At 71.9% G+C, this 50,196-nt stretch carries 52 protein-coding genes; 24 read left to right on the top strand and 28 right to left on the bottom strand.

What is annotated here, in order from left to right; translation table 11 throughout:
* Positions 1–32: 32 nt before the first annotated feature.
* Positions 33–1,451 (bottom strand): bifunctional cytidylyltransferase/SDR family oxidoreductase, encoded by a 1,419-nt coding sequence (locus ETD83_RS08045; RefSeq protein ID WP_138644430.1) that lies wholly within the window; start codon positions 1,449–1,451, stop codon positions 33–35.
* A 245-nt stretch (positions 1,452–1,696) separates the two neighbouring features.
* Entirely contained in the window at positions 1,697–2,821 is a 1,125-nt protein-coding gene (locus tag ETD83_RS08040) for an acyltransferase family protein (protein ID WP_138644429.1), read from the bottom strand.
* Between the two features lie 228 nt (positions 2,822–3,049).
* Here ETD83_RS08040 and ETD83_RS08035 point away from each other — a divergent pair, with 228 nt between their 5' ends.
* From ETD83_RS08035 to ETD83_RS08015, 5 genes are all read left to right on the top strand, one after another.
* Positions 3,050–3,472, top strand: a complete 423-nt coding sequence (locus tag ETD83_RS08035; RefSeq protein WP_138644428.1) for a PGPGW domain-containing protein — start codon at positions 3,050–3,052, stop codon at positions 3,470–3,472.
* Between the two features lie 104 nt (positions 3,473–3,576).
* On the top strand, positions 3,577–4,908 hold the full coding sequence (locus ETD83_RS44280; protein ID WP_230420760.1) for an ATP-binding protein: 1,332 nt from the start codon (positions 3,577–3,579) through the stop codon (positions 4,906–4,908).
* The gene (locus ETD83_RS08025) at positions 4,905–6,152 is read left to right on the top strand and encodes a tetratricopeptide repeat protein (RefSeq protein WP_138644426.1); all 1,248 of its coding nucleotides are present in this window, start codon (positions 4,905–4,907) and stop codon (positions 6,150–6,152) included. The genes ETD83_RS44280 and ETD83_RS08025 overlap by 4 nt, the downstream gene beginning before the upstream one ends.
* A 31-nt stretch (positions 6,153–6,183) precedes the next feature.
* Positions 6,184–6,618, top strand: coding sequence for a hypothetical protein (locus ETD83_RS08020; RefSeq protein WP_138644425.1), 435 nt, complete (start codon positions 6,184–6,186; stop codon positions 6,616–6,618).
* A 50-nt stretch (positions 6,619–6,668) separates the two neighbouring features.
* Entirely contained in the window at positions 6,669–7,334 is a 666-nt protein-coding gene (locus ETD83_RS08015) for a dienelactone hydrolase family protein (RefSeq protein WP_138644424.1), read from the top strand.
* Positions 7,335–7,359: 25 nt separating this feature from the next.
* Here the strand turns inward: ETD83_RS08015 and ETD83_RS08010 are convergent, their stop codons facing one another.
* Positions 7,360–7,767 carry a RidA family protein gene (locus tag ETD83_RS08010; protein WP_138644423.1) on the bottom strand — a complete coding sequence of 136 codons (408 nt, stop codon included), beginning with the start codon at positions 7,765–7,767 and terminating at the stop codon, positions 7,360–7,362.
* A 264-nt stretch (positions 7,768–8,031) separates the two neighbouring features.
* Here ETD83_RS08010 and ETD83_RS08005 point away from each other — a divergent pair, with 264 nt between their 5' ends.
* Entirely contained in the window at positions 8,032–8,610 is a 579-nt protein-coding gene (locus ETD83_RS08005) for a hypothetical protein (protein WP_230420759.1), read from the top strand.
* 6 nt (positions 8,611–8,616) lie between these two features.
* On the opposite strand, the gene ETD83_RS08000 is transcribed toward ETD83_RS08005, so the two are convergent.
* Positions 8,617–9,231, bottom strand: coding sequence for a CGNR zinc finger domain-containing protein (locus ETD83_RS08000; RefSeq protein ID WP_138644422.1), 615 nt, complete (start codon positions 9,229–9,231; stop codon positions 8,617–8,619).
* Positions 9,232–9,252: 21 nt separating this feature from the next.
* Here ETD83_RS08000 and ETD83_RS07995 point away from each other — a divergent pair, with 21 nt between their 5' ends.
* Positions 9,253–9,705 carry a VOC family protein gene (locus tag ETD83_RS07995; RefSeq protein WP_138644421.1) on the top strand — a complete coding sequence of 151 codons (453 nt, stop codon included), beginning with the start codon at positions 9,253–9,255 and terminating at the stop codon, positions 9,703–9,705.
* Positions 9,706–9,762: 57 nt separating this feature from the next.
* Here ETD83_RS07995 and ETD83_RS07990 read toward each other — a convergent pair whose 3' ends face one another.
* Both ETD83_RS07990 and ETD83_RS07985 read right to left on the bottom strand, forming a co-directional pair.
* Positions 9,763–10,626, bottom strand: a complete 864-nt coding sequence (locus tag ETD83_RS07990) for an alpha/beta fold hydrolase (protein ID WP_138644420.1) — start codon at positions 10,624–10,626, stop codon at positions 9,763–9,765.
* Positions 10,623–11,810 carry an MFS transporter gene (locus tag ETD83_RS07985; RefSeq protein WP_171064077.1) on the bottom strand — a complete coding sequence of 396 codons (1,188 nt, stop codon included), beginning with the start codon at positions 11,808–11,810 and terminating at the stop codon, positions 10,623–10,625. Before ETD83_RS07985 ends, ETD83_RS07990 begins: the two co-directional genes overlap by 4 nt.
* Positions 11,811–11,909: 99 nt before the next feature.
* On the opposite strand from ETD83_RS07985, the gene ETD83_RS07980 reads away from it, so the two are divergent.
* The gene (locus ETD83_RS07980) at positions 11,910–12,443 is read left to right on the top strand and encodes a CGNR zinc finger domain-containing protein (RefSeq protein ID WP_138644418.1); all 534 of its coding nucleotides are present in this window, start codon (positions 11,910–11,912) and stop codon (positions 12,441–12,443) included.
* Positions 12,444–12,459: 16 nt separating this feature from the next.
* Here ETD83_RS07980 and ETD83_RS07975 read toward each other — a convergent pair whose 3' ends face one another.
* Positions 12,460–13,098, bottom strand: a complete 639-nt coding sequence (locus ETD83_RS07975; RefSeq protein WP_138644417.1) for a phosphatase PAP2 family protein — start codon at positions 13,096–13,098, stop codon at positions 12,460–12,462.
* A 144-nt stretch (positions 13,099–13,242) separates the two neighbouring features.
* Between ETD83_RS07975 and ETD83_RS07970 the strand changes: the two genes are divergently transcribed.
* The 3 genes from ETD83_RS07970 to ETD83_RS07960 all read left to right on the top strand — a co-directional run bounded on the left by ETD83_RS07970 (position 13,243) and on the right by ETD83_RS07960 (position 16,203).
* Positions 13,243–13,638, top strand: a complete 396-nt coding sequence (locus ETD83_RS07970) for a VOC family protein (protein ID WP_138644416.1) — start codon at positions 13,243–13,245, stop codon at positions 13,636–13,638.
* A gap of 141 nt (positions 13,639–13,779) precedes the next feature.
* Positions 13,780–15,426 (top strand): SEL1-like repeat protein, encoded by a 1,647-nt coding sequence (locus ETD83_RS07965; protein WP_138644415.1) that lies wholly within the window; start codon positions 13,780–13,782, stop codon positions 15,424–15,426.
* A gap of 174 nt (positions 15,427–15,600) precedes the next feature.
* The gene (locus ETD83_RS07960; RefSeq protein WP_205717546.1) at positions 15,601–16,203 is read left to right on the top strand and encodes a collagenase; all 603 of its coding nucleotides are present in this window, start codon (positions 15,601–15,603) and stop codon (positions 16,201–16,203) included.
* Here the strand turns inward: ETD83_RS07960 and ETD83_RS07955 are convergent.
* Positions 16,154–16,783 carry a CoA transferase subunit B gene (locus ETD83_RS07955; protein ID WP_138644413.1) on the bottom strand — a complete coding sequence of 210 codons (630 nt, stop codon included), beginning with the start codon at positions 16,781–16,783 and terminating at the stop codon, positions 16,154–16,156. The genes ETD83_RS07960 and ETD83_RS07955 overlap by 50 nt on opposite strands.
* On the bottom strand, positions 16,783–17,532 hold the full coding sequence (locus ETD83_RS07950) for a CoA transferase subunit A (protein ID WP_138644412.1): 750 nt from the start codon (positions 17,530–17,532) through the stop codon (positions 16,783–16,785). Before ETD83_RS07950 ends, ETD83_RS07955 begins: the two co-directional genes overlap by 1 nt.
* Positions 17,533–17,663: 131 nt before the next feature.
* Between ETD83_RS07950 and ETD83_RS45665 the strand changes: the two genes are divergently transcribed.
* Entirely contained in the window at positions 17,664–19,112 is a 1,449-nt protein-coding gene (locus ETD83_RS45665; protein ID WP_138644411.1) for an IclR family transcriptional regulator domain-containing protein, read from the top strand.
* Positions 19,113–19,128: 16 nt separating this feature from the next.
* Here the strand turns inward: ETD83_RS45665 and ETD83_RS07940 are convergent, their stop codons facing one another.
* Complete coding sequence (locus ETD83_RS07940) at positions 19,129–19,869, bottom strand: IclR family transcriptional regulator (RefSeq protein WP_230420758.1); 741 nt, start codon at positions 19,867–19,869, stop codon at positions 19,129–19,131.
* Positions 19,870–19,988: 119 nt separating this feature from the next.
* On the opposite strand from ETD83_RS07940, the gene ETD83_RS07935 reads away from it, so the two are divergent.
* From ETD83_RS07935 to ETD83_RS07915, 5 genes are all read left to right on the top strand, one after another.
* Positions 19,989–21,083 (top strand): cupin domain-containing protein, encoded by a 1,095-nt coding sequence (locus ETD83_RS07935; RefSeq protein WP_138644409.1) that lies wholly within the window; start codon positions 19,989–19,991, stop codon positions 21,081–21,083.
* Between the two features lie 236 nt (positions 21,084–21,319).
* On the top strand, positions 21,320–21,994 hold the full coding sequence (locus ETD83_RS07930; protein WP_205717545.1) for a fumarylacetoacetate hydrolase family protein: 675 nt from the start codon (positions 21,320–21,322) through the stop codon (positions 21,992–21,994).
* Positions 21,991–22,581, top strand: coding sequence for a maleylpyruvate isomerase N-terminal domain-containing protein (locus tag ETD83_RS07925; protein ID WP_205717544.1), 591 nt, complete (start codon positions 21,991–21,993; stop codon positions 22,579–22,581). Before ETD83_RS07930 ends, ETD83_RS07925 begins: the two co-directional genes overlap by 4 nt.
* Positions 22,582–22,648: 67 nt before the next feature.
* Positions 22,649–23,824: an FAD-dependent oxidoreductase gene (locus ETD83_RS07920; RefSeq protein ID WP_138644408.1), complete on the top strand. Its 1,176-nt coding sequence runs from the start codon at positions 22,649–22,651 to the stop codon at positions 23,822–23,824.
* A 60-nt stretch (positions 23,825–23,884) separates the two neighbouring features.
* Positions 23,885–24,337, top strand: coding sequence for an SgcJ/EcaC family oxidoreductase (locus tag ETD83_RS07915; RefSeq protein ID WP_138644407.1), 453 nt, complete (start codon positions 23,885–23,887; stop codon positions 24,335–24,337).
* A 91-nt stretch (positions 24,338–24,428) separates the two neighbouring features.
* On the opposite strand, the gene ETD83_RS07910 is transcribed toward ETD83_RS07915, so the two are convergent.
* Both ETD83_RS07910 and ETD83_RS07905 read right to left on the bottom strand, forming a co-directional pair.
* Positions 24,429–25,490, bottom strand: a complete 1,062-nt coding sequence (locus ETD83_RS07910; RefSeq protein ID WP_171064076.1) for a S1 family peptidase — start codon at positions 25,488–25,490, stop codon at positions 24,429–24,431.
* A gap of 291 nt (positions 25,491–25,781) precedes the next feature.
* The gene (locus ETD83_RS07905; RefSeq protein ID WP_171064075.1) at positions 25,782–26,846 is read right to left on the bottom strand and encodes an amidohydrolase family protein; all 1,065 of its coding nucleotides are present in this window, start codon (positions 26,844–26,846) and stop codon (positions 25,782–25,784) included.
* Positions 26,847–26,942: 96 nt separating this feature from the next.
* Here ETD83_RS07905 and ETD83_RS07900 point away from each other — a divergent pair, with 96 nt between their 5' ends.
* Both ETD83_RS07900 and ETD83_RS07895 read left to right on the top strand, forming a co-directional pair.
* The gene (locus ETD83_RS07900) at positions 26,943–27,416 is read left to right on the top strand and encodes a MarR family winged helix-turn-helix transcriptional regulator (RefSeq protein WP_171064074.1); all 474 of its coding nucleotides are present in this window, start codon (positions 26,943–26,945) and stop codon (positions 27,414–27,416) included.
* Between the two features lie 253 nt (positions 27,417–27,669).
* Positions 27,670–28,098 carry a DUF7144 family membrane protein gene (locus tag ETD83_RS07895; protein WP_138644403.1) on the top strand — a complete coding sequence of 143 codons (429 nt, stop codon included), beginning with the start codon at positions 27,670–27,672 and terminating at the stop codon, positions 28,096–28,098.
* A gap of 122 nt (positions 28,099–28,220) precedes the next feature.
* Here ETD83_RS07895 and ETD83_RS07890 read toward each other — a convergent pair whose 3' ends face one another.
* Genes ETD83_RS07890 through ETD83_RS07880 form a run of 3 tightly spaced genes read right to left on the bottom strand, consistent with a single transcriptional unit; the run spans position 28,221 to position 30,224 of the window.
* Positions 28,221–29,453, bottom strand: a complete 1,233-nt coding sequence (locus tag ETD83_RS07890; protein ID WP_138644402.1) for an RNA polymerase sigma factor — start codon at positions 29,451–29,453, stop codon at positions 28,221–28,223.
* Complete coding sequence (locus ETD83_RS07885; RefSeq protein WP_138644401.1) at positions 29,450–29,788, bottom strand: YciI family protein; 339 nt, start codon at positions 29,786–29,788, stop codon at positions 29,450–29,452. Before ETD83_RS07885 ends, ETD83_RS07890 begins: the two co-directional genes overlap by 4 nt.
* Before the next feature lie 34 nt (positions 29,789–29,822).
* On the bottom strand, positions 29,823–30,224 hold the full coding sequence (locus ETD83_RS07880; protein WP_138644400.1) for a VOC family protein: 402 nt from the start codon (positions 30,222–30,224) through the stop codon (positions 29,823–29,825).
* Positions 30,225–30,364: 140 nt separating this feature from the next.
* On the opposite strand from ETD83_RS07880, the gene ETD83_RS07875 reads away from it, so the two are divergent.
* From ETD83_RS07875 to ETD83_RS07865, 3 genes are all read left to right on the top strand, one after another.
* Positions 30,365–30,613, top strand: a complete 249-nt coding sequence (locus ETD83_RS07875) for a hypothetical protein (RefSeq protein ID WP_138644399.1) — start codon at positions 30,365–30,367, stop codon at positions 30,611–30,613.
* 215 nt (positions 30,614–30,828) lie between these two features.
* Positions 30,829–32,064, top strand: a complete 1,236-nt coding sequence (locus tag ETD83_RS07870) for an MFS transporter (RefSeq protein WP_171064073.1) — start codon at positions 30,829–30,831, stop codon at positions 32,062–32,064.
* Positions 32,065–32,156: 92 nt separating this feature from the next.
* The gene (locus ETD83_RS07865) at positions 32,157–35,207 is read left to right on the top strand and encodes an AfsR/SARP family transcriptional regulator (RefSeq protein WP_230420757.1); all 3,051 of its coding nucleotides are present in this window, start codon (positions 32,157–32,159) and stop codon (positions 35,205–35,207) included.
* Between the two features lie 250 nt (positions 35,208–35,457).
* Here ETD83_RS07865 and ETD83_RS07860 read toward each other — a convergent pair whose 3' ends face one another.
* Positions 35,458–35,967, bottom strand: coding sequence for a nuclear transport factor 2 family protein (locus ETD83_RS07860; protein WP_138644397.1), 510 nt, complete (start codon positions 35,965–35,967; stop codon positions 35,458–35,460).
* 91 nt (positions 35,968–36,058) lie between these two features.
* Between ETD83_RS07860 and ETD83_RS07855 the strand changes: the two genes are divergently transcribed.
* A complete protein-coding gene (locus tag ETD83_RS07855) occupies positions 36,059–36,988 on the top strand; it encodes a LysR family transcriptional regulator (RefSeq protein WP_230420756.1) in 930 nt (309 codons plus the stop codon).
* Here the strand turns inward: ETD83_RS07855 and ETD83_RS07850 are convergent.
* The 11 genes from ETD83_RS07850 to ETD83_RS07800 all read right to left on the bottom strand — a co-directional run bounded on the left by ETD83_RS07850 (position 36,985) and on the right by ETD83_RS07800 (position 48,241).
* The gene (locus ETD83_RS07850; protein WP_138644396.1) at positions 36,985–37,818 is read right to left on the bottom strand and encodes an aldo/keto reductase; all 834 of its coding nucleotides are present in this window, start codon (positions 37,816–37,818) and stop codon (positions 36,985–36,987) included. The two genes, ETD83_RS07855 and ETD83_RS07850, sit on opposite strands and share 4 nt — an antisense overlap.
* Positions 37,819–37,891: 73 nt before the next feature.
* Positions 37,892–38,728: an enoyl-CoA hydratase-related protein gene (locus ETD83_RS07845; protein WP_138644395.1), complete on the bottom strand. Its 837-nt coding sequence runs from the start codon at positions 38,726–38,728 to the stop codon at positions 37,892–37,894.
* A gap of 23 nt (positions 38,729–38,751) precedes the next feature.
* A complete protein-coding gene (iaaH, locus tag ETD83_RS07840) occupies positions 38,752–40,161 on the bottom strand; it encodes an indoleacetamide hydrolase (protein ID WP_138644394.1) in 1,410 nt (469 codons plus the stop codon).
* 14 nt (positions 40,162–40,175) lie between these two features.
* Positions 40,176–40,814, bottom strand: coding sequence for an NADPH-dependent F420 reductase (locus tag ETD83_RS07835; RefSeq protein ID WP_138644393.1), 639 nt, complete (start codon positions 40,812–40,814; stop codon positions 40,176–40,178).
* Positions 40,811–41,899, bottom strand: a complete 1,089-nt coding sequence (locus ETD83_RS07830) for an ABC transporter substrate-binding protein (RefSeq protein WP_138644392.1) — start codon at positions 41,897–41,899, stop codon at positions 40,811–40,813. The genes ETD83_RS07835 and ETD83_RS07830 overlap by 4 nt, the downstream gene beginning before the upstream one ends.
* Positions 41,896–42,804, bottom strand: a complete 909-nt coding sequence (locus ETD83_RS07825) for an ABC transporter permease (protein WP_138644391.1) — start codon at positions 42,802–42,804, stop codon at positions 41,896–41,898. Before ETD83_RS07825 ends, ETD83_RS07830 begins: the two co-directional genes overlap by 4 nt.
* A 5-nt stretch (positions 42,805–42,809) precedes the next feature.
* Positions 42,810–43,604, bottom strand: coding sequence for an ABC transporter ATP-binding protein (locus ETD83_RS07820; RefSeq protein WP_138644390.1), 795 nt, complete (start codon positions 43,602–43,604; stop codon positions 42,810–42,812).
* A 21-nt stretch (positions 43,605–43,625) separates the two neighbouring features.
* A complete protein-coding gene (paaK, locus tag ETD83_RS07815; protein WP_138644389.1) occupies positions 43,626–44,957 on the bottom strand; it encodes a phenylacetate--CoA ligase PaaK in 1,332 nt (443 codons plus the stop codon).
* Positions 44,954–45,922, bottom strand: a complete 969-nt coding sequence (locus ETD83_RS07810) for an aldo/keto reductase (protein WP_171064072.1) — start codon at positions 45,920–45,922, stop codon at positions 44,954–44,956. The genes paaK and ETD83_RS07810 overlap by 4 nt, the downstream gene beginning before the upstream one ends.
* 26 nt (positions 45,923–45,948) lie before the next feature.
* The gene (locus ETD83_RS07805) at positions 45,949–46,800 is read right to left on the bottom strand and encodes an inositol monophosphatase family protein (RefSeq protein ID WP_138644387.1); all 852 of its coding nucleotides are present in this window, start codon (positions 46,798–46,800) and stop codon (positions 45,949–45,951) included.
* The gene (locus ETD83_RS07800) at positions 46,781–48,241 is read right to left on the bottom strand and encodes an amidase (protein WP_138644386.1); all 1,461 of its coding nucleotides are present in this window, start codon (positions 48,239–48,241) and stop codon (positions 46,781–46,783) included. The genes ETD83_RS07805 and ETD83_RS07800 overlap by 20 nt, the downstream gene beginning before the upstream one ends.
* Before the next feature lie 99 nt (positions 48,242–48,340).
* Between ETD83_RS07800 and ETD83_RS07795 the strand changes: the two genes are divergently transcribed.
* Positions 48,341–49,258: a LysR family transcriptional regulator gene (locus ETD83_RS07795; RefSeq protein ID WP_138644385.1), complete on the top strand. Its 918-nt coding sequence runs from the start codon at positions 48,341–48,343 to the stop codon at positions 49,256–49,258.
* Between the two features lie 81 nt (positions 49,259–49,339).
* Here ETD83_RS07795 and ETD83_RS07790 read toward each other — a convergent pair whose 3' ends face one another.
* Positions 49,340–50,110 (bottom strand): hypothetical protein, encoded by a 771-nt coding sequence (locus ETD83_RS07790; RefSeq protein WP_138644384.1) that lies wholly within the window; start codon positions 50,108–50,110, stop codon positions 49,340–49,342.
* Positions 50,111–50,196 lie beyond the last annotated feature (86 nt).

Here is a 50,196-nt window from a genome sequence, read left to right as displayed (position 1 = left end):
GAACGGGTCGCGGGCGGTGCGGGGGAGGTCGGTCAGCCGGTTCGGCCGCTGGTGAGCGGGTCCTCGCGGCGCACGTCGATGACCTGGCCGGTGAGGCCGGACAGCAGCACGTTCAGGGACGTCCTTGCCACCTGGTCGGCGCTGAGCAGGGTGTGCGGGGGCTCTTCGCCGAAGGCCCGCGTCCGCATCGGGGTGCTCGTCCGCTCCGGGTTGATGCAGTTGATGCGCACGCCGTCGGCCGACCACTCGTCCGCGAGGGCCTGCGTGAGGTTGACCGTGGCCGCCTTCGCCGACGAGTAGAGGCTGTACTCGGCGCGTCCGCGCGTGTAGGAGCTGGACGTGTAGAGCAGCAGCTGCCCGGCGGTCTTCGCGAGGTAGGGGAACGCGGCGCGGGCGATGTGGATCGGAGCGAGGTAGTTGACGCGCAGCGCCTCCTCGATCGCCTCGGGTTCGATCGTGTCGAGCCGCCCGATCCGGAGCACGCCCGCCGTGTTGACGACGAAGTCGACGCGTCCGGTCGCCGAGTACGCCTGCGCCAGTGCGGCGGCGACGTCGTCCGGACGTTCCGCGTGGGTGCGGGTGGCGCCGCGGCTGTAGCCGAAGACGCGGGCGCCCAACCCCTGGGCCAGCTCCGCGATGGCGGCGCCGATGCCCTGGCTCGCGCCGAACACGACCATGGTCTTGCCGCGGAGCGCCTCGGCGTACTGCTCCTCGGACAGGTCGGGGGCGTCGGACGAGGCGAGCTGGAACAGCTTGTCCGCGACGAACATGTCGACCGGCTCGGTGACCTTCATGTTGTGGTCGTCGCCCGGGACGACGTAGATCGGCGTGCCGGGCTGGTAGCGCAGCACGACCGAGCAGTCGTCGGTCGCCTCGAAACCGTCGTCCTGCCACGCCTTCTCGTAGGCGGCGCGGATGGTGGCGAGGCGGAAGCCCTGCGGGGTCTGCCCGCGCCGCAGGCTCGCGCGGCGGGGGACGTCGACGATGACGTCCTCGTCCACCTGGATGATCGTGTCGGCGGACGGGATGGCGACGTCGACGGCCAGGTGCTCGCGGAGCGCGGCTACGCAGTCGCGGATGATGCGCTGCGACAGCAGCGGGCGGACTGCGTCGTGGAACAGCACATTCGTGGTGTCGGCCGGGTAGCCGGCGAGGGCGTCCAGTGCGAGCTGGGTGGTCGCGTTCCGGGACGTCCCGCCGGGCAGGACGGCGGTGACCTTCGCGCAGCCGGCCTTTTTCACGCATTCCGCGGCGTCCTGGAGGAAGCCGGGATTCATCAGCACGAAGATCTCGTCGATGTCGGGCGCCTCCTCGAAGACGCTCAACGTGTGCTCCAGGATCGTCTTTCCGGCGATCCTGAGGAGCTGCTTCGGGGTGCTGAGGCCCATCCGCTGCCCACTGCCACCCGCCAGGATGACGGCAACGGTTCGATGTTCGCCCTGCGGCGCCATGACCAATGCGACCGTCCTTGTTTTCAGTTAGGCGACCCGTGACGGCCGCCGGGATGAAGCCGTTCAGTCACCGGTGGAATCCATAGGAGCGACGGGGCTGCGGCGCTGTGCAGGGCGTATGGATGCACGCGGGGAGAACTGACGGTTAACTCTACCTGGTCTGTGGCGGAATATGATGAATTCAGCGATCTTGCAGTTTGCCGTGATCCGGACGTGACCGCTCAGAACGGCCGGCTACCGGCCGATCACTGTTTGCTGAACAAAGGCCGGATATCGGGCTCGACGGCCCAGCGCGTCACCCGCCGGACCGGGCCCGTGCTCAGCAGCGTGGCGACGACGCAGCACACCACCGCGACCAGCAGGACCCCCGGGACGGTGTTGAGCCAGCCGGCCTCGTTCCACCCGGTGAACGTGAACAGCCGGGTGAAGAACCCGTGCAGGAGGTACGCGTACAGGGTCGCCAGGCCGGTGTACCAGGTCCGGCGGGACGGGACGACGGCCAGGAACGCCGCGGCGAGCACCAGGCCCGTGAGGAGCAGCCCCATCCGCATCGCCGTCCCGGTCAGCTCGCCGACGCCCATGTCGGCGTTGGAATGCGTCCAGCGCACCCAGCGCGCGTCCATGTGCGGGTACGCGAAGAACATGGCGACGAACGCGGCGGCCAGCGTCACCGCGCCCAGCACGCGGGCGGGGGGCCGCCGGAGGATCTCCAGCGTCTCCGGCCGCAGCGCGAGCCCCAGCACGAAGAACGGCATCAGGCCGAGGATCCGGTAGATGTCCAGCGTCCCGCCGAGGTCGCTCATGTACGCCAGCAGGCAGACGACCACGGCCACCGCCACTGGGAACCGCGTCCGCCGCCACAGCGGTGTGGATATGCGCCAGACGAACAGCGCCAGCAGGAACCAGGTGATGTAGTACGGGTTCAGCAGGCCGATCTCGAACGGCCGCTCCCCGAACGCCCAGGCGAACAGGCTGTACGCCGTCTGGAAGATCAGATAGGGCGCGAGGGTGGAGCGGACGTGCTTGACCGCGTTGTCGTCGGTGAGCGTGAACCGCTTCGACACGTAGCCGCAGATGACGACGAACACCGGCATGTGGAACAGGTAGAGGAAGTAGTACGCCGCCGAGGCCAGCGGGACGGCGTCCACCCCGGCCATGCCGTGCCCGGTCGCGACGAGCAGGATCGCGATGAACTTGGCGTTGTCGAGATGCGGATCGCGAACCCGGGGAGCGGGGGCGGCCGGGGGAGCCGCACCGCCGGACGGCGCCTGAGCTTTGGACGCCTGGTCGGGGGCTCCTTCGGGCGGGCGTCCTGGCGCGCGCCGCTCCGTCGCATCGCCCGCGACGGCGGCCTCGGGTGTCTGTGTCATCTGGTGGCTCTGCTCCTGGGAGGGGCTCGTGGAGCATATCCGACCAAATAGTGCAGACTCCGCAAATCCGCCGGTCACGGCGGTCAGGCGCAGCTCCGCGACGAGGCCGGTCGCGGCGGAGGAGTCGGTGAAGATCTACTCTTAGGGCCACGGAGCACGGGACGGCCGAGCGGAGCTCGTCGTTTGACTGGTGGTTGGGTGGGGGCTGGCGGACGGTGGAGGGGAAGCATGGGGTATAGCAGGCATGCCAAGCGTGTCATGGTGCTCGTCGTCGGGGGTGTCGTCCTGGTGACGGGTGCGGCGCTGCTGGTTCTGCCGGGGCCCGGGCTGCTGCTCGTGCTGGCCGGTCTCCTCATCCTCGCGCGCGAGTTCCCGGCAGTGGAACGCTACGTCGACCCCGTCCGGGACCGGGCGGTCCAGGCCGCGGAGGAGAGCGTGACCTCGTGGTGGCGCCTCACGGGCGCGATCCTGACCGGGCTGGCCCTGTTCGGCGCGGGCGTGGCGTGGGGGCTGGTGCCGGAGCTGCCGCTGTCCGGGTGGAGCACGGGGTCGGGCCTCATCCTGTCCGGCTTCATCCTGTACGGGTTGCTGTACTGGAGCTACCGGCGCGTCCGCGCGGCGCGGGCCGCGGGGGCCGAGCCGCAGCGCTGACCGCTTCCGGCCGTCCGGGGCCGTGACATCATCGCCCGTGGGCGTTTCTGTCACATCGGGATGGAAGGCTGGCGTCTGTGGCGGATCGGGCGGATCGGGGAGCGTTGGACGCGCTGCGCGAGGCGGTGCGCGTGTCGCCGGACAACCTGCCGTTGCGGCGCCATCTGGCCGAGCAGCTCCTTGACGCGGGCCTCCTCCTCGACGCCGAGAACGAGTTCCGCGAGGCTCTCGCCCTGGCCCCCGGTGAGGCCGAACTGGCGACGAGTCTCGCCGAAGTGTTCCTCCGGCAGGGCAAGCACGGCGCGGCGCTCGCCGCGCTGGCACGAGTCGGGCCAGGGGAAGGCCCGGCGAAGGCGGGTCTGATCGTCGCGAAGGCGCTGGTCGCCGAGGGGGACGTGGCCGCCGCCAGGCCGCGCTACTGGGAGGCGGTCGCCCGTGACGCCGCGCTCGCCGACGCCGAGTTCGAGGTGAGACTCGGCCATTCCCCGGTCTCCGAGCCCGCCTTGGCGCACGCGCTGGCGGACGTCGCGCCGCCCGTGGACGGCCCGTCCGAGGCCGTCGACGAGCCGAAGGCGGGCGTCACGTTCGCGGACGTCGCCGGGATGGAGCAGGTCAAGCAGTCGCTGCGGATGAAGCTGCTGCTGCCCGTCCAGCAGCCGGAGATGTTCGCCGCGTACGGGAAGCGCGCGGGCGGCGGCGTCCTGCTGTACGGGCCGCCCGGCTGCGGGAAGACGCACCTCGCGCGGGCCGCCGCCGGGGAGCTCGGCGCTGCGTTCATGAGCGTCGGCCTGTCCGACATTCTCGACATGTACATCGGGTCGAGCGAGCGGAACCTGCACGCGACGTTCGAGGCCGCCCGCAGGAACCGTCCCTGCGTGCTGTTCTTCGACGAGGTCGACGCGCTCGCCGCCCGCCGCGCGGACATGAACCGCGCCCACAACCGGCAGATCGTCAACCAGTTCCTCGCCGAGATGGACGGCGTGGAGAGCGACGCCAACGAGGGCGTGCTGATCCTCGCCGCCACCAACGCGCCCTGGTACGTCGACAGCGCGTTCCGCCGCCCGGGCCGGTTCGACCAGCTCGTCTTCGTCCCGCCGCCGGACATGGCCGCACGCGCGGCGATCCTGGCCCTGCTGTGCCGCGAGGTCCCGCTGGACGAGCTCGACTTCCGCGCCGTGTCCGAGGCCACGGACGGTTTCGCCGGCGCCGACCTGAAGGGCGTCGTCGACCGGGCGGTCGAGGCCAAGCTGCAGGAGGCGATCCGGGCCGGGCGCCCGCTGCCGCTGTCCACCGCCGACCTGATGGGCGCGGTGCGTTCGGCCCGTCCGACGGCGGTGGCCGAGTGGATGGGCACGGCGCGCAACTACGTCATGCACGCCAACGAGAGCGGCGTGTGGGACGACCTGCTCCCGTGGCTCGGCGGCAAGCGGCGATGACCTCCCCGCCCGGCGCCCGGGAGATGGTCGCGCGGGCCCAGCTCCTGCTGCAGCTGCGCCGTCCGGCCGAGGCCGAGCGGGAGGCCCGCGCCGTGCTGGCCCGGGAGCCGGAGCACGCGGGCGCGCACATGATCGTCGCGCTCGCGCTGTCCGGCCAGGGGAACGCGGCCGAGGCGCTGGACGCGGCGGACCGCGCCGTCGGGCTGGGCCCCGGCGCCTGGATGGGGCACTGGGTGCGGGGCGTCGTGCTGTCCAACGCAGGCCGCGGCCACAAGGCGCTGAGCGCTTTCAAGGACGCGCTGGCGTGCGACGCCGAGCAGCCGGTCGTCTACGAGAGGCTGGCCCGCGGGCACTACGCCGTCCGCGAGTACCGGCTCGCCGTCCAGGCCGCGGAGGCCGGGCTGCGGCTGGCGCCCGAGGACGGCGAGCTCGCCAAGATCATGAGCCTCGCGCTCGTCGAGACCGGCGACCCGGCCGGGGCGCGCGAGCACGCGGCGCGGGCGGTCCGGCTCGCGCCGGAGAGCGCGAGCGCCCACCGCACGCACGGGGCCGTCGCGCTGGCGACCGGCGATCACCGCGCCGCCGCCGGGTCGTTCCGCGAGGCGCTGCGCCTGGCGCCCGAGGCGGCGAACGGCGGAGCGCTCCTGCTGCGGGCCCTCAAACGCCGCAACCCGCTGCGCGGCCTGGACGTGGTGCTGGCGCGGGTCCGGCACCGCTCGCGCCGCGAGATCGCGCTGAACATCGCCGCGGTGCTGTTCCCGCCGTGGTTCGTGTTCATGATCCTGCTGACCTGGGCGTTCTGGGTGAACTGGGTGATCCAGGCCGGGATCACGCTCTGGCTGGCCCGCGATCCGGGGGTCCGGCGCCTCCTGGACGATGCCGAGGTCACGGCCGCCCGCGTCGCCGCCGGATGCTTCGGGGCGGGCGCGGCGCTGCTCGCGTTGTCCACAGCCCTGTGGACGCCCGCGCTCATTCCCCCCGGAATCGCGTTCCTCTCGCTGGTCATGCCCGTCCAGGAGGCGGCACTGCTCGACGGCACGCGCCGCATGGGCTTCGCGATGCTGGCCGGGACGCTCGGCGCGTTCGTCGCGGTCCTGACCCCGCTCGCGTACGCGGCCCCGCGCCTCGAATGGGTCCCGGTCGCGGCGTTGCTGACGTTTTACGCCGCGATGGCGTCCACCTGGCTCGCGATGATCGTCGCGAGGCGGCCGGACGATCGGGCGAAATTCGTTCCTGGGAATTGATCCCTGGAGCGGGTATCACCGTGCAATGGGTATGGGCATTCTTCTTCGTGTACTCGTGGCCGGCGGGCTGGCGGCGGACGCCGTCGTCCACTGGCGGTTCGCGCCCGACATGGCACCGGGACCCAACACACCGAGCGGCACCATCCACGGCGACGATCTTTTCTACGCCCAGGCGATCGCGGCCGCCGTCGCGGCCCTGCTCGTCCTTTTCTGGGCGCGCCGGTGGACGTACGCGATCGCGTTCGTCGTCGCGGCGAGCGCGGCCGGGGCCGTTCTGCTCTATTACTTCGTCGATTTCGGGCGGCTGGGCCCGATTCCGCGGATGTACGACCCGTCCTGGTACGCCGACAAGACGATCAGCCTCGCGGGAGAGGCCGTCGCCGCGCTCGCCGCGCTGGCCGGGTTCTTCACCACCCGCAGGCCGGACCGCAGCGAGAGCCGTTCGGACGCGCCCGTGCCGCACTGAGCCGCCCGTCCGCCCGGCATGGTGGAGCGGCGGCGGGGTAGCCACGCGGTATGAACACCGCAGAAGTGACGATCGAGCTCGCGGACGCGGCGCTCACCGGCGACCTCGCCCTGCCGGACGAGCCGGGCGGCGTGGTCCTCTTCGCGCACGGCAGCGGGAGTTCCCGGCACAGCCCCCGCAACCGGGCCGTCGCCGCGGGCCTCAACGAGGCGGGGATCGGCACGCTGCTGATCGACCTGCTCACCGCCGCGGAGGACGAGCGCGACGCCGTCACCGCCGAGCTGCGCTTCGACATCGGCCTGCTGACCCGGCGGCTGGCCGGCGCGATCGACTGGATCGCCGCCGCGCCGCCGACCACCGGCCACCCGATCGGGCTGTTCGGCGCGAGCACCGGCGCGGCGGCGGCGCTGGCCGCGGCGGCGGAACGGCCCGGACGGGTCGGCGCGGTGGTGTCGCGCGGCGGCCGCCCGGACCTCGCGGGCGACGCGCTGCGGCGGGTCGCCGCGCCGGTCCTGCTGATCGTCGGCGCCCGCGACCCGGAGGTGCTGCGGCTGAACGACGACGCGGCCGGGCGCATGCGGGGCGCCGTCCACCGGCTGGAGGTGGTGCCGCACGCGTCGCACCTGTTCGAGGAGCCCGGCACGCTGGAGCAGGTCACGGACATGGCCGCCCGCTGGTTCGACCGCTACCTGACCCGGCACGCGCCCGTCTCATGACCGCCCGCCCGGGCCCCGGCGGCCGTCAGTCGAGCACGGCGACGGCCTCGATCTCGACCATGAGGTCGGGCTCGGCGAGGGCCGCGACGCCCAGCAGCGTGACCGGTTTGATCGGGTCGATGCCCATCTTCTCCGCCGCCCGCGTGACGCCCTCACCCAGGAGCGGCATCTTGTCCGGGGTCCAGTCGACGACGTAGATGGTCATCTTGGCGACGTCGTCGAACGAGCCCCCGGCGGCGGCCAGCGCCGTGCCCACGTTCAGGAGGGCCTGCTCGACCTGCGCCGCGAAGTCGCCCTCACCGACCTTGCCGCCTTCGGCGTCCCGCGCGACCTGGCCGGCGAGGTACACCGTCCGCGATCCGGTGGCGATCGAGAGCTGCCGGTAGACCTCGGGCTTCGGCAGGCCATCGGGGTTGATCAGTGTCACTGCCATGGCTCGTCATCCTCGCTGTGTTGTCGATACGGCTCAGAACATCTGTACGGCCTCGTTCACGCCGTCCAACGGGCCAGGGCCACCGGACGCTCCCACGATCTTGGAACGGGGCCGGGCCTGAGCCCGGTACCGCGTCCGGCGTAGCCGCGGGGCGTGGCATGCGCCGGTCGTCGTACCCGCAATGTCGTCCCCTAGCGGACGGCATCCGGACTGCGAAGCGCGATCGTCATTCGTGCGGTTCCACTACCGAAAGGACGTGACGACATGGCGGTACGTGAGGCGAAGCCCGAGCGGGTCACCCGGGAAACGGCAGGGCGGGCGGACGGCTGGTTCAGGCTCGGACGCCGCTGGCGCAAGGCGGTGCTCGTCACGCACATCGTGTCCGCCGGGGCGTGGATCGGGATCGACGTGATGGTGGCCGTGCTGGTGCTGACCGGGAGGTTCGGCAGCAGCGACGAGGTCCGCGGGCTGGCGTACGAGGCGCTGGCGACGTTCGTCGTGTGGCCGATGCTCGTCAGCGGGCTGCTCACCCTGACCACCGGGCTCATCCTCGGCCTGGGCACGCGATGGGGGCTCGTCCGCTACTGGTGGGTCGGCATCAAGCTGGTGCTCAATCTCGTCCTGTGCACGCTGATCCTGGTGGCGCTGCGTCCGGGCATGGACGAGATCGGCGCCTACGGCCGTGACCTGGTGAACGGGGCTCCCGAGCCGGCGGGCGTCTCCGACCTGTTCTTCCCGCCCGCGGTGTCGCTGACGACGCTGGCGCTGGCGACCGTCCTCGCGGTGGCGAAGCCCTGGGGCCGCATCCGCCGCACGGCCGGCACGGGCAGCACCCGATCCTGATCCCGATCAGGTGTCAGGCTCGCCGCGTTCGGAATTGCGGGCGCGGAGCGCCTTGACCTTGTGCCGGTTGCCGCAGTGTTCCATCGAGCACCACCTGCGGCGGCCGGGACGTGAGGTGTCGACGTAGACCAGTTCGCAGTTGTCGGCGGCGCAGGTGCGGATGCGGCGCGCGAAGGGGCCGGACAGCAGTTCGACGGCGTCCCGCGCGACGCTGGCCAGCAGGTTCGTGCCGCTGGAGGGCCCGGCCCACCGCCGCTCCCCGGACGGCGTGACGGCGGGCGCCAGAGCCGGACGGGCGGCCGCCAGGTTGACGGTTTCCAGCTCGTCGGCCGGGTACGGCTCCCCTCGCAGGTGGACGATCACCACCCGGAACAGCGCGTCGCGCAGCGTCCGCGCGTCCGCCACCTCGGCCTCGGTGATCTCCAGCGGGGGCGTCGGGGTGAGCCGCGACCGCTCCGCCCAGGCGGCCAGGTCGGCGGGCCCGTGCAGGACCTCGTACCTCCGGTAGGGGCCGGGGCCGCCGGTGGTCAGCAGCTCCAACGACAGCGCGCCCGGATCGAAGCGGAACTCGAAACCGGTGTGGGAGCGCAGCGTCAGCCCCTTGCTTGCGGCGGAACCCATGTAACCAATATAACTGGTTACATGGCACTGGGTTGGAAGCTGGTCATCGACAGCAGGAACGCGTCCACGCTCGCTGGCTTCTGGGCCGAGGCCCTGGGCTACGAGGTGGAGGACCCGAGCGCGCTCATCGAGCGGCTGCTCGCGGACGGGCACATCGGCGAGGAGGCCGTCATCGAGCATCGTGGCCGCAAGAACTTCCGCGGCTACGCCGCCGTCCGCCACCCCGACGACCCGTTCGACCAGACCAGCGGCGTCGGCCAGGGGCGGCGGCTGCTGTTCCAGGACGTCCCCGAGAGCAAGTCCGGCAAGAACCGCCTGCACATCGACATCCACAGCGAGCCCGGCGGCCTGGACGAGCTGGTGACCCGGCTTGAGGGCCTCGGAGCGACCCGCATCCTCGAACAGGACCAGGGCCCCGCCGGGCACTGGTGGCTCATGCAGGACCCCGAGGGCAACGAATTCTGCGCCGCCTAGCGCCGGACGGGGTCACCGGGGGTCCGGTGAACCCGTCCGGCGACCCCGTCCGAGGCGTCAGCCGAGCGCGCGGGCGAGGAAGGCGCGGATGAGATCGGCGATCTCGGGTCCGTGGGTCTCCAGCGCGAAGTGACCGGCGTCGAGGAGGTGGATCTCGGCGTCGGGCAGGTCGCGGGCGTACGCCCGCGCGCCCTCGGCTCCGAAGATCTCGTCGTTGCGGCCCCAGGCGACCAGGGTGGGCGGACGGTGGGTGCGGAAGTACTCCTGGAAGTCCGGGTAGCCGTCGAGGTTGAACTGGTAGTCCCAGAACAGCTGGAGCTGGATCTCCTTGTTGCCGGGCCGGTCGAGGTAGGTCTGGTCCAAGGTCCAGGTGTCGGGGGAGAGGCGGTCCAGCCGGTCGGCGGGGACGCCGTGGGTGTACTGCCATCGGGTGGCGTCCGGCTCCAGCAGCGCGCGGACGGCGGTCTCGTTCGCCTGCCGGTCCTTGGCGTGGGCGAACAGCACCTCCCAGAAGGGGGTGAAGCCCTCCAGGTAGGCGTTGCCGCTCTGGCTGATGATGGCGGTGACCCGGTCGGGATGGCGGCTGGCGATGCGCAGCCCGATGGGGGCGCCGTAGTCCTGGATGTAGAGCGCGAACCGGTCGAGCCCGAGCGTGTCGAGCAGCCCGAGGGTGATCTCGGTGAGGCTCTCGAAGCCGTACTCGAACTCGTGGACGAGGGGCATCGCCGACTGGCCGAAGCCGATGTGGTCGGGGGCGATGAGGCGGTAGTCGTCCGACAGGTCGCGCAGCAGGCCGCGGAACATCGCCGAGCTGGTGGGGAAGCCGTGCAGCAGGACCAGGGCGGGGTTGGCCGGGTCGCCGGCCTCCCGGTAGAAGACGTCGAGGCCCTTGATCTGGACGGTGTGGTGACGGACGTTCATCGTGCGTTTTCCTTTCGATAGATCCAACGGGTGGTCAGGGCGGTCAGGGAGGTCCGGACGGCCGGCACGGGACCGGCCAGGATCGCGGCGGTGAGGCTCAGCGCGACGCCGAGGGCGAAGTAGCCCCGGTAGCTGCCGGTCGCGGCGTGCACGGCGGCGGCGACGCCGAGCGCGAGACCGGCCGAGACCTGGTGGATGACCCAGGCCGGGGCGAGCCCGCGGCCGAGCCGGGCCCCGCCGAGATCGCGGGTCAGCAGCGTCATGGTCAGCGGGATGACGGTGAACGAGGCCGTACCGAAGACCACCGCGGCGGCGATCAGGGGGAGGGGGCCGGTGGCGGTGGCCGCGAGCGCCAGCGCGACGGCCCGGACGGTGTGCACCGCGCGCAGCAGGGTCTCGGGTTCGAACCGGCGCAGGAGCCGGGCGACGGCGAGCTGGGAGATCGCGGCGGCGACCGCGCCGGCGGCGACGAGCCGTCCCGCCTCCGCGGCCGTCCAGCCCAGTTCGGTGGCGTACTTGGGCAGCAGGAGGATCAGGACGTACAGCGTCGCCGAGTGCAGGCCGAAGGACGCCAGCAGCCGCCCTTTGCCGCGCAGCCGCACCGCCCCGGACGGCTCCGGAACGGGCCTGCCCTCGCGCGGCAGGACGGCCGCCAGCACGGCCATGGCCAGCAACCCGGTGAGCCCGAGGGCCAGGTACGCGCCGCGCACGCCGACCGGTCCGAACAGCGCGGTCGCCGCCCACGGGACGAGCACCTGGCCGAGGTTGATCCCGACGGCGGCGCGGGCCAGCGCGGCGCCGACCCGGTCGCCGGCGGACCGTCCGATCAGGGCGGTGACGACCAGGCTGGACGAGGCTGCGAAGCCGAGCCCGCCGAAGACCACGTAGGCGGCGACGAACTGCCAGGGCTCGCGCACCGCCGCGAGCACCACATAGCCGGTGGAGATCAACGTCAGCCCGGCCAGCAGGACGAGCCGTGCCCCGAGCCGGTCGACCAGCGCGCCGACCACCGGCTGCGCGGGCCCGGTCACCGCGGTCGCGAGCCCCGCGGCGACGGCGAGCGTCGTCGCCGACAGCCCGTACGCGCCGGAGACGGGGGCGAAGAAGACCCCCGCCGAGAAGTTGAGCCCGAAGGACACCGCCTGCGCGGCGAGTGCCGCCCCGGCGACGCGTCGCTGCCCCATCATCGACCCCTCTAACCGTTCAAATAACTTATGACGGTTAGAGTTATGTCATCGCGGCACCTAACTTGTCAAGCCTGTGTTAGCGGTTAGGATGGGGTCATGGCGCGCAGACCGCTGACCGGTGAACCCCTGCCGCTCGACCTGGTCAACACGCGATGGCCCGAGGGCGGGAAGATTCTGGACGAGTTCGACGACCCCGCCGCGCTCGACGCCTGGCTGCGCGAACACGACCTGCCGTCCGGCGGCCCGTCCGGCGGCTCGGAGCGCTACCTGGCGCCCTTGCTGACGGCGCGCACCGCCATCCGGCGCTCTCTGGACGAGGGCGTCGACGACGAGGTCAACGCCGTTCTGGAGCACGGCGCATTGCGCCTCTCCCTGCGTGACGGCGTCCCGGCCGAGCACCTGGACCTGGACGACGAGTCATGGCGTCCCGCCTGGCTCGTGGCGCGGGCCTACCTCGACCTTCTCGCCACGGCGCCCCCGGACCGGCTCCGCCACTGCGCCGGCGCCGACTGCGTCCTGTGGTTCCTCGACACCTCGCGCAACGGCCGCCGCCGCTGGTGCTCGATGACCGGCTGCGGCAACCGCGCCAAGGTCAACGCCCACTACGCCCGGACCACCGGCCGCCACTGAGCCCCGGCGTCGCCGGTCACCCCGGCACCCGATGGCGCGGCCGGAGGTTCAGGGCGGCGACGGCGAGCAGGCCGGCGCCGATCGTGGCGAGCAGCGCGGCGACCACATCGACCAGGTAGTGCTCGCCCAGCGTGACGCGGCTGGCCGATACCGCCGCCAGCGTCGTCACGCCCCCGGCGAGCACCGTGACGCGCCACGCGGCGGTCAGCTCCAAGCTGATCACGAACGCGGTGAAGACCAGCGCGGCGAGCACGGTCACGTGCCCGCTGGGGTAGGTCCAGTCCTGGGACGTGACGGGCGGCCCCGGACGTCGGAACGCCGCCTGCAGGGCCACGGTGGCAAGGCACGCCACGAGCAGCACCCCGTGACGCGGAAGCAGCCGGGCGCCCCGTGCGCGGCGCCGCCGGACGAGGCCGGACGCGGCGGCCAGGAGAAGGGCGAGCCCGGCGATCGTTCCGGCGCCGCTGAGCACCGTGGCGATCATGGCGGGTGCCGTCTCCGGCCGGGAGTACAGGTGGGCGACGATCCAGGTGTCCAGGGGCGGGACGCGGTCGTCCAGCGCGATCCCGGCGATCACCATCGCGGCCAGGCCCAGACCGCCCGCTGCCGCCGCCTTGAGCCGCCACGTCCTCATCGACGATGAATAGTTGGTCATGAAAAAGGACGGTACGAACGAACGGCCCCCCGAGCATCGGGGATCAACCCGGAGAGAACCCTGAGGACCGGGCGAATGGCCGTTCGCCAGACCGATCAGGAATCGAGAAGCGCCCCCGGCGGGCCCGCGCCTAGCGTGACCGTCATGGAAACGAAGTTGAAGGTGAGCGCCATCATGATCGGCGTCACGGATGTGGCCCGCGCCAAGAAGTTCTATGGGGAGGGCCTGGGCTGCGAGATCGTCCAGGACTACGGCGACTACGTCAAATGCGAGCTGGGCGAGGGATCCTCGGCACTCGTCCTGTACAAGTGGGAGGCGGCGGCGCAGGACGCCGGTGTCCCCGCGGAGGGATCGGGCTTCCGCGGCTCCTCATTTCACTTCATCGCCGACTCCCGCGACACGGTGGACGAGGTAATGCGCGCCGCGGTGGCGGCCGGCGGCGCCGTGGTCAAGGAGGCGACCGGCGCCGAATGGGGCGGATACTCCGGCTACTTCAGCGACCCCGACGGCCACCTATGGAAGGCCGCCACCGCCACCTGACAATCCGCCCGTGCGAGTGGCCGATGTCACTCGGCACAGCCGATCTCATACTCCTCAGGCTTTCGGCGAACCCGGAGTCCTTCTTCTGCGTCGTTCTTTATGATCAAGCGGCCCGGATGAAACGACACGAGGAGTGCCCCTATGCGCGATGCCGGACAGTCGGCTGAGGCGATCGTCCTGCATGAGGAGGGGCTCCGGGCGCGGCGCGAGGGCGATCCGGCGGAGGCGGAGCGGTGCTTCCGGGAGGCGTTCGAGCAGGGGCGTGCGGTCGCCGCCCACGACCTGGCCGGGCTGCTGCTGAGCCGGGGCGACAAGGCGGGGGCGGAGGAGTGGTACCGGCGCGCGGCGGAGCAGGGTGTGCCGGAGAGCGCGTTCGAGGTCGGCTACGTGGAGCGGACGCGCGGCGATCTGGAGGAGGCCGAGCGCTGGTACCGGCGGGCCGCGGAGGGGGGCCACGCGGGGGCCTACCTCAACCTCGGCGTGCTGCTCCGCGATCGAGGGGCCGTGGACGAGGCCAAACAGTGCTACGAGCGCGCCTGGGAACTGGAGTCCGACGACAAGGCGGCGTCCAACCTCGGGGCTATCTATGACGACGACGGGAAAGGCGATCTCGTCGCCGCCGCGGAATGGTACGGCCGGGCGGCCGACGCCGGTAACGCCATTGCCGCGTACAACCTGGGGTTCGTATGGCAGGACAGGGGTGAACCCGAAAAGCGCATGGAGGCATGGCGGCGCGCCGCGGAGCTCAAGCATCCCGATGCCGCCGACGCGATCGCGGGCGTCCATCTGGAGCGGCAGAACGTGAATGAGGCCGTCGCCTGGCTGCGCAGGGCGGTTCTGGAGGTCGGCAACAAGAGGTCCGCGCGCAAGCTCGGTGATATCTACGCGAATGCGGGGCGGCACCGGATGGCCCGGTTCTGGGGCGAGTTCCCGGACGGGCCGACCTTCTACAGCCCGGAGTTCCAGGCGTTCGCCAGTGAACTCTCCGCCGCCGCGATCCAGCAGCAGGACGCCTTCAATGACGTTTTCACGATGGAACACATCGAATGGGACCCGGAGGAAGCGACCATGACCCTGGACGGCCGCACCCTGCGGGGCCTCACCGTCCTGGGCAGCTTCTCGAACCTTTCCCAGATCTGGCTATGGACATGGGACAACCCCAGCTGGGGCCAGGACCTGCCCTCCCTGGCGAAGCTGCGCACCATCCGGGAATTCGGCGAACGCCACCAGATCCCCGAACTGATCAAGGGCCACCTCGACTTCTCCCGGTTCAACCATCCGGCCGAGGGCGCCTTCACGATGGCCCTTTCCGTCGCCCCGCTGATCGGCGCCAAGGGGGTCAGCTTCGTCACGGTCAATGACGGGAAGGGGCGTCTCGTCCTGGCCGCCGACGATCCGAGCCTTCCCGGCGCGCGGTTCGACCGGCCGGCCGTGCCCCGCCTCCTCATGCGGGCCGCCGAGGTCTGGCCGCAGGAGCAGCGCCGCGTGGTCCGCGGCTTCATGGAGCGCCACGGGTTCGAGATCGCCGAATCGCCTGCGGTCATCGTCGTCGAATCCGCCGACGGGCACCGCGTCACCGTCCGCTGCCCCCTGGAGAGGGCCAAGGAGCACATCGAGGTCAACGCCGTCCTCAGCCGCGACGGCGCCAGGATCGTGGAGAACACGCCCGCCCGGATCCAGGGCCGGCGCGCGGACGGAGATGACCCGTACCGCCTGGCCGTGCTCTTCGACCTCGACGACCGCGTCACCAGCATCAGCGGCGGCGTGGAAGCCGCGCCCGCAGGGTGACGCGGCCCCCAATCGGGACTTTGCGCTCCGGTTCGTGATCAGTGGGTTTCGCAAAACACGGCGCAGGAAATGCGGGAGGGGGTGTGGGTTGTCATCGCGCTCGGGATCGTCCTTGCCGTCTCGCCCGCGAGTGCTCAGCCGAAACCCAATCCTGTCACGGGCCAGCCGTTGGGAATGTCGGCGGCGGAGGCCGCGGAGTGCGCTCCGGGCGACTTCGCGAGCCGGTCGGGAAGCGAGTTGGTGCGGCAGATCAAAGCGTCCTCGACGGCCTGTATCAACACGCTGTTCGGGCTGGTCGGCAAGGATGCGTACGACACATTCCGTGAGCCTCAGATGGTCACGGACTTCGATTCCCGCACCGACTACCGGACCTACGCGGGCGTGATGTTCGGCATCAACGCCAACACGGGCGGGATGTATCTGGAAGGCGATCCGGCCGCGCCCGGCAACCAGGCCCGGATCATCGCCCACGAGGCGGAGTGGCGGCGTCCGGCGTTCGAGATCTGGAACCTCGACCTCGCGGTCCGCTACATGTTCGAGAAGCATCCCGGCGATATCGCCACGGTGCTCGGCCATTACCGCACGGGGAACTGGAACGCCGCCCGGACGTTCCTCACCGGCACCATCGGCGACGGCTACGACGCCGACTGGCAGGTGTGGCTCACCGCGTGCGCCTCCGCCGCCTGCGCCGAAGCGGAGGCGCCGGTGAAGGCGGAGGCCGGCGGGCTCAGTGGATCACCTTGGCGCCGGTCCGGGACACGACCTCCGCGACCGTGACGCCGGGCGCCGTCTCGACCAGCGACAGGCCGGACGGGGTGACGTCCAGGACGGCCAGGTCCGTGATGATCCGGTCGACGCACGCGCGGCCGGTCAGCGGCAGCTCGCACCTCTCGACGATCTTCGGGGTGCCGTCCTTGGCGTTGTGCGTGGTCAGGACGATCACGCGCCGCGCGCCGTGGACCAGGTCCATCGCCCCGCCCATGCCCCGGACCAGCGCGCCGGGGATCATCCAGTTCGCCAGGTCGCCGCCGGCCGACACCTGCATGGCACCGAGGATCGCGGTGTCGATGTGGCCGCCGCGGATCATCCCGAACGACAGCGACGAGTCGAAGTACGACGCGCCCGGCAGGACGGTGACGGTCTCCTTGCCCGCGTTGATCAGGTCCGGGTCGACCTCGTCCTCGCCCGGGTAGGGGCCGACGCCGAGGATGCCGTTCTCCGAGTGCAGGACGACGTGCACGCCGGGCGGCACATGCCCGGGGACGAGCGTCGGCAGCCCGATCCCGAGGTTCACGTACGAGCCGTCGCTCAGCTCGGCGGCGGCGCGGGCCGCCATCTCGTCGCGGGACCAGGCCATCAGGCGCGCACCGTCCTCTTCTCGATTCCCTTGTCCGCGGCCTGCTCGGGCGTCAGTTCCACGACCCGCTGGACGAACACGCCCGGCAGGTGCACCTCGTCGGGTTCGAGGGCGTCCACCAGCTCCTCGACCTCCGCGACCGTGACGCGGCCCGCCATCGCCGCGAGCGGGTTGAAGTTCCGGGACGCCTTGCCGAACACGAGGTTGCCGTGCCGGTCGCCGCGCCGGGCCCGCACCAGCGCGAAGTCGGTGCGGATGCCGCGTTCCAGCACGTACGGGGTGCCGTCGAACTCGCGGACCTCCTTGGCCGGGGACGCCACCTCGACGGACTTGTCGGCGCCGTACCGCCACGGCAGGCCGCCCTCGGCGACGGGCGTCCCGACACCCGCCGGGGTGTAGAAGGCGGGGATGCCGCAGCCGCCCGCGCGGAGCCGCTCCGCGAGCGTGCCCTGCGGGATCAGCTCGACTTCGACCTCACCGGCCAGGTACTTGCGGGCGAACGTCTTGTTGTCGCCGATATAGGAACCGGTCACCCTGACGATCTGCCCCGCCTCCAGCAGGATGCCGAGACCGCCGCCGTCGACGCCGCAGTTGTTCGACACCACGCTCAGCCGGCCGGGCCCGGCCGCGTGCAGCGCCTCGATGAGGACGTTCGGCACGCCGCTCAGCCCGAATCCGCCCACGGCCAGCGACGCCCCGTCCGGCACGTCCGCGACGGCCGCCGCGGCGTTCGTCACCACCTTGTCCATGACGGTATCATCCTGTTCGCCTAGTGAACTTTGCTTCACAAATGTGGATGCAGTGTCGGCGGTCCTCGCGGCGATGTCAACAGGCGCGGGGCGATGCCAAGAGACGCGGGGCGGTGTCAACAGGAGGGGTGATGCGCGAAGCCGATCCGGTCGGGCCGTTGAAGCGCGGCCTGGAGATCCTGGAGGTCGTCGGGCGTGCCGGGGGACCGCTGCGTCCCGCCGACCTGGTCGCGGAGACCGGGCTGGCCCGCTCCACCGTCGACCGCGTGCTGAGCACGCTCACCGAGACCGGATACCTGCGCTGGAAGGGCCGCGACGTGGTCGCGACGCCCCGGACGATGGACGCCGGGAACCTCTACCTGTCCGGCCTCGACCCCGAAGGCGCCCTCGCCGCACGGGTCGCGCGGCTCGCCGCCGACCTGGACGAGCCGGCCGTGCTCGCCGTGCCCGACCGGGACGGCGCCCGCATCGTCGGCCAGGCGCGGCCCCGTGGCTCCCTGGCGATCGCGTTCAAGGTCGGTGACCTGCTGCGATGCACGTTCGACCCGTCCGGATGGTCGCTGGACGAGGAGTTCCTGGAGCCGGGGCTCGTCGCCGTCGCGGTTCCCGTCCAGGCCGCCGTGGGGCCGTTCGCCCTGGTCGTCGTCAGCCATGCCAGCCGCCACTCGGCCGCGTCCCTGCAGGCGCACGCGCGGGCCACCATGCTGGCGTGCGTCGCCGAGATGGAGCAGGTCACGGCGCCACCGCCGCGGCCGGGCGAGACGGGAACGCCTGAGCCGGACGGCGACCCGAAGGCCCGGCTGGGAGCGGAGTTCCTCCGGTCGCTCGATCGCGGCCTCGCCGTCCTGCACGCCATCGGCACCCGGGCCGACGGAAGGACGATCTCCGAGGCCGCCGCCCTGACGGGCCAGGCCCGCGCCACCGCCCGCCGCGCGCTGCTGTCGCTGACCGCCCTCGGCTACGCGCGCGAGAGCGAGGGCCGGTTCGCGCTGCTCCCGCGCGTCCTCGACCTCGGATACCGGCAGGTGAGCGGGCTGACGTTCGAGGAACTGGCGCGGCCGCATCTGCGCGATCTCGTGCTGCGGGTCCACGACTCGGCGTCCGTCGTGGTGCTGGACGGCACGGACATCCGCTACGTCGCCCGCGCCCAGGCGTCCCGGATCATGCGGGTCGAGATCACCGTCGGCACCCGCTTCCCCGCCTACGCCACCGCGATGGGACGCGTCCTGCTGGCCGGGCTGCCCGGAGCGGAGGCGTCCGACCTGATCGTCCGCTCCGACCGCCGGGCCCTCACCGACCGGACGCTGACCGGCGCCGAGGAGCTGCGCCGCGAGGTCGCCACGGCGCGGGACGACGGGTACGCCGTCGTCGACCAGGAGCTGGAGACGGGCCTGCGGTCCATCGCGGTGCCGATCCACGCGGCCGGACGGGTGGTCGCCGCGCTCAACATCGCCGTGCCCGCCGCCCGCGAACCCGTCGAGCGGATGCGCGAGCGCCTCCTCCCCGAGCTGCGCGCCACAGCCCGCGCCCTGGAGACCGACGTGGCGGCCTTCACCCGCCACCAGCCCCTTCCGCTCTAGGCCCGACGGAGCCGGATCAGGGGGCGTGGGGGGCCGTCCCCTCTCGGGACGCGCTGACCGCGAGGGCCGTCTCGATGCGCTGGGCGGCGGCGGACAGCGCGCCGACCCAACCGGGCAGGCGGTCGCGGTCGAACCGGGCGGTCGGCAGCGCGATGGACAGCCCGGCCAGCGGGACGCCCGCCCGGTCCCTGATCGCCACGCCGATGGCGGTCAGCCCGGTCTCGGTGAGCTGATCGTTGATGGCGAAACCCCGGTCGCGCACCAGCGCCAGCTCGCCCAGCAGCCGTCCGGCGTCGACCTCGGACGGGTCGCCGTAGCGGGCCGCCACGTCCTCGGGGTCGAGGGCGGCGAGGACGGCCCTGCCACCGGACGTCAGGTGCGCGGGCAGCGACACGCCCGTGCGGTCGCCGACCCGCAGGATCTGGTCGGACTCGGCGGTGAGGATGAAGCGCGCCTCCGTCCCGGCGAGCACCACGAGGTTGGCGGACTCCCCGGTCCGCTCCACCAGCGCCCGCATCGGACCCCCGGACATCTCCCGCAGCAGGGCGACCGGCGCGCCGGACGGCTCCGCCGGGCGCAGCACCTTGCCCGGGCCGTACCGCCGGTCCGGGCCCTGCTCGGCGAAGTCCCGGTAGACGAGCATCGTCAGCAGCCGGTGCGCGGTCGAGGCCGCCACCCCGAGCCGCTCCGCCGCGTCGGTCACCCGCATCGGGCCCTCCTGCTGGAGCAGCGCGGCGAGGCGGAGCGCGTGATCCACGGAATTGAGTGCGTACGGCGGCTTATTCCTCATAGAAGAAAGAGTTTATCTGCTATCTGGAAATGTTGGCATCCTGGGTGCAGGTACGCACGCACCGTCCCCCGCACGAAGGGCTCGTCATGACCCTCAGCATCGTCGCGACCGACGCCGCCGACCAGCCCGCCCGGACGCCGGAGCTGGAGGCGCTGTACCGCGGCTTCGAGGCCGAGCTGCTCGTCCCGCTGTGGACCGAGATCGGCGACCTGATGCCGCCGTCGCCGCGGTCGAAGGCGCGGCCGCACCTGTGGCGGTGGAACGCGCTGCTGCCGATGGCCGAACGGGCGGGGGAGCTGGTCCCGGTCGGGCGCGGCGGCGAGCGCCGGGCGATCGCGCTGGCCAATCCCGGGCTCGGCGGCAGGCCGTTCGCCACGCCGACGCTGTGGGCCGCGATCCAGTACCTCAACCCGGGCGAGGACGCCCCCGTGCACCGGCACACGCAGAACGCCTTCCGGTTCGTCGTCGAGGGCGAGGGCGTGTGGACGGTCGTCGACGGCGATCCCGTCGCCATGCGCCGCGGCGACTTCCTCCCGCAGGCGGGCTGGCACTGGCACGGCCACCACAACGTCAGCGACCGTCCGATGGCGTGGATCGACGGGCTCGACATCCCCTTCCAGTACTTCGCCGAGTCGACGTTCTTCGAGCTGGGCCCGGACGAGGTCGAGACCCGCGACGCCCCCGAGCGGTCGCGGTCGGAACGGCTGTGGGGCCACCCGGGCCTCCGCCCGCTCACCCACCTGGAGCCGGCCCCGGCGACCCCGCTGCTGGCCTACCGGTGGGAGCACACCGACCGCGCGCTGTCCGAGCAGCTCGCGCTGGAGGCGGACGGGCACCGGGCCACGGTGGAGCCCGGGCACGCCGCCGTCCGGTACACCAACCCCACCACCGGCGGCGACGTCATGCCGACGCTGCGCACCGAGTTCCACCGGCTGGCGCCCGGCACGGCGACGGCGCCGTCCCGCGACGTCGGCTCGTCGGTCTACCAGGTGTTCGACGGCACCGGGCAGGTCACTGTCGGGGACCACGGCTGGACGGTGGAGCGCGGCGACCTGTTCGTCGTCCCGTCGTGGCAGCCGATGGCGCTCGCGACCGAGCACGGCCTGGACCTGTTCCGGTTCAGCGACACCCCGATCTTCGAGCGGCTGCACCAGCACCGCGCCCACGCCGACCGCCCGTAACCAGACCGCCCGTAACCAGACCGCCCGTAACCAGACCGATCACGACCAGGAGAACGCTCAGTGAAGCTCGCCACCATCCGCACGGACGACGGAACCCGCGCCGCCCGCCTCACCCCCGACGGTGCCGTCCTCCTCGACGCCCCCGACGTCGGCGGGCTGCTCGGACGCGACGGCTGGGCCGATGTGGCGTCCGCACAGGGGTCCGCACAGGGGTCCGCACAGGGGAGGCCCGTCCCGTGGACGGCGCCGGCCTCGCGCCCGTCGTGCCCCGGCCGGGCAAGATCCTCTGCGTCGGGCTCAACTACCGCAACCACATCCTGGAGATGGGACGGGACCTGCCCGAGCACCCGACGCTGTTCGCCAAGTTCGCCGAGGCGCTCATCGGCCCCCGCGACGCCATCCAGCTCGCGCCCGAGTCGTCCGCCGTCGACTGGGAGGCGGAGCTGGCGCTGGTCATCGGCCGGACGGTCCGGCGCGCGTCCGAGGAGGAGGCCGAGGCCGCGATCGCCGGGTTCACCGTCATGAACGACGTCACCATGCGCGACTGGCAGTTCCGCACGAAGGAATGGCTCCAGGGCAAGACGTTCGAGGGGACGACGCCGCTCGGGCCCGTCCTGGTCACGCCGGACGAGCTGCCCGGCGGCGTCCGTCCCGCGCTGACGATGACCTGCCGCGTGGACGGCGACGTGACGCAGAAGGCCGACACGTCCGACCTGGTGTTCGACCCGGTGGCGCTGGTGCGGTACGCGTCCACGGTCCTCACGCTGCGGCCGGGCGACGTCATCGCGACCGGCACGCCCGGCGGCGTCGGCCACGCCCGCAAGCCGCCCCGCTACCTGTCGGACGGCACGACCGTGGTCACGGAGATCGACGGCATCGGGCGCCTGGAGAACACGGCGAGGATGCCATGAGCGGCACCCGTTCCTGGATGGACGACGGCACCGCGCTGTTCCTCGGCGCCGTCGACCGCCTCACCGGCGACGAGCTCTCCGCGCCGACCGCGCTGGACGGCTGGACGCGCCGCCACGTCATCGCCCACGTGCACGGCAACGCCGAGGCGCTGCGCAGGCTGCTGACCTGGGCCGCCACCGGCGTGGAGAACCGGATGTACTCCGGCCCCGACCAGCGCGCCCAGGAGATCGAGGAGCTGTCGGCGCTGCCCGCGAGCGAGCTTCGCGACCTCGTCCACGGCTCCGCGAAGGCCCTCGCCGCCGACATGGACGCCCTCCCGCCCGACGCGTGGGACGCCCTCGTGATCACAGCGCAGGGACGGACCGTCCCCGCCCGGGAGATCCCGTTCATGCGCGCCCGGGAGGTGTGCGTCCACGCCGTCGACCTGAACAGCGGCGTGGCCTTCGCCGACCTGCCCGGCGACTTCGCCGCCGCCCTGGCCGCCGAAGCCGTGACCAGGCACGCGGGCAAGGGCCATGCCGCCGGTCTGGCCGCGTGGCTGACCGGACGCGCGGACCGCCCGCCCGCGCTCGGCCCCTGGCTCTGACCGGGCGCCTCGCTCTGACCCGGCGCCTGGCTCTGCTCCGGTCCCTGGCTCTGAAAGGAAGCCCCGCATGAACTCAGCATCCGATCCCGTCGACGTCGTCGTGGCGGGAGGCGGCATCGGAGGGTTGTCGACGGCCTACGCGCTGGCCCGCTCCGGCCGCTCGGTCCGCGTCCTCGAACGGGAGCCGGAGTTCGCCGAGGTCGGCGCCGGTCTCCAGATGGCGCCGAACGCCACCCGCGTGCTGGCCGACTGGGGCCTGCTCGACGAGGTCCTCGACGCCGGGGTGGCCCCGCGCCGGCTGCTGTTCAAGGACGTCCTCGACGGCGGCGAGCTGACCCACCTGGACCTCGACGACGGGTTCGTCCGCCGCTACGGCGCGCCCTACGTCGTCATCCATCGCAGCGACCTGCTCGCGATCCTGACCCGCGCGTGCGAGCGGGCCGGGGTGGCGCTGGTGGCGGACTGCGACGTCCGGGACGTCACCACGCAACCGGGCGGCGTGACCGTCCACAGCGCCCTCGGCGATCACCACGGGCACCTCGCCGTCGCCGCTGACGGCCTGCGCTCCACCCTCCGCGCCAGGTTCAGCGACGACGAGCCGATCTGCTCCGGCTACGTCGCCTACCGGGGCGCGTTCCCCGTGGCGGACCTCGGCTCCCGCATCGGCCGCGACGCCCTCCAGGACGTCGTCTGCTACATCGGGCCCGGCTGCCACCTGGTGCAGTATCCGCTGCGCCGAGGCGAGATCTTCAACACCGTCGCCGTGTTCGAGTCCCCCGCCTTCCACCGCGGCGAGGAGGACTGGGGCGGCCCGGACGAACTCGACGCGGCCTTCTCCGGGGCGTGCCAGGAGGTGCGCGACGGCCTCGGCTCCCTGTGGCGCGACCGCCGCTGGGCGATGTACGACCGGCTCCCGATCCCGGCCTGGGTGGACGGACGGCTCGTCCTGACCGGCGACGCCGCGCATCCCATGCTGCAGTACCTGGCGCAGGGCGCCTGCCAGGCGATCGAGGACGCCGCCTGCCTCGCCGCCGAACTGGGCGACACCGCCCCGCCCGACTGGGACGGCGCGGTCAAACGGTACGAGGCCGAACGCACCGGGCGGACCGCCCGCGTCCAGACGAACGCCCGCCTCTGGGGCGACATCTGGCACGTGGACGGCGTCGCGAGGCTGCTCCGCAACGAGCTGTTCCGGCAGCGCGACCCCCGCGACTACCGCCACATCGACTGGCTCTACGCGTGACGCCGGGCCCCGCCGCGGCCCCTTGACCTCAAGTTAGCTTGACGTCCGAGACTGGGCCGCATGAGCGCAACGGAGATCGACACACGAGCACGCGAGACCGAGATCGACGCGATCAAGCAGGTCGTCGCCGTGGTCGAACACGCGCAGAACAACGAGCTCCCCGACGAGTTCCTCGGCCTGTTCCGGCCCGACGCGATCTGGACGACGGGCGGCGGAAAGCGCCTGTTCGGCCTCGACGAGATCTCGGCGTTCACGCGCCAGGTGCTTCCCGGCGGGATGCAGGGCCTGACGGTGGCGTTCGAGCTGGAACACGTGCTGTTCATCCGTCCCGACGTCGCCGCCGTCAAGGTCCGGCAGATCTACCAGACCCCCGACGGGCCGGACGTGGGCACTCCGCTGTGGGTCATGGCGAAGGAGGACGGGCAGTGGCGCCTGACCGCCTGCCAGAACACGGGCGTGCCCGACGAGGAGGCGGGGTCGCAGAACCGTCCCGTCTTCGGCTCCGGCGCGTGAGGCGGGCGGAAACAGATGTGGGGCCCCCGGCGGACCGGGAGCCCCACATGAGCGGAGAGAGTTCAGCTCACTTCAGGGGTGAGACGCCGCTTCAGCCGGTCTTCAGGGTCGCGCCCTGGGCCTGCAGTGCCTCGTCCAGCGGCTGGAAGAACGACTCGAAACCGGAGCCGCTGCAGCTCGAGCTGCTGATGCCGGAGGTGATGCCGATGGCGACGGCGCCGCCCTGCAGCGAGCCGCCGCTGTCACCCGGCTGGGCGCACGCGTTGGTCGCGATGAGCTGCGTGACCGCGCCCTGCTGGTAGTTGACCGTACGGTCGTAGCCGCGGATCGACCCGGACGTCGTGCCCGTGGTGGAGCCCTTCTTCTGGATCGGGCTGCCGACCGCCGGACGCCCGACCTGGGTGAGGTTGGCGTTCGTCAGCGGCACCTGTCCGGCGCTGCGGAGCGTCCCGTAGTCGTTGCCCGGGAAGCTGCTGAGCTGCCGGGTGCCGACCGTCTGGCCGCCGCTGGTCCAGGTGGCGCCGATGGCGGTGCAGTGCCCGGCGGTCATGACGTACTCGGTACCGCCCGCGACGCCGATCGCCGACACCGAGCAGCGCGAGCCGCTGGTGTTGATCGCGTCGCCGGGGCCGAGCGCCAGCTGCGGCGACCCGTCCACGCGCTGGATCCGGACGGTCTCGCTCATCGCCTTGGCGCGCTTCACGAACGCCTTGGTGGCGGCGTCGTTGTCGGCCTTCGGGACGGTGACGACGACGGAGTTCGTCATGACGTCGACGCCCCAGGTCAGTCCGGTGACGGCGGGGGTGCCGGCGTAGCGGTCGAGGTTGGTCTTGGCGGCCGTCAGCGGCTGGATGCCGTGCTTGACGATGCGCGGCTTGGCGCCCGCCGCCTTGACCTGCTCGGCGGCGGCCGCGTTGGTGACGTTGATGACGAGGTTGCCCGCGCCGTCGACGTAGGAGCCCGCGTGCTGGGAGCCGAGCCGGCCGGTCACCTTGTTGGCCAGCGCCGTCTGCGGGATGTGCGCGAGCTTGACGAAGCCCGCGGGGGCGGCCTGGGCCGTCGCGGGGACGGCTCCGAGCGCGGGGAGCGTGATCAGCGCCGCGGCACTCAAAAGTGGGGGTACCACGCGTTTGAGATGCGATCCACGGTTCACTCTGGTCCACCTTTCACCGCCATTCGCCTGTAGGCGGTGGCGGCATCTCGGGGGTTGGCGGGGGGCGGCCGCCTCGATCACGCGAACAGGCTGGTATGACCCTTGTGACAAAGGCGGCGCCGTGGCAGCAACGTACTTCTATGAGGTGTCAACGACCAGATTTCAAGCCGTAACTGAAATTTCAGTGCGTCCTGAAATGGCCACGACCTGGGAATGCCGCCCGGCCGCAATCCGGCGGCCACCCGGCCGCCACCCCGGGCCGCCGGGCGGCCGCCGGGCCGGGCACCCGGCTCAGCCGATCCGTGCGGCGAGGCGCGGGAACAGCCGGAGGGCGTTGCCCCGGATGATGGCCCGGTGCGCGCGTCCGTTCAGGCCGGGGTCGCGGTCGAACTCCGCGGTGTTGATGGCGACCTCCCGGGCCGAGTTGGCGGGCCAGTCGGTACCGAACAGGACGCGGTCCGCGCCGGCCGCGCCGAGCAGGGACGGGGTGGCGTACGGCGACGTCGGCAGCGCCGTGTCGTAGTGGAAGCGGCGCAGCGCGGGACGGATCTTGGCGGGGTCGGGTCCTCCGTCTTCCCGGCCCCAGCGCTCCGCGCGTCCGGCCATGTACGGCAGGAACCCGCCGCCGTGGGACAGGATGATCGACACGTGCGGGTGGCGCTCCAGCGTCCCGGCGGCGATGAGGCTGAGCGCCGTGCGGGTGGTGTCGAGCAGGAAGTCGCCGAGCCAGTCACCGACACCGGGCACCTCGACGATGCCCTTCGGCGCGACCGGATGGGTGAACACGACCGCCCGGCGCCGGTTCAGCTCGGCGAACAGCGGCTCGAACATCCGGTCGCCGAGGTAGTGCCCGTCGGCCGACGTGGTGAGGAGGACGCCGTCCGCGCCGAGTTCGTCCAGCGCGTGGGCGGCCTGCCGGATGGCGAGGTCCGGGTGCAGCATCGCCACGTTGGCGAAGAAGCCGAACCGGGTCGGATTGTCGCGCACCAGCTCGGCCAGCGACTCGTTGCACACCCGCACGCCCGAGACGGCGACCTCGCGGTCCTGGAACACCTCGGCGGGGGCGGGCGCGGACGCGACGCCTACGGCGATGCCGTTGGCGTCCATGGTCTGGAGCGTCTCCTCCAGGGTCCACCGGGCCCATCGAGGGCCGCCCGTCGGCGGGATCATGCCGATGTCGACCAGCCATTTCCGCATCTTCGGCGGGACGGCGTGATGGTGGACGTCGATCCTGCCGCGCGCGGGCCGCCGGTCGCCCGCGGCGGCCCCGGCGATCGGCACGCCCGCCGGTACGGCGGCCAGGGCCGCGGTCAGGCCGGACACCTGGAGTGCACGTCGGCGGGTCATCTCGGGCATGCGCTTCTCCTGTCGGTCGTTGCGGCTGCCGCCCACTTCAGACCTCATGAGAAAGTCTCAGATGAGACTATACCAGATGGGCCTACGATGGGTCCCATGCTCGATGACCTGGTGGTACGGATCCTGGCCGAGGACGGCGACGCCGCCCTCCGGCACGTCGGGCTCGGCATGCTGCTGGCCACCGCGCACAACCAGAGCCGGGAGGGCATGAACGACGAGCTGCGCCCGCTGGACGTCGACGTGCGCGGGCTCTCCATGCTGCTCGCCCTGGACCTGTACGGGCCGTCCAGCCAGCGGCGCCTCATCGACCTGTCGGGCATCGACAAGTCCACGATGGTGCGCATCATCGACGAGCTGGAGGACGGCGGCCTGGTCCGCCGCGAACGGGCCCCGCAGGACCGGCGCGCCTACTCGATCACCCTGACCCCCGAGGGCGAGCGGACCCTCGCGAGCGCCCGCCGCGTCGCCGTCGACGTGGGCGAGCGCCTCTTCGGCTGGCTTCGCCCCGACGAACGCGACCAGCTCGTCGGCCTGCTCCGCCGCCTGGCCGAACACACCGCTCCACGCTGACCCGAACCCACCGCCGCTCCGCGCTGAGCCGAACCCACCGCCGCCGCTCCACGCTGAGCCGAACCCAGCACCGCTCCACGCTGAGCCGACCAGGTCGAACCCCCCGCTCCGCGCGAGTGGTTTCGCATCCATATCCGGGGATTTACGTCAAATACCCCAAAAGGAATGGTTAAACGAGTGTTGATCTCGGTTTGCGGTTCTTCTCCGGAAGGGAATTAGTCAATGAAGCTGGGCTCGATTCAGGGAGGGTTCGATGACGACCAGAATGACTCACGGTTCCGCGTCGGTTCGGGCGGGTGAGCGCCACCGGACGTCCGGGTGGCTGACGTTCGCCGGCACCCTCGCCCTCGTGGTGGGCGCGTTCAACGTCATCGACGGCGTGGTCGCCCTGTTCAAGGACGATTATTACCTGGTCGGCCAGAGCCAGATCCTCGTGTTCGACTACACCACCTGGGGCTGGATCTGGCTGGTGATGGGCATCATCCAGATCGGCATCGGCGCGGGGATCATGGCAGGCAAGATGTGGGCCAGGGCGGCCGGTGTCGTGCTCGCCGTCCTCGCCGCGATCGGCCATCTCGCCTTCCTCCAGGCATTCCCGCTCTGGTCGGTGCTCACCATCGCGCTGTGCGTCCTGCTGATCTACGCGCTCTGCGCGCCCCCTGCCGGCGCCATCGGCAAATGACCTGACCGGGCGGACTCGTCCGGGCCGCGGAACGCGCGAGGGCGTCGACCCCGCTCCGACGCCGAGCGCCTCTTCCGCCGGCCTGGACGGGTGCGCTCCAATCAATAGTGCGAGCGCGCGGATCAGGAGTTGGTAAGGCGTTCTTCCAGAAGGGCCTGTTGGGCGGGATTAGTGGTGAGTGCCAGGGCCTGCCGGTCGGCGGCTTGGGCGGCCTCGGGCTGATTCAAGGCGCGGAGGAGTTCGGCTCGGGTGGCGTGGTAAAGCGGATAATTCTCAAGGGTTTTGCGGTCGGCGGGGGTGAGGGCGTCCAGGTCGGCGAGCGCGTTGCGGGGGCCGCCGCGCGTGCCGGGATGGTGGTGCAGGGCGATGGCGCGCTGGAGCCGGTGGACGGGTGACGGCGACAGCGCAAGCAGCATGTCGTAGAGGACGACGATCTGCGGCCAGTCGGTGTCCGCCCAGGTGGGGGCCTCGGCATGGCAGGCGACGATGGCGGCCTGCACCTGGTAGGGGCCCGGACGGCGCAGTGCGGCGGCGCGTTCGATCAGGCGGGTCGCCTCGGTGATGGCGTCGTGGTCCCAGCGGCGGCGGTCCTGGTCGCGGAGCGGGACGAGCCGTCCGGCCGGGGTGAAGCGGGCGCTGGTGCGGGCCTGGTGCAGGCGGATGAGCGCCAGCAGGCCGAGGACCTCGGGCTGCTTCGGCAGGAGCCACGCGAGCTGCGCGGTGAGCCACTCCGCGTCGTCGGCGAGGTCGCGGGCGTGCGGACGGTCGCCCGCCGTCGGCAGGTAGCCCTCGTTGAACAGCAGGTAGATGACGGCCAGGACCTGGTTCACGCGGTCCGGCAGATCGGCGTCGGCCGGCACCCGGTACGGGATGCCCGCCTCGCCGATCTTCCGTTTGGCGCGGGTGATGCGCTGGCCCACGGTCGGCTCCGGGACGAGGAACGCCGCCGCGATCTGCGCGGTCGTCAGCCCGCACACCGCCCGCAGCGTGAGCGCGATCTGCGCGGCCCGCGGCAGCGCGGGATGGCAGCAGGTGAAGATCAGCTTGAGCCGGTCGTCGGGCTCGGACGGCACCGGCCCGCGCATCCGGGCGAGCTTGTCGCGGTAGAGCTCCTGGCGGCGCAGCACGTCCAGGCCGCGGCGGCGGGCGACGGTCAGCAGCCAGGCGTCGGGATGGTCGGGGACGCCGTCGTCCGGCCAGCGCCGCAGCGCGGTCTCGACGGCGTCCTGCACGACGTCCTCGGCGGCGGCGAAGTCGCCCAGCACCCGCACCAGGCACGCCGTCAGCCGGCCCGCGTGCTCGCGCACCACGCGGGCCAGCTCGGCGTGGACCTGCTCCGCCGGCGGGTCCGTCACGTGAGCGGGCGGATCTCGATGATCGGGCAGGCGGGCCAGGTCCGCGCCACCGCCAGGGCCTCGTCGAGGTCGGCGACCTCGATCTCGGCGTAGCCGGACACGACCTCCTTGCCCTCCACGAACGGGCCGTCGGTGACCAGCGCGTCGCCGCCGGTCAGCCGCATCGTCGTCGCCGTCTCGGCGGGACGCAGATGCGCGTGGTGCGTGATCACGGCCGCGTGCTCGGCGAACCAGCGCCCGACCGCCTCGAACGCCGCCTCCCGCGCGGCCTCGTCCATCGCCTCCAGCTCGCGCGCGAACTCCTCGGTCTCGACGAACAGCAGGACGTACTTCATCTCCCCCTCCTTCCCGTCCAGGGCCTGGTGGACGCTACCCGGCGGCCAGCGGGCAGTACAGATCGACGCCGTTGCCGTCCGGGTCGAGCACGACGGCGTACCGCATCCCCCAGAACGCGTCCCACGGCTCCTGGGCGCCGGTGTGGCCGGCGCCGGTCAGCTCGGCGTACTTGGCGTCGACGGCGGCCGGGTCGGCGCACTCGAACGCCAGGTAGGTACGGGGGTCACCGGTCGGGCGGCGCCACCCGTCGCGCAGCGTGCCGCCGCGGAACTTCTCGGTGTCGAGCATCAGGTGCAGCCCGTTCGGCAGGTCGCAGCCGGCGTGGTCGGGGTAGGTCTCGTCGACCTTGAACTCCACCCCGAGCCGGGCGTAGAAGGCGATCGCGGCCTGGATGTCGGACACCACGATGTCGATGACGTTCAACTTCGGGTTCATCACCCGCTCCTCTCCGTGCCACCGGACGCGGTCGTGTCCGGGAATGCGCGTTGTCACCCCCTAGACGATCGGGTGGCGGTCCGATCCGACATGGTCCGGCATCGGTTTCACGGTGTTGTAGAGTCTGATCGTCACGGACAGTGATCGTGACCTTACGGATCAGGCCCGGCGACGCCGAGGAGGGGGCATTGGCCGGTTATCGCATCTACCTCGTCGACGGTGCTCGGCGCGAGCTCTCGGCCGACCGGTGCAGGCACGCCGGTTCCCGCTACATCTTCGAGCGGGAGAGCGCGTCCGGCGGGTGGCAGATCGTCCACGAAGTGGCCGTGGTCGACGTCGCCCAGCTCCAGGACGGCATCCCCAACGCCGACCACGAGCCCAACTCGTAGCCGATTCATTCCACTTTTAGAATTAATCGCCTGCTCCGCGCGCGTCCCCGCGATCATCGGGCATTGGCGCGCCGGGGCGCCGCCCATGCCTGTGCTACCTTGTGGGCCACCTAGATCAGCAAATTTGCCGAGGGTACGGGATCCGTGGACTCGCAATGGAGAAACCCCTTGTTGTAAGGGCGTCCCCCGCCGAGCGGTCTTCGACATTCAAGCCGTTGTCCTTTTCGTGGGTGCTGGCGCTGTTCACGGTCACCTTGGGAATGTGGATCGGGCTTCTCGCGTCCGCGCAGGTTCTGCTGCCCAGCCAGATCGAGGCGATCGACCCGGACCGAAAGGTCTGGGCGATGGGCGCGGTGACGGCCGCCGGGGCGGTGGCGGCGGTGCTGGCCGCGCCCCTCGTGGGCGCCCTTTCCGATCGGACCGGATGGCGGTACGGGAAACGCCGTTCCTGGGTGATCGGCGGCACCGTGTTCTGCGCGCTGGCCCTTCTCGCGCTGCCCTGGCAATCGTCGGTCATCGCGGTCGGCGTCTGCTGGGTGATCGTCCACGGCGGCGTCGGCGGCATTTCCGCGGCGTTGTGCGCGGTGGTTCCGGACCGTGTGGCCGTCGATAAGCGCGGGACGGTGTTCGCCATCGTCGGATTCGCGCAGCCGCTCGGGCTGGTGTTCGGGACGCTGTTGGTGTCCGGCGTCTCCTTCCGCGCCGGCTATCCGCTCGTCGCCGTTCTGGTCGCGCTGCTCGCCCTGCCGTACGCGTTCATCGGACGGGACGTTCCCGTCCCGCCGCACCGCCCTGACCGGCCCGAACAGGCCGGCCGGGCGGACCTGGCCGGTCGGGCGGAGAAGGCGCGGAGACCGGTGGGGCGGCGGCTGGTCGACGCCGCGTCCGCCCGCGGGCCCGATTTCGCCTGGGCCTGGGGCGGGCGGTTCATGGCCCAGTTCGCGACATCGTTGGCCACCGTTTACCTGTTGTACTTTCTCCGCGACGAGATCAGGCTGGACGACCCGGCCCAGGGCGTGGCCGTCCTCAGCCTGATGTTCACCGCGGGAATCATCGTGGTCGGCCTTCTGGTCGGGCGCGCGTCCGATCGGGTCGGACGGCGCAAGATCTTCGTGATCATCGCCGCATTGCTGATGGCCGGGGGCCTGACGGGAATGGCGCTGGTCCCGACGTGGCCCGTCGCCCTTGTCGCCGCCGTGGCGCTCGGCGGCGGATATGGCGCCTACCTCGCCGTCGATCTGGCACTCGTCACCCAAATCCTGCGGAGCGACCGCGACCGCGGAAAGGATCTCGGAGTGATGAACATGGCGGGCAGCGGCGCGGTGGCGGTCGCCCCGCTCGTCGCCGCCGGCGGTGTCGACCTCGGCGGCTACACGCTGCTGTTCCTGCTCGCGGCCGCCATGGCGGTGTCGGCCGGCCTCCTTATCCAGCCGATCAAGTCTGTTCCCTGAAAAAGGCCGTCATGATTTACTTCTGAGTTGTGTTCGACGGGGGTGTCGAAGGCATGGCAGCAGAAGGCGTGTGTTTCAGGGTCCTCGGTCCGTTGGCGGTCAGCGTGGACGGGGTCGCGGTCGCGCCGCCCCGCTCTCCGGTCCTCCAGGGGCTGCTGGGCGTCCTGCTCCTGGCGCGGGGCGAGCCGCTGCCGACCGGCCGGCTCGCCGAACTGGTGTGGACCGACCGCGCCGGCGAGACGAGCCGCGAGTCGGTCCACGTGGGCGTGTCGCGCCTGCGCAAGTGGCTGACCGGCCTCGACACCGGCAGCCCCGGCGATCCCGGCCGCATCAAGATCGATTACCAGGACGGCTACCTGCTGGACTGCGCCGCGGACCGGACGGACCTCGGCCGGTTCCTGGCGCTCGCCGCCGAGGCCCGCTCGGCGACGGAGCCGGAGCGCGTGTACCGGGCGTTCTCGTCCGCCTTCGCGGAGCGCAAGGGGCCGCTGCTGGCCGGCCTGTCGCGCATCCACCGGACGGACCCGCTCGTCCACGGCCTGGAGGAGGAGATCCGGGGCGCCGCCCTGGGCTTCGCCGCCACCGCCCTGGACGTGGGCGGCTCCGAGGGCGCGGTCGCGGCCGTCAGCGCGCTGACCGCGGAACTCCCGTTCGACGAGCCGCTGCACGCCGTCCTCATCGACCTGCTGATGGCGAGCGGGCGGTCGGCGGAGGCCCTGCAGACGTACCGGCGGCTCAGCGAGCACCTCGCCGAGGAGCTCGGCGTCGAGCCGAGCGAGGAGGTACAGCGCGCGCACATGCGCGTCCTGTCCGCCAACCGCACGCTCGGCGACCAGGACGCGGCGCCGGAGCCGCCGCAGCCGCCGCCCGCCCAGCTTCCGCCCGACATCCCCGACTTCACGGGCCGCAGCGCCGAGGTGGTGGACCTCGCCGAGACCCTCATCGGCGGCGGCGGGACGCCACGCAACCGGACCGTGGCCGTCGCCACCGTCGCCGGAATGGGGGGCGTGGGCAAGACCACGGTGGCCGTCCACGTCGCGCACCAGATCGCGAACTTCTTCCCCGGCGGCCAGCTGTACGCGAACCTGCGCGGCGATTCGACGGACCCCGCCGACCCCGCGGAGGTGCTCGGCCGGTTCCTGCGCACGCTCGGCATGTCCGGCGCGGGGATCCCGCCGTCCCTGGACGAGCGCGTGGCGCTGTACCGGAGCCGTCTCGCCGGGAGCAAGATCCTCGTCGTGCTCGACAACGCCGCCGGGGAGCCCCAGGTGCGGCCGCTGCTGCCCGGCACGGCGACGGCGGCCGTGCTCATCACCAGCCGCAACGCCCTCCTCGGCCTGGAGGGGGCGAAGCTCCTCAACCTGGACGTGCTGACGTCCGCGCAGGCCGTCCAGCTGATCGCGACCATCATCGGGGAGCAGCGCGTCGCGGCCGAGCCGGACGCCGCGGTGGAGATCGCCGGGCTGTGCGGCCACGTCCCGCTGGCGGTGCGCATCGCGGCGGCCCGGCTGCTCGGCCGCGGCCACTGGGAGCTGTCGCATCTCGCGGGCCTCCTGCGGGAGGAGCGCCGCCGCCTCGACGAGCTCGTGGCCGGCGACCTGGAGGTGCGGGCCGGGTTCGAGCTGAGCTACCGGCTGCTGCCCGCGGCCACCCGGCGCGTGTTCCGGCTGATCGGGCTGCTGCACGCCCCCGACTTCGCCTGCTGGACGGTCGCCGCGCTGCTGGACCGTCCCATCCCCGAGGTGCAGCGGCACCTGGAGACGCTGATCGACGCGCACCTGGTCGGCATCACCGGCGTGGACGAGACGGGCCAGCTCAGGTACCGGCTGCACGACCTGCTCCGGCTGTACGCGCGCGAGCTCGCCGAACGCGACGACCCGGAGCCGGAGCGCGAGGCGGCGCTGCGGCGCGCCCTCGGGGGCTGGCTGTCGCTGGCCGAAGAGGCCGCGGAGCACGTCCCGGGGCCGTGCTACGCCGCGATGCACGGGCCCGCTCCGCGGTGGTCGCCGCCGGCGTCCGTCACGACGCGGCTGCTGGCCGACCCGATGCAGTGGTTCAACTCCGAGCGGGCGGCGCTCGTGGCGGAGGTCGGGCACGCCTGCGAGCTGCGCTGGACCGACTTCGCCTGGGACCTCGCGGCGTGCATGGAGAAGTACTGCGACGTCCGGAGCCTGTCCGACGACTGGCGCCGGATGCACGACCGCGCGCTGGCGCTGTGCCGGGAGACGGGCGACAAGCGCGGCGAGGCCGTGATCCTGCGCGGGCTCCTCGAAGTCACCACCTGGACGTCGCCCTCCGGGTCCGGGACGGCCATGACCCGCATGCACAACCTCGCCGTCCGGCTCCTGGACCTGTTCACCGAGCTGGACGACCCGGCCGGGATCGCGGACGCGCTGGTCGCGATGGTCTGGGCCGCGGTCGCGCGGGGCGACGGCTCCGAGGCGCTCGCCCTGGCGGACCGCGCGCTGCGCATCTCGCGCGAGGCCGGATACGACGGCGGACGGGCGCGGGCGCTGCACGTCATGGCCATCGCGCACGGCGAGGGCGACCCGCACGCCGCGGTCGAATGCCTGGAGGAGGCGCGTGTGGTCGCGGAAGGGCTGGGCAATCCCCGGGTCACCGCGACGATCGTGCAGTTCCTCGGCGCCGGCCGCGCCCTCTCCGGCGACATCGCGGGCGGCCGGCAGCTGCTGGACGAGTCGATCATGATGGCGCGCAACCTCGGAGACCGCTACCTGGAGACGTTCTCGCTGCTCTACCTCGCCAAGCTGTTCGTCGCGACCGGGGACGGCCGGGCGCGGTCGACGCTCGACCTGGCGCTCACCTACAGCCGGACGGGTAACTTCCGCCACCATCTCGCCGACGCGCTGGGCGTCCTCGGTGAGCTGAACCTCGCCGAGGGCGACGTGCCGGAGGCCGTCGCCTGCCTCGAACGCTCGGTGCAGGTCTGGCGCACCCGCGGCTGGATCCCGTTCCTGGCGCGTGCCCTGCGCACTCTCGGCGACGCGCAGGCCGCCGCCTGCGACCACGACGCCGCCCGGGCCAGCTGGACGGAGGCGCGCGAGCTGTTCGACCGGATCGACGACGACGCCGGGCATTCCTCCGTCGAAGAGCGCCTCGCGTCCGAGGACATGATCGGTTGAACGGTTCGCCGGCCTCCCCGGTGACCGTCCGGTTAGCGATCGGTAAGGCCCGTCTCGGTAGCGTCGAGGACAGCACGGCAACGTGGCGCCGTGCGCGATACCGATAACTCGCCGTGGGGCCAACTGACGCGGGGGCGCAGTTGACCGGCGGGGGCTCGTGATCCATAGAGATCCGGCCATACCGGCCGGGACCGCCCCGTCCCGGCCGGTGGCACAGCGCCGCCGCCTCCGGACCGCCGCGTCCGCCCCCTCAGGCGCCGAAGATCGTCGCGGGGTCGCCGGTGTACCAGGTGTTGGCTATGCGCATCCGGCGGATCAGCCACCGCTCGCCATCGCGGACGAGTTCGACGTCATAGGGGTTCTTCAGCAGGGCGAACGTGCCGTGGTCGGCGGTGAGCAGATGCTGCGCCTCGACCAGCGCGGTCAGCCGCGCCGTGTCGCCGTCGATGGCGATGCGCGCGTTGGTGACCTGGTGGGTGGTGTCGATCCGCCCGGTGAACGAGGCCAGGATGGTGGTGACGATCGTGTCCCGTCCGGCCATGACCGGGGGACGCCCGCCCCACCTGGACGCGGCGGGACGGAAGTCCAGTTCGGCGTCGGCGGCGAAGGCCGAGGCGAACAGGGCCGCGTCCTTCAGGTCCTGGCCGAGGGCGAAGCGGTGGAGCGCGTCCAGGATCTCCACGCGGTCCCGCAGCTCCCGGACGACCGCGTCGCCGTCGTCCGCCCGAGCGGACACAGCGTGCTCATCGATGCCGTACATCGCGTGCTCCCATGCAGGTCAGTAGGTGTTTCCAGCGGTTCCACCCTGCGCGGGGGAGAGCGGCCGATCAAGGCGCGGCCGGGCAAGTATCGTGAAGCTGGAATTAACGATCGGGGGCGTCGTGCTGGAACGGCATGAGGTGGAGGCGTTCCTCACGCTGGCCGAGGAGCTGCACTTCGGCCGTACCGCCGAACGCCTGCACGTGTCCACGGCCCGGATCAGCCAGACCATCGCCAAGCTGGAGCGGCGCGTCGGCGTCCCGCTGTTCGACCGCACCAGCCGCCGCGTGGAGCTGACCGCCGTCGGACGACGCCTGTACGAGGACGTCCGTCCCGCCTGGGACCAGATCAACGCCGCGGTCGACCAGGCCGTCAGCACCGGCCGCGGCCTCACCGGCACGCTGCGGGCCGCCTTCGTCGGCGCTGCGGCCGGGCAACTGCTCGCCGGGGTGACGGAGCTGTTCCGGACGAGGCACCGCGACTGCGACGTCCGGCTCCGCGAGGCGCAGATCGGGGACGCGATCCCGTGGCTCCGCGACGGAGACGTCGACATCGCCCTCGACACCTTTCCCGTCGACGAACCGGGCATCGTCAGCGGCCCGGTCCTGGTGTCGGAGGCGCGGATGCTGGCCGTCCCGTCCGGGCATCCGTTCGCGCGCCGCGAGACGGTCTCCGTGGAAGACCTGGCCAGGACGAAACTCCTCCAACTGCCCGGCTCGCTGCCCGAATCCCTGCGGAACGACCGCACCCCGCAGAACACGCCCGCGGGACGTCCGATCGAGCCCGGCCCCTCCGCCTCGACGCTCAACGAGCTGCTCACCCTCGTCGGCGCGGGCCACGGCGTCTTCCCGGTCGGCGCGCAGACCAGGCGCTACTACGCCCGGCCCGACGTCGCCTACGTCCTTCTCGACGATGCCCCGCCCGTGCGCTGGGGGCTGCTGTGGCGGTCCGATGGCACCACCGCGCGCGTCCGCGCCTTCGCCCAGGCCGCGCACGACCTGCTCCACCCCCGCACGGGCTAGCGGCCCAGCCGGTCGAGGCGTCGGAGCTGGTCGTCGCTGAGCCGCAGGTCCGCCGCCGCGACATTCTCCTCCAGGTGGGCGATCGAGCCGGTGCCCGGGATCGGCAGGACGACCGGGGAACGTTCGAGCAGCCAGGCGAGCGCGACCTGCGCCGGGGTGGCGCCGGTCTCGGCGGCGACGGCGGCGATCCCGGCCGTCCCGCTGGACGCGGCGGGATGCACGGGCCGCCAGGGCAGGAAGGCGATCCCGGCCGCGGTGCAGGCGTCGAGGACGCCCTCATGCTCGCGGTCGAGCACGCTGTACCGGTTCTGCACGCTCACAACGTCGATGATCTCCCGCGCCCGGTCGAGCTGGCCGACGGTCACCTCGGACAGCCCGAGGTGGCCGATCTTGCCCTGGAGCTGCAGCTCGCGGAGCGCGCCAAGCTGGTCGGCGAGCGGCACCTTCGGATCGACGCGATGCAGCTGGAGCAGTTCGAGCCGCTCGACGCGCAACCGGCGCAGACCCTGCTCGACCTGGTCGCGGAGGAACTCCGGCCGCCCGCAGAGGTCGGCCTCGCGCGGCGGGTCCGGCGGCGCGACGCCGACCTTCGTGGCGATGAGCAGGTCGTCCGGGTAGGGGTGCAGCGCCTCGGCCAGCAGCTCCTCGTTGGCGCCCCACCCGTACAGGTGCGCCGTGTCGATCAGCGTCACACCCAGCTCGACCGCGCGCCGGGCCACGGCGATCGCGCCGTCCCGCGCCCGGCGGGGCTCGGTCGGCAGGTGCATCGCCCCGAACCCGAGCCGCCGCACGTCCCGCTCACCCGCGATGCGGAAACTCCGAGCCGTCATACGCCCCCAACTTCAAGATCGTTCACGATACAGCAGCCGCGCCCCCTCCACGGGCCCTCCTCCACGGGCCCGCCTACCGGCCGGTGTAGACCGGGTCCCGGCCTTCCTTGAGGGCGGCCAGGCGTTCGGCGAAGTCGGCGGTGTCCAGCAGCCGGTAGAGCGTCGGGATCAGGTCGGCGTAGACCTGCTGGGCGTGCGCCTCGCGGGCGCGGCGGCCGAGTTCGAGCGTCGCGCGGACCGCGAGCGGCGGGTTGGCGGCGATCTTCTCGGCGATCTCGATGGCGCGGGGCAGCTGATCGCCGAGCGGGACGACCTCCTGGACGAGCCCCAGCCGGACGGCCTCGTCGGTGCCCCAGCTCTCGCCGGTGAGGAGCCAGCGCATGGCGTTGCCCCATCCCGCCTCCGCCGCCATCCGGAGCGCGCCGCCGCCCGCCGGGGTGGTGCCCCGGCTGACCTCGCCCTGGCTGAAGCGGGTGCCGTCCGCGGCGACGCGGACGTCCGCGGCGAGCATGAGTTCGTGCGCCATGGCCCCGACCGTTCCCTGGACGGCCACGACCAGCGGTTTCGACAGGCGGGTGGACGTCCCGAAGGGGTTGATCCGGCCGGGGCCGTCCGCGCTGTACGTGCGGGCCTGGAGGGTGGGCAGGAAGCTCTTAGGGTCGAGCCCAACGGAGAAGTCGGGCCCTTCCGCGTGCAGGACGACGGCGACGGCGTCGTCGTTGTCGGCCCGGTGGTAGGCGGCGCCGAGCGCCTCAAGGGTGGGGGGATCGATGGCGTTGGACGTCCCCGTCCGGTCCAGCCGGATCAGCGCCAGCCGGCCGCGCCGCTCGTAGTGCACCGTCTTGTCGCGGTGCACCGGCTTGTTGTCGTGCACCGTCTTGTCGTCGTGCACCGGCTTGTTCGCGTTCATCGTCGGGTTCAACTCCTGGGGTGTCACAGGGAAGGGCGCGGCAGGGGCGGCAGCGTGCGTTCGACCGCTTCGCCGATGGCCAGGAGCCGGGCGTCGGACGAGTCGGGGCCGACGAGTTCGAGGCCGATCGGGAGGCCGTCGCGGGACAGCCCCGAAGGGATCGACAGGCAGGGCAGGCCCGCGGTGCTCGACGCGTCCGTGTTGCGGATGTAGGTGAGGAAGGTGTCGACGGTGGCCCCGTTCAACTCGACCGTGACGTCCTCTCCGGAGGGCAGGTGCGGCCGGGCGGGCAACGGGGTCGTGGGGACGACGTAGGCGCTGACGTCGTTGTCGGCGAAGTAGGCCGCGAAGGCGGCGCGGAGGGCCGGGCGGTGGACGGAGAGGGCAGCGCGGTAGTCGGCGCCCGGAATCTGGTCTTCGTCCAGGATGGATTCGAGCGTCGCCCGCACCTGGGGGGTCGCGACCTGGCTCACCAGTTCGCGCAGTGTCAGGGGCGAGGCGTGCTGGTAGAGGTAGGCCGACAGTTCCCGGCCCACCTCGTACAGGACGACGGTGAAGCTGGCGGGTTCGTTGAGCCGCGCCAGGTCGGTGATGTCCCGCTCGACGAGCACGGCGCCGCGTTCGGCGAGCGCGGACAACGCGCGCTCGGTCGCGGCGGCGACGTCCGGGTCGAGATCGTCGTAGAAGAACCCGCGGGGCACGCCGAGCCGCAGGCCCGCCAGGTCGGCCGACGCGCCGGGGTCCGTGCCCGCAGGGGCGCAGACGGCGTCGACGAGCCGGACGTCCGCGACGGAGCGGGCGAGGGGCCCGGTCGTGTCGCGGGTGGACGAGATCGGCACGACGCCGCGCCCGTCGTAGCGTCCGTGCGTCGGCCGGAACCCGACGCAGCCGCACAGCGCGGCCGGGATGCGGCAGGAGCCGCCGGTGTCGGCGCCGATCCCGGCGGGGACCAGCCCGGCGGCGACGCCCACGGCGGTGCCGCCGCTGCTTCCGCCGGGGATGTGGTCCTCGCGGTAGGGGTTGCGGACGGTCCCGAACACCGGGTTGTTGCCCGTCATCCCGAAGGACAGCTCGCCCAGGGCCTGCTTGCCCATCAGCGTGCCTCCGGCGTCCAGCAGCGCCTGCGCGATCGGGGCGTTGCGGCGCGGGCGCGAGTCGCGCAGGGCCGGGGTGCTCGCCGTCGTGGGGAGGTCGGCGGTGTCGATGATGTCCTTGAGCGCGAACGGCAGCCCGTGGAGGGGGCCCGGACGCTCTGGAGCGTTCTTGAGCGACTGCCGGATGAGGTCGGGTTCGTGCGAGATGTAGGAGTTCAGGCGGGCCAGCCGCCCGGTCCGCTCGATCAGCGCCTCGGCGTACTCGGCGAGCTTCAGCTCCCCGTCGCGGAGCCGCCGGACGGCCTCGACGGCGGACAGCCAGTGCAGGTCTTCAGCCATGGGGACACCCTGCCCTAGCGAGCGACATTCAGGGCGAACGGGACCATGCCGTGGTTGCGCAGGATCGACGGGACGATCAGCATGATCGTCTCCGGGCCGCGCGCGGTGCCGACGTCCCCGAGGTCCTCGATCCAGTCGGCGGGCCAGCCGAGGTCGCCCAGCAGCGCCGCGACGGTCGCCTTCGCGCCGGCGTCGTTGCCGGACAGGAACGCGGTCGGCGGCACCTTGAGGCTGTGCGGGTCGACCATGACGGTGAACAGCATGGTGTTGAGCGTCTTGACGACCTTCGTGCCGGGCAGCGCCTCCTGGAGATGCTCCGCCAGGCTGCCGCCGGGGTAGACCAGGCCGCCCGGCATCCCGTCGGGGCGGCGCACCGTGGCGTTGGCGACGTCGACGAGGATCTTCCCGGCCAGGGCGTCGCGCAGGGCGCCGAGCCGTTCCACGGAGGTGTCGCCGGGCGTCGCGTTGACGACGACCTCGGCGGCCCCGATCGCGTCGGCGATGCCGGTGACCGTCACCGGCTTACCGGCCCATTTGGACGAGACTCCGGCGGCGTCGCGGCTGCCGATGGCGACCTTGTGGCCCGCTTCCGCGAGCTTGGCGGCGAGGGTGCCGCCGACGCGTCCGGACCCGAGGATGGCGATGTTCGTCATGTGGTGCTCCCGTTTCTGGTCAGCCAGGTGTCGGCCGTGGACAGGGTCGCCTTGCGATCGAATCCGTTGACCTTCTGGAGGATGTCGGTGACGAGGAACTGCTTGAGGTCGACGGAGCCGTCGATCACACCGGCTTCGCGGAGGAGGCTCTGGGCGTTGCCCCAGCGGTCCGGTTTGATCTCTCCGAAGTTCTGCTTGTCGAAGGGGACGAGGGTCTTGGACAGGGCGTCGAGCAGTCCCCGGGCCTGGTCGGGGTCGCTCCACTGCTCGGGGGCGACCTGGCGCGTGGCCGCCTCCGCGACCTTGGGACGTTCTAGGCCGGCATACGTCCCCCTGGCAAGGGCCCGGAAGAACCTGACCAGCACGTCGCTCTTCTTCAGCGTCTCGGCGCGCACGATGTAGCCGCCGACGGGGATGCCTTCGAGGCCCTCGGGGGTGATGTCCCTGACCGGCAGCCCGGCCTCGTCGAAGGCGAAGAAGTCGGTGAGCGTCCCGGCGTAGGCCGCGATGCGCCCGGACTCCAGCGTCTGCGCGACCGAGGGGCTGCCCGGCCCGACCATCGTCGTCGTGACGTCGTCGATGCTCATCCCGGCCTTTTTCAGCGCGGCGGTGAGATAGGCGCGGTCCTGGTCGGGGGAGGCGAGCCCGACGTTCTTTCCCTTGAGGTCGGCGACCTTCTTGATGGGGCTCTTCTCGGGGACGACGAGGCCGATGAGGAACCCGTTCCCGCCGGTGCGCTCGTCGTATGCCAGGCGCAGGCCGTCCGCTTTGAGGGCCGCGGATATCGCGTCGGTGGCGGCGACGAGACCGACGTCCGCCTTGCTGTTCTCCACGAGCCCGGCGATCGGGATGTTGTCGTTCACCGGGGCGAGCTTCACCGTGATGCCCTCGGCCTTGAAGAATCCGAGCTTGTCGGCGATGACCGCGTTGAAGGTGAACAGGGAATTGGGCGCGGGGGTGGCGAGCGTCAGGGTGCCGTCCGCGCCGCCCGAGGTCTTGCCCGCGTTTCCGCAAGCGGACAAGGCGGTGGCCGCCAGGACGGTCGCCATTGCCCCGGCCATCAGGTTCGACAGCGTTCTTTTCATGAAACCTTCTCCTCCGAAGCCGAATGGTTCGAGGGGGCGGACCCGGCGGGCCGCGACGGCGTTTCGCCGAGCCGCCGCCGGACGCTTCTCTCCCGGCTCCTGGTCTTGGACGTCATCCGCGCGGCATGCCGCCAGAAGACGATGGTGCGGTCGGCGAAGCCGATGGCGCCGTAGAGCAGCAGCCCCATCGCGGTCAGGACCAGTACGACGGCGAACGCGTCGTCCTGATTCAGCTGGGAGCTGTACCTCTGGACGAGGAATCCGAGCCCTTTCTGCGACGACACGATTTCGGCGACGACCGCGCCCGCGAGCGCGAGCGTGAGCCCGATCCGCAGCCCCGCGAAGATCATCGGCGCGGCGGTGGGGAGCAGGAGGCTGAGGAACGTCCGCTTCTTGCCGGCGCGGAGCGACCGGAAGAGCTCCTCGGCGTCGGGGTCCGGGGCGAGCAGCCCCGTGAGCGCGTTCACGAACACCGGGAAGAACGCGATCATCCCGGCGATCACGATCTTCGAGGTGTAGCCGAACCCGAACGCGGAGATCAGGATCGGCGCGATGGACAGCATCGGCAGGACCTGCAGCGTCACCGCGTACGGGTACACCATCTGCCTGACCAGGCGCGACGACCCGGCCGCGATGGCCGCGCCGATCCCGAGCACCGCCGCGACGCCGAACCCGGCGAGGGTCTCGTAGAAGGTGGCGAGCAGGTGCTCCCAGACGAGCCCGGTGGAGAACAGCTCGTAGGCCGCGACGACGACGTCCCAGGGGCGGGGCAGGATCAGGTCGCTGACCCAGCCCTGGGTGTGCGCGAGATCCCATAGGACGACCACGGCGGCGAACAGGGCCGCCGGGGCGATCACCCGGCCGCGTCCGGACATCCGCCGTGCCGCGCCGTGCTTCCCGTTCACCGCGATCAACCCCCTTCGGCCTGGACGAGCTGGAGCCCGTCCCGCACCCGCAGGGCCGATTCCTGGAACTCCGGGGAATAGGCCATGTCGAGCGAGCGGGGCCGCGGCAGCGAGATGGTCACGTCCGCCGCGACCGTTCCCGGCCTCGGCGTCATCACGACGACCCGGTCCGACAGCAGGACGGCCTCGGAAATGCTGTGCGTGACGAAGAGCGTGGCCGACGCCGTCCGTTCATGGATCTTCAGCAGTTCGAGATTGAGCAGTTCCCGGGTCAGCTCGTCGACCGCGCCGAACGGCTCGTCGAGAAGGCGCACACCGGCCCCGGTCATCATCAGCCGGGCCAGCGCGACCCGCTGCCGCATCCCGCCGGAGAGCTGCTCGGGAAAGTGATGCTCGAACCCTTCGAGATTGAACAGGGCGAGCAGCCGCATGGCCTCGCGGACGTCGTCGTCCTTCACCCTGCGGCGCATCCGGACGGGCAGGAGCACGTTCTCCAGCGACGTCTTCCACGCGAGGAGCGCGGGCCGCTGGAACATCATGCCGACGTCCGCCCGGGGCGCGGTGACGGCCTCACCATGGACGTCGACCGACCCGTCCGCGCACGGCGTCAAACCCGCGATGACGCGCAGCAGGGTCGACTTCCCGCAGCCGCTCGGCCCGACGATCGAGACGAACTCCTCGGGCCCCACGGAAAGGTCCAGATTCCTGATCGCCTCCACACCGCCGTCGAATCTCTTGCCGACACCGCGCAACCGCACGGCGATCCCCGCGGAACCATTCCGGCTCGATCTCGCTCCCATGCCTGCCCTCCTCTCCGGGCCTTACCGGGCTGGACGTTCGTCGATGACGCGCCGCATCTTCCCCGCCGACCGCTCGATCCCGCCGGGTTCGACGACCTCGACCTCGACGCTGACCCCGATCGTGTTCTTGATCAGCGCCCGCACGCGCTCCCCGGCCGCCGTCGCCACCGGGCCCGCGGCCACGGCGCCGCGCCGCTCCACGCGCACGGTCAGCCCGTCGAGAGCGCCCCGGCGCGTCAGCACGCACTGGAAATGCGGCGCCAGCTCGTCCGTGCCGAGCAGCAGTTCCTCGATCTGCGTGGGGAACAGGTTCACCCCGCGCAGGATGATCATGTCGTCGGTGCGGCCGGAGATCCGCGCGATCCGGCGCATCGGCCGGGCGGTCCCCGGCAGCAGCCGGGTCAGGTCCCGGGTGCGGTACCGCAGCACCGGCATCGCCTGCCTGGTCAGCGTGGTCAGCACCAGCTCGCCCTCGCGGCCGTCCGGCAGCGTCTCGCCCGTCACCGGGTCGACGATCTCGGGATAGAAGTGGTCCTCCCACAGGTGCAGGCCGTCCTTGGTCTCGGCGCACTCCTGCGCCACGCCCGGCCCGACGATCTCCGACAGCCCGTAGATGTCGACCGCGTCGATGCCGAGGCGCCCCTCGACCTCCCGCCGCATCTCCTCCGTCCACGGCTCGGCGCCGAAGATCCCGACGCGCAGCGACGTCGAGCGGGGATCGACGCCCTGCCGCTCCATCTCGTCGATCAGCGCGAGCATGTAGGACGGGGTGACGGTGATGATGTCCGGCCGCAGGTCGCGGATCAGCAGGACCTGCCGTCCGGTCATCCCGCCCGACACCGGGATCACGGCGCAGCCCAGCCGCTCCGCCCCCGCGTGGAGCCCGAGCCCGCCGGTGAACAGCCCGTAGCCGTAGGCGTTGTGCAGCCGGTCGCCGGGCCGCCCGCCCGCCGCGCGGATGCTGCGCGCGACGACGCCCGCCCACGTCTCCAGGTCGTCGCGCGTGTAACCGACGATGGTCGGCCGCCCGGTGGTCCCCGAGGACGCGTGGACGCGCGCCACCCGCTCCGCCGGGACGGCGAACATCCCGTACGGGTAGTTCGAGCGCAGGTCGTCCTTGGTCGTGAACGGCAGTTTGGGCAGGTCGGAGAGGGCGTGGATGTCGTCCGGGTGCGTTCCGGCGGCGTCCAGGGCCGTCCGGTAGTGGGGCACGTTCTCGTAGGCGTGCCGGACCGTCCAGCGCAGCCTTTCGAGCTGCACGGCCCGCAGCTCGTCAACGGACGCCGTCTCGATCGCTTCGAGCCCTTCGGCGCTCGCTTCGAGCCCTTCGGCGCTGATCGCCGGCCTGTTCATCGGAAGATGTCCGAGATGCGGGCGTGCTGTTTCTCATCCAGCCGGATCTCCATGGCCTCGCGGACGGCGTCCCAGTGCGCGGACGTGCGCGGCGCGACGATCGGCGCGGTGACGGCGGGATGGTCGCGGAGCCACGCGAGGGCCAGCCCGGAGACGCTCGCCGCCAGCTCCCGCGCGACCTCGCGGAGCGCGGCGACCTTCTCCAGGTTGTCCGGCGAATGGAAGCCCTTGTAGTACAGGTGGCCGGCGACGGCGATGCGGCTCCCGGCCTCCGGTTGCGCCCCGTCCAGGTACCGCTCGGACAGCACCCCGCCCGCGAGCGGGGAGAACGGCGTGTACCCGAGCCCCTCGCCCACCACGAGCGGCAGCAGCTCGGCCTCGTCACCGCGGTCGAGGAGGTTCAGCCGGTTCTCGACGGTGACGGGCCGGTGCAGGCCCTTCGCGTCCGCCGTCCGCAGGATGTCCTCCAGCAGCGCGTGGTCGACGTTGCTGACGCCGTACGCCCCGATGGCCCCGGCGTCCTGCGCGGCGGAGAACGCCTCCAGCGTCTCCGCGATCGGCGTCCCCGGGTCGGGGACGTGCGACAGGTACAGGTCGACCCGCCCGAGCCGCTCGATGCTCCGCGCCAGCCGCCGCTCGATGTGCTTCGCCGACAGGTCCCTGGCCCTGGAGCCGTCCGGGTTGCTGATCAGCCCGACCTTGGTCGACACGATCGCGTCCGCGGGCCGCCGCTCGTGCAGCCAGCGGCCCACGACCTTCTCGCTCTCGCCGCCCCCGTAGGAGTCGGACGTGTCCACGATGTTGATCCCGAGCTCCCACGCCTCGTCGAGCCGCTCGAAGCCCTCCTCGGCGTTCAGCCCGAATCCGCGCGTGCTCGTGGACGTGCCGACCCCGCCGATGGACCCGGCGCCGAACACGAATTCGCTGATCTCGATACCGGACGCACCGAGCGGGACTCTACGCATGGCCGAACGCCTTCCTGTCTGTCGTTTCATGTAATGGCGGAAAGGGTCTGGACGGCGGCGGCGTGCAGCGTCGGGGTCGCGGCGAGGAAGTCGTCGCTGTCGAGGCTCCACGGCCGCCCGCGCGTGTCGGAGACGACGCCGCCCGCCTCGACGACGAGCAGCGCGCCCGCGAGCAGGCCGGAGCGGACCTGGCTGAACTGCCAGAACACGTCCATCCGGCCGGCGGCGATCTGGATGAGCTGCAGCGTCGCCGGCACCGACACCCGGATCACCATCGCGGCGTTGAGCATCGCGGTGACGGACGCCCCGATGCGCAGAAAGGTCTCCGCCGACTCGCCGGGCGCGGCCTGTCCCGTCCCGACGAGCGCCCCGTCGATCCCGGCCTTCGGGGAATGGCACAGCGGCTCCCCGTTCAGAAAGGCGCCGCCGCCCAGAACCGCCGTATAAGTATCGTCGACCAACGGCAGATGTACCGCCGTGACCACGGGCACGTTGTCGCGGACGAGCGTCGCCGTGACGCCCCAGTCCGTCATGCCGTGAACATGATTGATATTGCCTTCGACGGGGTCGGTCACCCACCATTCCCCGTCCGGGAGCACCCCGCTTTCCAATTCGTCGTCGACCCAGCCGACGCCCGGGCGTATCCGCGTCAGCGCGGGCTTCAGGATTTCCAGGGACGCCGCGTCGTTGGCGTAGATGCCCGCCACGACCTCGTCCCGTCCGGCGAGGCGCGGGGTGGTCGAGAACCGCTCGACCATGCGCGCTCCCGCCGCCCGCACCGCCGCCGCGACCTGCGGCACCAGCTCCCGGTCGCCGGCCAGGGCCGGGTTGCCGCCCGCGAGGGACGGGTTCACGCGGTCATCCGAGTGCAGCGACATCGTGGCTCTTTCCGATGGGGGACGGGTCGATGGGGGTCGCGATTCCGGCTCTGGCCTCGATGACCTCGGCGGCGGCGAACACGGCGTCCTCCTCGAAGGGCCGTCCGATCACCTGGACGCCGAGCGGCGCGCCGCCCCCGCTCTCGACGGGAAGCCCGAGCGCCGGGAACCCGAGCACGGGAACGGACATGAGCGGCCATTGCCGCCCCATCAGTTCGGCCGTCCGCTCGACCGACTCCGCGTCCGACCCCATGGGGAACGGCGCCTCGCCGGACACGGGCGTCAGGACGAGCGGATACCGGTCCGCGAACACCGAGAACTGCCGCCGGAGCATCCCGCGCCGCGCCCACCCGGCCACGAACTCCGCAAGATCGACCTCACCGAACGCGTCCCAGTAGACGGCGAACATGAGGTCGAAGAACCGGCGGAAACCGGGGTCACCGACCCGCTCGACCTCGCCCACCATCCCGATCGCGAACTCGGTGAGCGCCAGCTTCCACCACAGCTCCGCGGCCTCGCCGAACAGCGGCAGCTCGACCTCGTCGACCTGGTAACCGGCGTCGGCCAGCCATCCGGCGGCCGTCCGCGTTGCCTCGACGCTCTCCGCCGTGGACGACCCCCGCAACCCCGGCCCACCAGGATCGGTCACGACCGCGACGCGCCCCCGCTCCGCCGACACCGGAATCCGGCTGGCATAGGCAACGGCTCGCGGGTCCCGGGGATCGTAGGCCTCCATCGCCCGCAACCCCAGCCGCAGATCGGCGACCGTCCGGGCGAGCGGCCCCTGCTCGACGAACGCCTGCACGGCCATCGGCGGGTCATGCGACGGCGACCCCGCCCACGCCGGAACCCGTCCGGGCGTCGGCCGCAACCCGACGACACCGCAGCAGGTGGCCGGATACCGGATCGACCCGCCGATGTCACTCCCATGCGCCAGCGCGCCCATCCCGAGCGCCACCGCGACGGCCGCCCCACCGCTGGACCCGCCCGGCGTCACCGCCGGGTCCCACGGGTTGACCGTCGCGCCGTAGAGGTCGCTCTCGGTCGTCCACCGGGTCGCGAAAGGCGGGCAATTGGTCCGTCCCACGAGAATGGCCCCGGCGTCCAGCCAGCTCGACGCCTGCGGATCGGTCTCGGTGGCGATGTGATCCTTGTACGCGGCGACGCCCTCGGTAGTGGGCAGCCCCTCGACATTCGTGTTCACCTTGAAAGTCACGGGCACGCCGTGCAGCGGACCCGTCGCCGGCCCATGCCGCAGCCGAGCGTCCGCCTTCCGCGCCGCGTCGAGCGCCTCGTCCTCCCGCACCTCGACAACGGCGTTCGCCGCCGGATTGACGTCCGCGATCCGCGCGAGCACCGACCGGGTGGCCTCGACCGACGACACGGCCCCGGTACGGAGCAGGCGCGCGACCTCGGTGGCGGACAGTTGCCAGATCTCCATGGCCTCGCTCCTCTACCGGGGGTTTTCGTCTCGTCCCCGACACTAAGAGCGACCAGTCGTAATGGCCAGTGCATCTTTGATAGGGCTACATTTACTCTCGTGCACTTGGATTTGAACCTGCTGACCGCGCTGGACGCCCTGCTGGAGCACAACAGCGTCGCGGGCGCGGCGGAGCGCCTGAACCTGTCCGCCCCGGCGATGAGCCGCACCCTCGGCCGGATCAGACGCGTCACCGGCGACCAGATCCTCGTCCGCGCGGGCCGCACGATGATCCCGACGCCCTACGCCCTGGAGATCCGCGGCGAGGTGCACGACCTCGTCCAGCGGGCGCGCGGCGTCCTCCGCCCCGAACACGACCTCGACCTGGTGAACCTGGACCGCGCGTTCTCGGTCCGCGGCCACGACGCCGTCACGACGGCGATCGGCCCGGCACTCCTGGCCACCGTCCGAGACCAGGCCCCCGGCGTGGCCATCCGGCTCCTCGCCGAGGCCAGCAGCGACACCAACGAGCTACGCCACGGCCAGGTCGACCTGGAAATCGGCTCCACCGAACCGGACGTGCCGGAAATCAACCACATCACCATCGGCCACGACCGCCTGGTCGCCGCCATAGGCCCCGACCACCCCTGCGCCGCGCTCGACCTCACCGCCGAACGCTTCGCCGAGGCCGATCACGTCATCGTCTCCCGCCGCGGAAGGCTAAGCGACCCAATCGACACGTCCCTCGACGCCCTAGGTCTACGCCGCCGCGTAGTCGCATCCGTCCCCACGAGCACCGCAGCCCTCTACCTGGTCGCCGAAAGCGAACTCATGGTCGCGGTCCCCGAACACATGTGCCGCCCAACCCTCAACAAACTGGGCCTCCGCACCCGCACGATGCCGTTCGACCTGCCACCCGTCCCAATCGTCCTGGCCTGGCACCAGCGCTACGACAACGACCGCCCCCACATGTGGCTCCGCGCCCGCATCCGCGAGGCCCTGGCCTTCTACGAACAAACAACCCTCCACCCGTCCTAACCCCGGTCTCCTCGCGAGAAGGAGCCTGCACTTTCTCCGGAGATACTCGTCGAGGGTCGGCGTAGGCGCGGCGCGGCTCGGTCAGGCGGGCGGCACGTGCTTGAGCGGACGACGCAACGTCCAGGCCTGACGCGGCGCACCGCGCAGGATGGACAGCACCTCGCGAGCCCGCGCCCTGCGGGTCGGCACCTCGGTGAGCAGGCTCAGCCATTCCTCGCCGTAGCGACCCCGGTCGCTGGCAGGCAGCAATGCGCACCCAGCGGCCAGCACCCGCCGCGTCAACACCCCTGGCGACCGCGCCACACCGGCCACCCTCGCGTGCGCTGGGGACTGGTCGCGGGACAACGCGATGAAAGTATGCTCAGCCACCTCCAAGGCCCGCACCGCCGCATCCGTCGCATTCCGCATTGTCTCCTTCGCATACGCCATCTGCTCCGCTGCGTTCGCTGTGTCCGCCGCCGCATGCACCGCCTTCTCCGCTCGGTTCGCCGCGTTGGCCGCCTCTGCCACCGCCCGCTTCGCCTCCGCCGCCTGTTCCGCCGCGGATGCCGTCTCCGCCGCCGCCGCCGCACGTGCCGCCACCACCGCCGCCTGGGACACCGCTACTACCGCGCTTGCCGCCTCCGACACTTGCGCCGCCTCCGCCGTGCGTGCCGCCTCCTCCGCCATCTCCGCCGCGTCTTCCGCCGCGAAGACCGACTCCGCCGCAGTCGCCGTGCGTGCTGCCTCCGCCGCGTTCGCGGCCGCGCGGGCGGCGGGAGGCACACGGGCGGCGAGGTCGGCGCACGCGGCTTGTAGCGCGTGCAGGTCGCGGTCGTGGTGCGCACTTGCGAGGCTTGTTCCGCAGCGCATACAAGCGGGGAGGGCGGTAGTGGTGTCAGAGCTGCAGACAGGGCACCTCATGGGGTGGCTCCGGGGGCGTGGGGACGCAGGGTGTC

This window comes from Actinomadura soli, assembly GCF_005889715.1.
Lineage (GTDB): Bacteria > Actinomycetota > Actinomycetes > Streptosporangiales > Streptosporangiaceae > Spirillospora > Spirillospora soli.
Note: the sequence above shows the minus strand (reverse complement) of the source record. Positions and strands in the feature narration are given on the sequence as shown.

What these genes read in the sequence shown, in the direction of transcription:
- iaaH (WP_138644394.1), bottom strand. Translation starts at nt 40,161, where the DNA reads ATGGCTGAAGACCTGCACTGGCTGTCCGCCGTCGAGGCCGTCCGGCGG.
- ETD83_RS08000 (WP_138644422.1), bottom strand. Translation starts at nt 9,231, where the DNA reads ATGGGTTCCGCCGCAAGCAAGGGGCTGACGCTGCGCTCCCACACCGGT.
- ETD83_RS07810 (WP_171064072.1), bottom strand. Translation starts at nt 45,922, where the DNA reads ATGCGTAGAGTCCCGCTCGGTGCGTCCGGTATCGAGATCAGCGAATTC.
- ETD83_RS08035 (WP_138644428.1), top strand. Translation starts at nt 3,050, where the DNA reads ATGGGGTATAGCAGGCATGCCAAGCGTGTCATGGTGCTCGTCGTCGGG.
- ETD83_RS07955 (WP_138644413.1), bottom strand. Translation starts at nt 16,783, where the DNA reads ATGGCCTGGTCCCGCGACGAGATGGCGGCCCGCGCCGCCGCCGAGCTG.
- ETD83_RS07850 (WP_138644396.1), bottom strand. Translation starts at nt 37,818, where the DNA reads ATGACGGCTCGGAGTTTCCGCATCGCGGGTGAGCGGGACGTGCGGCGG.
- ETD83_RS08015 (WP_138644424.1), top strand. Translation starts at nt 6,669, where the DNA reads ATGAACACCGCAGAAGTGACGATCGAGCTCGCGGACGCGGCGCTCACC.
- ETD83_RS07800 (WP_138644386.1), bottom strand. Translation starts at nt 48,241, where the DNA reads ATGGAGATCTGGCAACTGTCCGCCACCGAGGTCGCGCGCCTGCTCCGT.
- ETD83_RS08005 (WP_230420759.1), top strand. Translation starts at nt 8,032, where the DNA reads ATGGCGGTACGTGAGGCGAAGCCCGAGCGGGTCACCCGGGAAACGGCA.
- ETD83_RS08020 (WP_138644425.1), top strand. Translation starts at nt 6,184, where the DNA reads ATGGGCATTCTTCTTCGTGTACTCGTGGCCGGCGGGCTGGCGGCGGAC.
- ETD83_RS07885 (WP_138644401.1), bottom strand. Translation starts at nt 29,788, where the DNA reads ATGAAGTACGTCCTGCTGTTCGTCGAGACCGAGGAGTTCGCGCGCGAG.
- ETD83_RS07900 (WP_171064074.1), top strand. Translation starts at nt 26,943, where the DNA reads ATGCTCGATGACCTGGTGGTACGGATCCTGGCCGAGGACGGCGACGCC.
- ETD83_RS07925 (WP_205717544.1), top strand. Translation starts at nt 21,991, where the DNA reads ATGAGCGGCACCCGTTCCTGGATGGACGACGGCACCGCGCTGTTCCTC.
- ETD83_RS45665 (WP_138644411.1), top strand. Translation starts at nt 17,664, where the DNA reads ATGCGCGAAGCCGATCCGGTCGGGCCGTTGAAGCGCGGCCTGGAGATC.
- ETD83_RS07805 (WP_138644387.1), bottom strand. Translation starts at nt 46,800, where the DNA reads ATGTCGCTGCACTCGGATGACCGCGTGAACCCGTCCCTCGCGGGCGGC.
- paaK (WP_138644389.1), bottom strand. Translation starts at nt 44,957, where the DNA reads ATGAACAGGCCGGCGATCAGCGCCGAAGGGCTCGAAGCGAGCGCCGAA.
- ETD83_RS07835 (WP_138644393.1), bottom strand. Translation starts at nt 40,814, where the DNA reads ATGACGAACATCGCCATCCTCGGGTCCGGACGCGTCGGCGGCACCCTC.
- ETD83_RS07965 (WP_138644415.1), top strand. Translation starts at nt 13,780, where the DNA reads ATGCGCGATGCCGGACAGTCGGCTGAGGCGATCGTCCTGCATGAGGAG.
- ETD83_RS07915 (WP_138644407.1), top strand. Translation starts at nt 23,885, where the DNA reads ATGAGCGCAACGGAGATCGACACACGAGCACGCGAGACCGAGATCGAC.
- ETD83_RS07920 (WP_138644408.1), top strand. Translation starts at nt 22,649, where the DNA reads ATGAACTCAGCATCCGATCCCGTCGACGTCGTCGTGGCGGGAGGCGGC.
- ETD83_RS07975 (WP_138644417.1), bottom strand. Translation starts at nt 13,098, where the DNA reads ATGACCAACTATTCATCGTCGATGAGGACGTGGCGGCTCAAGGCGGCG.
- ETD83_RS07895 (WP_138644403.1), top strand. Translation starts at nt 27,670, where the DNA reads ATGACGACCAGAATGACTCACGGTTCCGCGTCGGTTCGGGCGGGTGAG.
- ETD83_RS07790 (WP_138644384.1), bottom strand. Translation starts at nt 50,110, where the DNA reads ATGCGCTGCGGAACAAGCCTCGCAAGTGCGCACCACGACCGCGACCTG.
- ETD83_RS07880 (WP_138644400.1), bottom strand. Translation starts at nt 30,224, where the DNA reads ATGAACCCGAAGTTGAACGTCATCGACATCGTGGTGTCCGACATCCAG.
- ETD83_RS07830 (WP_138644392.1), bottom strand. Translation starts at nt 41,899, where the DNA reads ATGAAAAGAACGCTGTCGAACCTGATGGCCGGGGCAATGGCGACCGTC.
- ETD83_RS07980 (WP_138644418.1), top strand. Translation starts at nt 11,910, where the DNA reads ATGGCGCGCAGACCGCTGACCGGTGAACCCCTGCCGCTCGACCTGGTC.
- ETD83_RS07970 (WP_138644416.1), top strand. Translation starts at nt 13,243, where the DNA reads ATGGAAACGAAGTTGAAGGTGAGCGCCATCATGATCGGCGTCACGGAT.
- ETD83_RS07995 (WP_138644421.1), top strand. Translation starts at nt 9,253, where the DNA reads ATGGCACTGGGTTGGAAGCTGGTCATCGACAGCAGGAACGCGTCCACG.
- ETD83_RS07990 (WP_138644420.1), bottom strand. Translation starts at nt 10,626, where the DNA reads ATGAACGTCCGTCACCACACCGTCCAGATCAAGGGCCTCGACGTCTTC.
- ETD83_RS08010 (WP_138644423.1), bottom strand. Translation starts at nt 7,767, where the DNA reads ATGGCAGTGACACTGATCAACCCCGATGGCCTGCCGAAGCCCGAGGTC.
- ETD83_RS07820 (WP_138644390.1), bottom strand. Translation starts at nt 43,604, where the DNA reads ATGGGAGCGAGATCGAGCCGGAATGGTTCCGCGGGGATCGCCGTGCGG.
- ETD83_RS07960 (WP_205717546.1), top strand. Translation starts at nt 15,601, where the DNA reads ATGTCGGCGGCGGAGGCCGCGGAGTGCGCTCCGGGCGACTTCGCGAGC.
- ETD83_RS08040 (WP_138644429.1), bottom strand. Translation starts at nt 2,821, where the DNA reads ATGACACAGACACCCGAGGCCGCCGTCGCGGGCGATGCGACGGAGCGG.
- ETD83_RS08025 (WP_138644426.1), top strand. Translation starts at nt 4,905, where the DNA reads ATGACCTCCCCGCCCGGCGCCCGGGAGATGGTCGCGCGGGCCCAGCTC.
- ETD83_RS07860 (WP_138644397.1), bottom strand. Translation starts at nt 35,967, where the DNA reads ATGTACGGCATCGATGAGCACGCTGTGTCCGCTCGGGCGGACGACGGC.
- ETD83_RS07845 (WP_138644395.1), bottom strand. Translation starts at nt 38,728, where the DNA reads ATGAACGCGAACAAGCCGGTGCACGACGACAAGACGGTGCACGACAAC.
- ETD83_RS07950 (WP_138644412.1), bottom strand. Translation starts at nt 17,532, where the DNA reads ATGGACAAGGTGGTGACGAACGCCGCGGCGGCCGTCGCGGACGTGCCG.
- ETD83_RS08045 (WP_138644430.1), bottom strand. Translation starts at nt 1,451, where the DNA reads ATGGCGCCGCAGGGCGAACATCGAACCGTTGCCGTCATCCTGGCGGGT.
- ETD83_RS07905 (WP_171064075.1), bottom strand. Translation starts at nt 26,846, where the DNA reads ATGCCCGAGATGACCCGCCGACGTGCACTCCAGGTGTCCGGCCTGACC.
- ETD83_RS07985 (WP_171064077.1), bottom strand. Translation starts at nt 11,810, where the DNA reads ATGGGGCAGCGACGCGTCGCCGGGGCGGCACTCGCCGCGCAGGCGGTG.
- ETD83_RS07935 (WP_138644409.1), top strand. Translation starts at nt 19,989, where the DNA reads ATGACCCTCAGCATCGTCGCGACCGACGCCGCCGACCAGCCCGCCCGG.